The 57,671-nt window shown below is 69.4% G+C and carries 46 protein-coding genes, 1 tRNA gene and 1 other RNA gene (2 of these 48 only partly in view); 27 read left to right on the forward strand and 21 right to left on the reverse strand.

The window, feature by feature from the left end:
* Positions 1 to 284, reverse strand: partial view of a dTDP-glucose 4,6-dehydratase gene (rfbB, locus tag FOJ82_RS15160; protein ID WP_143939339.1) — the start only. It extends 712 nt beyond the left edge of the window; only the first 284 of its 996 coding nucleotides appear in the window; the start codon lies at positions 282 to 284; its stop codon lies beyond the left edge, outside the window.
* Positions 285 to 557: 273 nt separating this feature from the next.
* Between rfbB and rfbA the strand changes: the two genes are divergently transcribed.
* Positions 558 to 1,427, forward strand: a complete 870-nt coding sequence (rfbA, locus tag FOJ82_RS15165) for a glucose-1-phosphate thymidylyltransferase RfbA (protein ID WP_143939340.1) — start codon at positions 558 to 560, stop codon at positions 1,425 to 1,427.
* A 1-nt stretch (position 1,428) separates the two neighbouring features.
* On the opposite strand, the gene FOJ82_RS15170 is transcribed toward rfbA, so the two are convergent.
* Positions 1,429 to 2,007 (reverse strand): maleylpyruvate isomerase family mycothiol-dependent enzyme, encoded by a 579-nt coding sequence (locus tag FOJ82_RS15170; protein WP_246099915.1) that lies wholly within the window; start codon positions 2,005 to 2,007, stop codon positions 1,429 to 1,431.
* An 80-nt stretch (positions 2,008 to 2,087) separates the two neighbouring features.
* On the opposite strand from FOJ82_RS15170, the gene FOJ82_RS15175 reads away from it, so the two are divergent.
* The gene (locus tag FOJ82_RS15175; protein ID WP_143939341.1) at positions 2,088 to 2,432 is read left to right on the forward strand and encodes a DUF488 domain-containing protein; all 345 of its coding nucleotides are present in this window, start codon (positions 2,088 to 2,090) and stop codon (positions 2,430 to 2,432) included.
* Here the strand turns inward: FOJ82_RS15175 and FOJ82_RS15180 are convergent, their stop codons facing one another.
* Both FOJ82_RS15180 and FOJ82_RS15185 read right to left on the reverse strand, forming a co-directional pair.
* Entirely contained in the window at positions 2,433 to 3,275 is an 843-nt protein-coding gene (locus tag FOJ82_RS15180; RefSeq protein ID WP_143939342.1) for a DUF4097 family beta strand repeat-containing protein, read from the reverse strand. It abuts the gene before it with no gap.
* Positions 3,276 to 3,301: 26 nt separating this feature from the next.
* Entirely contained in the window at positions 3,302 to 3,832 is a 531-nt protein-coding gene (locus tag FOJ82_RS15185) for a toxin-antitoxin system HicB family antitoxin (protein WP_143939343.1), read from the reverse strand.
* 165 nt (positions 3,833 to 3,997) lie between these two features.
* Here FOJ82_RS15185 and FOJ82_RS15190 point away from each other — a divergent pair, with 165 nt between their 5' ends.
* The 10 genes from FOJ82_RS15190 (at position 3,998) to FOJ82_RS15235 (ending at position 17,025) form a co-directional block, all read left to right on the forward strand.
* Entirely contained in the window at positions 3,998 to 4,717 is a 720-nt protein-coding gene (locus FOJ82_RS15190) for a FadR/GntR family transcriptional regulator (protein WP_143939344.1), read from the forward strand.
* Between the two features lie 34 nt (positions 4,718 to 4,751).
* A complete protein-coding gene (locus FOJ82_RS15195) occupies positions 4,752 to 6,032 on the forward strand; it encodes an ABC transporter substrate-binding protein (RefSeq protein ID WP_143939345.1) in 1,281 nt (426 codons plus the stop codon).
* Positions 6,032 to 6,946, forward strand: a complete 915-nt coding sequence (locus tag FOJ82_RS15200) for a carbohydrate ABC transporter permease (RefSeq protein ID WP_143939346.1) — start codon at positions 6,032 to 6,034, stop codon at positions 6,944 to 6,946. Before FOJ82_RS15195 ends, FOJ82_RS15200 begins: the two co-directional genes overlap by 1 nt.
* Positions 6,943 to 7,791, forward strand: coding sequence for a carbohydrate ABC transporter permease (locus FOJ82_RS15205; protein ID WP_143939347.1), 849 nt, complete (start codon positions 6,943 to 6,945; stop codon positions 7,789 to 7,791). The genes FOJ82_RS15200 and FOJ82_RS15205 overlap by 4 nt, the downstream gene beginning before the upstream one ends.
* Before the next feature lie 46 nt (positions 7,792 to 7,837).
* Positions 7,838 to 8,926, forward strand: a complete 1,089-nt coding sequence (locus FOJ82_RS15210; protein ID WP_143939348.1) for a mandelate racemase/muconate lactonizing enzyme family protein — start codon at positions 7,838 to 7,840, stop codon at positions 8,924 to 8,926.
* Positions 8,923 to 9,738: an SDR family oxidoreductase gene (locus tag FOJ82_RS15215; RefSeq protein ID WP_143939349.1), complete on the forward strand. Its 816-nt coding sequence runs from the start codon at positions 8,923 to 8,925 to the stop codon at positions 9,736 to 9,738. The genes FOJ82_RS15210 and FOJ82_RS15215 overlap by 4 nt, the downstream gene beginning before the upstream one ends.
* A complete protein-coding gene (locus FOJ82_RS15220; protein ID WP_143939350.1) occupies positions 9,732 to 10,646 on the forward strand; it encodes a dihydrodipicolinate synthase family protein in 915 nt (304 codons plus the stop codon). Before FOJ82_RS15215 ends, FOJ82_RS15220 begins: the two co-directional genes overlap by 7 nt.
* A gap of 490 nt (positions 10,647 to 11,136) precedes the next feature.
* On the forward strand, positions 11,137 to 13,479 hold the full coding sequence (locus FOJ82_RS16925; protein ID WP_185975842.1) for a rhamnogalacturonan lyase: 2,343 nt from the start codon (positions 11,137 to 11,139) through the stop codon (positions 13,477 to 13,479).
* 77 nt (positions 13,480 to 13,556) lie between these two features.
* Entirely contained in the window at positions 13,557 to 15,617 is a 2,061-nt protein-coding gene (locus tag FOJ82_RS15230) for an acyltransferase family protein (RefSeq protein WP_143939351.1), read from the forward strand.
* Positions 15,618 to 15,858: 241 nt separating this feature from the next.
* Positions 15,859 to 17,025 (forward strand): nucleotide sugar dehydrogenase, encoded by a 1,167-nt coding sequence (locus FOJ82_RS15235; RefSeq protein ID WP_143939352.1) that lies wholly within the window; start codon positions 15,859 to 15,861, stop codon positions 17,023 to 17,025.
* A gap of 3 nt (positions 17,026 to 17,028) precedes the next feature.
* On the opposite strand, the gene FOJ82_RS16355 is transcribed toward FOJ82_RS15235, so the two are convergent.
* From FOJ82_RS16355 to FOJ82_RS15255, 4 genes are read right to left on the reverse strand one after another with little or no spacing between them, the layout of a single operon-like run.
* Entirely contained in the window at positions 17,029 to 17,451 is a 423-nt protein-coding gene (locus FOJ82_RS16355; protein ID WP_185975843.1) for a VanZ family protein, read from the reverse strand.
* Between the two features lie 40 nt (positions 17,452 to 17,491).
* Positions 17,492 to 18,508, reverse strand: a complete 1,017-nt coding sequence (locus FOJ82_RS15245; RefSeq protein ID WP_143939353.1) for an LCP family protein — start codon at positions 18,506 to 18,508, stop codon at positions 17,492 to 17,494.
* Positions 18,508 to 20,457, reverse strand: coding sequence for a sugar nucleotide-binding protein (locus FOJ82_RS15250; protein ID WP_185975844.1), 1,950 nt, complete (start codon positions 20,455 to 20,457; stop codon positions 18,508 to 18,510). Before FOJ82_RS15250 ends, FOJ82_RS15245 begins: the two co-directional genes overlap by 1 nt.
* Positions 20,458 to 20,485: 28 nt before the next feature.
* Positions 20,486 to 21,223 (reverse strand): SGNH/GDSL hydrolase family protein, encoded by a 738-nt coding sequence (locus FOJ82_RS15255; RefSeq protein WP_143939355.1) that lies wholly within the window; start codon positions 21,221 to 21,223, stop codon positions 20,486 to 20,488.
* Between the two features lie 186 nt (positions 21,224 to 21,409).
* Between FOJ82_RS15255 and FOJ82_RS15260 the strand changes: the two genes are divergently transcribed.
* A complete protein-coding gene (locus FOJ82_RS15260) occupies positions 21,410 to 22,831 on the forward strand; it encodes a tyrosine-protein kinase domain-containing protein (RefSeq protein WP_143939356.1) in 1,422 nt (473 codons plus the stop codon).
* 13 nt (positions 22,832 to 22,844) lie between these two features.
* Here the strand turns inward: FOJ82_RS15260 and FOJ82_RS15265 are convergent, their stop codons facing one another.
* The 4 genes from FOJ82_RS15265 to FOJ82_RS15280 form a co-directional block, all read right to left on the reverse strand.
* Entirely contained in the window at positions 22,845 to 24,719 is a 1,875-nt protein-coding gene (locus tag FOJ82_RS15265; protein WP_143939357.1) for a nucleoside-diphosphate sugar epimerase/dehydratase, read from the reverse strand.
* Positions 24,720 to 24,932: 213 nt separating this feature from the next.
* Complete coding sequence (locus FOJ82_RS16810) at positions 24,933 to 26,390, reverse strand: L,D-transpeptidase (protein WP_246099916.1); 1,458 nt, start codon at positions 26,388 to 26,390, stop codon at positions 24,933 to 24,935.
* Between the two features lie 187 nt (positions 26,391 to 26,577).
* The gene (locus FOJ82_RS15275; protein ID WP_143939358.1) at positions 26,578 to 27,432 is read right to left on the reverse strand and encodes a septal ring lytic transglycosylase RlpA family protein; all 855 of its coding nucleotides are present in this window, start codon (positions 27,430 to 27,432) and stop codon (positions 26,578 to 26,580) included.
* A 97-nt stretch (positions 27,433 to 27,529) separates the two neighbouring features.
* The gene (locus FOJ82_RS15280) at positions 27,530 to 28,561 is read right to left on the reverse strand and encodes an acyltransferase family protein (RefSeq protein WP_143939359.1); all 1,032 of its coding nucleotides are present in this window, start codon (positions 28,559 to 28,561) and stop codon (positions 27,530 to 27,532) included.
* A 70-nt stretch (positions 28,562 to 28,631) separates the two neighbouring features.
* Between FOJ82_RS15280 and ffs the strand changes: the two genes are divergently transcribed.
* An RNA gene (gene ffs / locus FOJ82_RS15285) (signal recognition particle sRNA small type) lies at positions 28,632 to 28,728 on the forward strand.
* 28 nt (positions 28,729 to 28,756) lie between these two features.
* On the opposite strand, the gene FOJ82_RS15290 is transcribed toward ffs, so the two are convergent.
* Positions 28,757 to 30,418: an ATP-binding protein gene (locus FOJ82_RS15290; RefSeq protein WP_143939360.1), complete on the reverse strand. Its 1,662-nt coding sequence runs from the start codon at positions 30,416 to 30,418 to the stop codon at positions 28,757 to 28,759.
* Positions 30,419 to 30,668: 250 nt separating this feature from the next.
* On the opposite strand from FOJ82_RS15290, the gene FOJ82_RS15295 reads away from it, so the two are divergent.
* From FOJ82_RS15295 to FOJ82_RS15335, 9 genes are all read left to right on the forward strand, one after another.
* Positions 30,669 to 32,939 carry a DNA polymerase III subunit gamma and tau gene (locus FOJ82_RS15295; protein ID WP_143939400.1) on the forward strand — a complete coding sequence of 757 codons (2,271 nt, stop codon included), beginning with the start codon at positions 30,669 to 30,671 and terminating at the stop codon, positions 32,937 to 32,939.
* Between the two features lie 80 nt (positions 32,940 to 33,019).
* Positions 33,020 to 33,355: a YbaB/EbfC family nucleoid-associated protein gene (locus FOJ82_RS15300; protein WP_143939361.1), complete on the forward strand. Its 336-nt coding sequence runs from the start codon at positions 33,020 to 33,022 to the stop codon at positions 33,353 to 33,355.
* A 1-nt stretch (position 33,356) separates the two neighbouring features.
* Positions 33,357 to 33,992: a recombination mediator RecR gene (recR, locus tag FOJ82_RS15305; RefSeq protein WP_143939362.1), complete on the forward strand. Its 636-nt coding sequence runs from the start codon at positions 33,357 to 33,359 to the stop codon at positions 33,990 to 33,992.
* 12 nt (positions 33,993 to 34,004) lie between these two features.
* On the forward strand, positions 34,005 to 35,198 hold the full coding sequence (locus FOJ82_RS15310; protein WP_143939363.1) for an MFS transporter: 1,194 nt from the start codon (positions 34,005 to 34,007) through the stop codon (positions 35,196 to 35,198).
* Positions 35,199 to 35,219: 21 nt separating this feature from the next.
* On the forward strand, positions 35,220 to 36,107 hold the full coding sequence (gene folP / locus FOJ82_RS15315) for a dihydropteroate synthase (RefSeq protein WP_246099917.1): 888 nt from the start codon (positions 35,220 to 35,222) through the stop codon (positions 36,105 to 36,107).
* Positions 36,108 to 36,210: 103 nt separating this feature from the next.
* Positions 36,211 to 36,636, forward strand: a complete 426-nt coding sequence (locus FOJ82_RS15320) for a YciI family protein (RefSeq protein WP_143939364.1) — start codon at positions 36,211 to 36,213, stop codon at positions 36,634 to 36,636.
* The gene (locus FOJ82_RS15325) at positions 36,633 to 37,949 is read left to right on the forward strand and encodes an RNA polymerase sigma factor (protein ID WP_143939365.1); all 1,317 of its coding nucleotides are present in this window, start codon (positions 36,633 to 36,635) and stop codon (positions 37,947 to 37,949) included. The genes FOJ82_RS15320 and FOJ82_RS15325 overlap by 4 nt, the downstream gene beginning before the upstream one ends.
* Before the next feature lie 10 nt (positions 37,950 to 37,959).
* Complete coding sequence (locus FOJ82_RS15330) at positions 37,960 to 39,237, forward strand: thymidine phosphorylase (RefSeq protein ID WP_143939366.1); 1,278 nt, start codon at positions 37,960 to 37,962, stop codon at positions 39,235 to 39,237.
* 76 nt (positions 39,238 to 39,313) lie between these two features.
* Positions 39,314 to 39,952 (forward strand): hypothetical protein, encoded by a 639-nt coding sequence (locus FOJ82_RS15335; protein ID WP_143939367.1) that lies wholly within the window; start codon positions 39,314 to 39,316, stop codon positions 39,950 to 39,952.
* A gap of 62 nt (positions 39,953 to 40,014) precedes the next feature.
* Here the strand turns inward: FOJ82_RS15335 and FOJ82_RS15340 are convergent.
* Both FOJ82_RS15340 and FOJ82_RS15345 read right to left on the reverse strand, forming a co-directional pair.
* Positions 40,015 to 40,091, reverse strand: a tRNA-Pro gene (locus FOJ82_RS15340).
* Between the two features lie 119 nt (positions 40,092 to 40,210).
* On the reverse strand, positions 40,211 to 42,841 hold the full coding sequence (locus FOJ82_RS15345) for a glycoside hydrolase family 5 protein (RefSeq protein ID WP_143939368.1): 2,631 nt from the start codon (positions 42,839 to 42,841) through the stop codon (positions 40,211 to 40,213).
* A gap of 151 nt (positions 42,842 to 42,992) precedes the next feature.
* Here FOJ82_RS15345 and FOJ82_RS15350 point away from each other — a divergent pair, with 151 nt between their 5' ends.
* Positions 42,993 to 43,421, forward strand: a complete 429-nt coding sequence (locus FOJ82_RS15350; RefSeq protein ID WP_143939369.1) for a pyrimidine dimer DNA glycosylase/endonuclease V — start codon at positions 42,993 to 42,995, stop codon at positions 43,419 to 43,421.
* On the opposite strand, the gene FOJ82_RS15355 is transcribed toward FOJ82_RS15350, so the two are convergent.
* From FOJ82_RS15355 to FOJ82_RS15375, 5 genes are all read right to left on the reverse strand, one after another.
* Positions 43,418 to 44,560, reverse strand: a complete 1,143-nt coding sequence (locus FOJ82_RS15355) for an SGNH/GDSL hydrolase family protein (protein WP_143939370.1) — start codon at positions 44,558 to 44,560, stop codon at positions 43,418 to 43,420. The two genes, FOJ82_RS15350 and FOJ82_RS15355, sit on opposite strands and share 4 nt — an antisense overlap.
* Positions 44,544 to 45,434: a carbohydrate ABC transporter permease gene (locus FOJ82_RS15360; protein ID WP_221933197.1), complete on the reverse strand. Its 891-nt coding sequence runs from the start codon at positions 45,432 to 45,434 to the stop codon at positions 44,544 to 44,546. Before FOJ82_RS15360 ends, FOJ82_RS15355 begins: the two co-directional genes overlap by 17 nt.
* The gene (locus FOJ82_RS15365; protein ID WP_143939371.1) at positions 45,431 to 46,378 is read right to left on the reverse strand and encodes a carbohydrate ABC transporter permease; all 948 of its coding nucleotides are present in this window, start codon (positions 46,376 to 46,378) and stop codon (positions 45,431 to 45,433) included. Before FOJ82_RS15365 ends, FOJ82_RS15360 begins: the two co-directional genes overlap by 4 nt.
* Entirely contained in the window at positions 46,375 to 47,688 is a 1,314-nt protein-coding gene (locus FOJ82_RS15370) for an ABC transporter substrate-binding protein (RefSeq protein WP_185975845.1), read from the reverse strand. Before FOJ82_RS15370 ends, FOJ82_RS15365 begins: the two co-directional genes overlap by 4 nt.
* A gap of 130 nt (positions 47,689 to 47,818) precedes the next feature.
* Entirely contained in the window at positions 47,819 to 48,880 is a 1,062-nt protein-coding gene (locus FOJ82_RS15375) for a LacI family DNA-binding transcriptional regulator (RefSeq protein WP_143939373.1), read from the reverse strand.
* 172 nt (positions 48,881 to 49,052) lie between these two features.
* Here FOJ82_RS15375 and FOJ82_RS15380 point away from each other — a divergent pair, with 172 nt between their 5' ends.
* From FOJ82_RS15380 to FOJ82_RS15390, 3 genes are all read left to right on the forward strand, one after another.
* On the forward strand, positions 49,053 to 51,641 hold the full coding sequence (locus tag FOJ82_RS15380) for a glycoside hydrolase family 2 protein (RefSeq protein ID WP_246099918.1): 2,589 nt from the start codon (positions 49,053 to 49,055) through the stop codon (positions 51,639 to 51,641).
* Complete coding sequence (locus FOJ82_RS15385; RefSeq protein ID WP_143939375.1) at positions 51,638 to 54,085, forward strand: hypothetical protein; 2,448 nt, start codon at positions 51,638 to 51,640, stop codon at positions 54,083 to 54,085. Before FOJ82_RS15380 ends, FOJ82_RS15385 begins: the two co-directional genes overlap by 4 nt.
* A gap of 98 nt (positions 54,086 to 54,183) precedes the next feature.
* Complete coding sequence (locus tag FOJ82_RS15390) at positions 54,184 to 55,638, forward strand: L-fucose/L-arabinose isomerase family protein (RefSeq protein ID WP_143939376.1); 1,455 nt, start codon at positions 54,184 to 54,186, stop codon at positions 55,636 to 55,638.
* Here the strand turns inward: FOJ82_RS15390 and FOJ82_RS15395 are convergent.
* Positions 55,585 to 57,671, reverse strand: the 3' portion of a protein-coding gene (locus FOJ82_RS15395) for a family 78 glycoside hydrolase catalytic domain (RefSeq protein ID WP_143939377.1). It continues 523 nt past the right edge of the window; only the last 2,087 of its 2,610 coding nucleotides appear in the window; its start codon lies beyond the right edge, outside the window; the stop codon is at positions 55,585 to 55,587. The two genes, FOJ82_RS15390 and FOJ82_RS15395, sit on opposite strands and share 54 nt — an antisense overlap.

Consider the following 57,671-nt stretch of genomic DNA (forward strand, 5'->3'; position numbering starts at 1 on the left):
TGGATGAACGGCGACGGGTCGTTGAGGGAGTTGTCGTTGTGGGACTCCGCGGCGAAGTGGACCACGACGTCGCACCCGGCCACCAGTTCGTCCACCAGTGCTGCGTCGCACACCGACCCCTCCACCAGCGTGCAGCGGGGGTCGTCGGGCAGGTTCGCCCGGTTCCCCGCGTAGGTGAGCGCGTCCAGCACGGTCACGGTGTCAGTCTCGTCGCGGGCCAGCAGCCGGTGCACGAACCCGCTCCCGATGAAGCCGGCCCCCCCGGTGCACAAAAATGCGGTCATGCCCGCAGTCTATGGAGGCGCGCACCGTGGTGGGGCGGGTTCCGGGGAGTGGTGCCCGAGGCGAGGTGTGACCACAGTGCGTGAGAAAGCGGTTTCGGTGCCCTGCAGGGCACGATCCTCGGCGTGTCGCGAGCGCTGGTCACCACCCCGTCCGGGCCGCCGCCGCGCTGACTACGCGAAACCCGTGCCCGGGGGCGTCGACTCGCCTAGCATTGGGTCCACCGATGGGGGAGGGGCGCCAAGGCCGCTCCCCGACGACTACGGGGGTAGGTCATGCGGGGAATCATTCTGGCCGGCGGCACGGGCTCCAGGCTCCATCCGATCACGCTCGGAACCAGCAAGCAGCTGGTGCCGGTCTACGACAAGCCGATGATCTACTACCCGCTGTCCACCCTGATGTTCGCCGGCATCCGCGACATCCTGGTGATCACCACCCCGCACGAGGCCGACGTGTTCCGCCACCTGCTGGGCGACGGCTCCCAGTTCGGCGTGAACATCTCTTGGGCCACCCAGCCCAGCCCCGACGGCCTGGCGCAGGCGTTCACGATCGGCGCCGACTTCATCGGCGACGAGAAGGTCTGCCTGGTGCTCGGCGACAACATCTTCTTCGGCCCTGGCCTTGGCACCCAGCTGGCCACCCTCAACGACATCGACGGCGCCTCCATCTTCGGCTACTGGGTGGCCGACCCAACCGCCTATGGCGTGGTGGAGGTCGACAACGCGGGCATGGCCCTGTCCATCGAGGAGAAGCCGGCCCAGCCCCGCTCCCACTTCGCGGTCCCCGGGCTGTACTTCTACGACAACTCGGTGGTGGAGATCGCGCGCAACCTCGAGCCGTCAGCGCGCGGGGAACTCGAGATCACCGACGTCAACCGCACCTACATGGATCGCGGCGAGCTCAACGTCTCCATCCTGCCGCGCGGCACCGCCTGGCTCGACACCGGCACGTTCGACTCCCTCAACGACGCCACCAACTTCGTGCGCACCATCCAGGCCCGGCAGGGACTGCTGGTGGGCTGCCCCGAGGAGGCCGCCTGGCGGCAGGGGTTCATCACCGACGCCAAACTCCTCGAACTCGCCGACCGCTACGCAAAGTCCGGCTACGGCGAGTACCTGCGCCAGCTGCTCAACGGCCTCGGCTGAGTCAGGCCGTCCAGCGCGGGTCGCGCCCGATGAACGCGATGAACCTGTCCTGCAGGTCCGCGTCCTCGGGCACCGGCTGCTCCTGCCCGTAGTGGCCCGACGCGCGGATGGTCGCGGCGCTGCGGCGCATCCCGGCGTCGAGGGCGGCGAGGAAGTCGGGGTCCATGCGGCCGTCCTGGCCGCTGGAGCGCGCGAGGTCCCAGGTGTGCATGAACACGTCGGTGGTGAAGTACTGGTCCACCACCTGCTCCACCGGCTTGGAGCCCGTGTTCGGGTCGGTGTGGGTGGTGGCGGCCAGGTCGCGATCCGTCAGCAGCACCCGCACCTCCCGGTCCAGGTCCTCCCACGCGCCGACGGGGTTCCGCCGCACCCTGCGGCCGGGGGCCAGCCGGATCGACGTCCCAGCGCCCAGCATCGCCGGGAACCAGGTGGCGAGGTGGTCGACGACGTCGCGGGCCCGCCACTCCTTCACCGGGGTGGGCGCATCCCAGTCGCGGACGCCGGCCACGACCTCGCCGAACCGGTCCGCGATCCTCAGATAGCGGTCCAGGGCGTTGGTCCTCGTCAGTGGTGTGGTCACCGCTCCAAAATACCTGCCGCCGGGGGTAACGATTTGGTTGAGACGGCCCGAGCCGCGGCGAACCGGTGTTCACTGACCCCATGTCCGTACAGATCAAGCGTGTCTATGAGGAGCCGTCTGACGACGACGGCTTCCGCGTGCTGGTGGACCGGCTCTGGCCGAGGGGAGTGTCCAAGGAGAACGCCGCCGTCGACCTGTGGAGCAAGGAGGTGGCACCCTCGCCGTCGCTGCGCAAGGCCTACCACCACGAGGGCATGGGCTGGGAGTCGTTCAGGGCCCGCTACGAGGTGGAGCTGGACGGCAACGACGCCGTCGGAGAGCTGCGCGAGCGGCTCAAGGACCACGACGTCGTCACCCTCCTCTACGCCACCGACGACGAGGAGCACAACCATGCAGTCCTGCTGAGGCAGCGGCTGACCGACTGACTACGTCGCCGCCGCCAGGTCCGCGCCCAGGTGGGCGATGGCGATGTCGCCCGAGATCGTCCGCAGCCGCAGCTCGACGAAGGGTGCACCGTCGTCCGGCTTGCCCAGCTGGGCGAGGTGGGACGTGATCTCGCCGGTGAGGGTGGTGACGTCGGTCCAGACCGGCACCCCGGCTGTGACGCCGACGACGATGTCACCCGAGGCCGTGCGGGCCTCGAGCGATCCGCCGTCTAGCTCCCTGACCAGGATGTCGCCGCTGGCGGTGCTGATCTCGGCCCCGCCCAGCGGGCCGGCCACGCGGACGTCGCCGGACCCGTTCTTGGCGGTCAGGACGCCTCGCACGGCGGTGACCACGAGCTCGCCGGAGCCTAGGTTGGCCAGCAGGTCCTCGGTGACCTCACGGAGGTGGAGGTCGCCGGAGCCGGCGCGGACCGAGCCCCTGCCCGTCACGCCGTTGACGTGCAGGCCGCCGGAGCCGGTGACCACCTGGAGGCTCGCGACGTCCTCCAGCGTGATGTCCCCGGAGCCGCAGTTCAGCGCGACGTCGCCGAGCGTGCCGGTGGCGACGAGGTTGGTGTCGCCGAGCAGGCCGCGCAGGCTGCTGCCTCCGGGGGCGCTGATCCCGACGCGGAGCGGCTGGCCGGTGCGGGTGACTCCCCGGCGACGCGGTCCGGTGATGACGATGGTGCCGTCCCGCTGTTCGACGGTGGTCTCCCCGGCGCCGTCGCCGTCGACCGTCACGAGGGTCTGGCCGTCCAGCTCGCCGGTGACCAGTTCGATGTCACCCGAGCCCACCTCGACCACGATCGTGGGCAGGGCGGGGGTGGTGAAGATGTGTTCCATGGTGCTTCCTCGATCCTGTTGGATGATCAGGCCCAGCCGGTCATGCGCCGACCGGGGTGCGGCGGGCGCGGGGGCTTGGGTGGGTAGTTGAAGTTGAAGCCCTGGCCGCGCAGGTTGATGCGCACGCCGGTGGTGGTGGCATCGCGCACCGCGTCGACCAGCCAGCTGTTCAGCGACTGGCCGGCCTCTTCGGCGAGCTCCTCGGCGCGGGTCTTGAGGCCCTCCGGGAGGCGCAGGGTGATGCGGATCTGGTCCCCGCCCTCGTCGACCGGTTCGGGCTGGTCGGGGTAGCTGGGCTCCGGTTCCTCGTGGGGGGCGATGCCGTCGAGGACGAACTCGACGGAGCGGCCGCGCAGGCGGGCGTCGATGCTGCCCGACGGGAGTTCGGTGGTGATCTCCGCGGCGGCGTCCGTGAGCGCCTCGAGCAGTACGAGCCTGACCGCCGGGTCCACCGCCGCGAGCACCCGCTGGGCTGCCGCCACGATCTCGGGCCCGCCCAACTCAGTGGCTGCCGACACCTCGGCCCGCAGCCTTTCGACATATGTGGTGAGTTCCATGACACCAGCATGACACCATAATGGTGTCAACGCAAGGGCTTTGTGACGTCATGCTGACGCCTCGGCGTCTTGTCCGACAAGTTGCGTTGACTTGCCGAACAAGACCCCTCCAGAATTGCGGCATCGAGCGGTAAGGCTCACTCAGTGCTGAGGTGGAGGTGCGACATGTATGACAAGTTGGGTCACGACAAACTCGTGATGCAGCTGGTTGACCATCTCCGTTCCCTGAACATCCGGGACGGCATGGCGCTCCCGAGCGAAGCCAGCCTCATGTCGGACCTCGGGCTCGGCAGGCAGCAGCTCCGCGAGGCGCTTCGCGTCCTGGAGGGGTTCGGGGCCATCGAGGCGAGGCAGGGCGCGCGGCGTCGCTGGCGTGGCGTCCACCTGGGTGAGCTCGTCTCGTTGTCGGCCCAGCTGATCGGCTCGCCGCACCAGACCCTCGCGGAGCTCCTGGCCGTGCGCCAGGCGCTCGAGACGTCGATGCTCGCCAAGGTGATCCAGCTGCACACCCGCAGCAGCCTGGACGAACTGCTCCGCATCGGCCACGCCATGGAGGAGCGCGCCCACGAGGGCAAGTCGTTCGCCGACCTCGACGAGCAGTTCCACCTCGGACTCTTCGCGCCGTTGGGGAACGACACCCTGGAGGGCATCGTCGGCGCCTTCTGGACCCTGCTCGACGTCGTCGAGCACGAGAACCCGAGCGTGGCCGTGGACCCCGTGGTGGCGGAGATGCACACCGCCATCGTCGAGGCCATCGTCGAGGGCGACTACGACCTAGCCGTCCACGAACTGGACACACATTTCTACGGGGTGCGTCGTCGGGTCTCCCGGCGCAGCACCACCGCACCAAGCGCAGCGCCCGCGCATCGCAGCACCGTGCGCTGACCCATCACCAACCCATCAAGAGGAGTAGACCATCATGAAGCGACGCTCATTCCTGGCCGGAGCCCTCGGCGGCACCGCCGGCCTTGCACTGACAGCCTGCGGCAACGGCGAGGCCGTCGACGGCGACGGCGACGGACCGGGCGACTCGGCCGGCGGCCCGGTCGAGATCACCTACTGGCTGTGGCAGGACGACGCCACCGACTCCACCTGGACCGACCTCGCGGAGAGCTTCAACTCGGCGCAGTCCGACGTGAAGGTGACGCTCGAGACCATCCCGCTGGACCAGTACCAGAACAAGATCACCACGGCCGCGATGAACAACACCGGCCCCGACGCTGCCCGCTGCAAGGACTGGTGGATCGGCCAGTTCGCACCCGCCGGTGCCACCGCCGACCTGACGCCGTTCGTCGACGGCTGGGAGGCCAGGGACGACGTCGTCGAGGGCCTGTGGAAGACCGGCCGGCTCCCCGGTGAGGAGAGCATCTACATGCTCCCGCACCAGTACACGACCCTTTACATGTACTACCGCAAGGACTACTTCGCGGAGGTGGGGCTCGAGGCGCCGAAGACGCAGGACGAGTTCCTCGCCGCCGCGGAAGCCCTCACCGGCACGGACCGCTACGGCTTCGACGTCCGCGGTGGCGGCGGTGGACAGGACCAGTGGCTGGCCTGGATGTACGCGGGCGGCGCCAACCTCGTCGACGACGCCGGCGAGATCGTCCTCAACGACGCCACCGGCGTCGAGGTCAACGAGAAGTACCTGAGCATCGTCACCGACCTGGAGGCCGCCCCGCCCGGCTCCATCACCGCCGCGTTCGCCGACGTCAAGACCAACTTCGCCAGTGGCCTGACCGCCATGATGATCCACCACCCGGGCTCGCTGGCCGAGATGACCGAGGTCTACGGCGACGACCTGGGCGTCATCCCCATCCCCGGCACCGGCTCGGGACCCTCGCGCACCCTGGGCGCCATGAGCGGCAACATCATCATGGCCCAGTCCGAGAAGCAGGAGGCCGCGTGGAAGTGGATCTCCTGGCTCTCGGAGACCGAGCAGATGGCCACCATGTCCACCTCTCCCCAGGGGCAGCTCCCGGTCCTGAGCTCCGTCATGGAGATGGACGAGTTCACCTCCGACCCGAACCTCAAGGTGGCCGTCGACGCCATCCCCGACGCCGTCACCTGGCCCGGACTGCCCGGCGTCGCGACCCTCGCGGGCAAGGAGTGGAACCCCACCATCCAGCAGGGCTTCCAGGGTGAACTCACCAGCCAGGAGGTCGTGGACAAGATGGCCGCCGTGCTGGCGAGCGACGCCTGATGCTGGCCGGGAAGCAGCCGACGCGCGCCCGCAAGAAGATGGGCAGGCGCGGCTACGAACCCTACGTGCTGCTGGCCCCGGCGATCATCCTGATCCTGGTCTTCGCCGGGTACCCGCTGGTCAGGTCCATCTGGATGGCGTTCAACAAGGTGTCCGCCTTCACCGGCGAGATGGCCTTCGTCGGGTTCGACAACTTCGTCGCGATCACGCAGGCGCCTGACTTCTGGGGCAACCTCGGCCGAACCGGGATGTGGGTCGGAGGGGCAGTGTCCCTCCAACTGCTCGGTGGGTTGGTCCTGGCGCTGCTGATCAACACGAAGTTCCCGCTGCGCGGCGTGTACCGCGGCCTCGTGATGGTGCCGTGGGCCACGCCGAGCGTGCTCGTCGCGCTGATGTGGAAGTGGCTGCTGGACCCCAACAACGGGATCATCAGCAAGGCCCTGCGCGGCGTCGGCCTGGCCGACCGCCCCGTCGAGTTCCTGTCGGATCCGGCCATGGCGCTGCCCACCCTGATCGTCATCGACGCGTGGCAGGGCATCCCCCTGTTCACAGTCATGATCCTGGCCGCCCTGCAGGGCGTCTCGGAGGACCACAAGGAAGCGGCCGCCACCGACGGCTGCGGCCCGGTGGGCGTGTTCCGGCACGTGGTGCTGCCCGCCATCATCCCGACCATCCTGATCACCGTCCTGCTGCGGATCATCTGGACCGCCAACTACGTGGACCTGATCTTCATCCTGACCGGCGGCGGCCCCGGCGTCTCCTCCACGACGTTGGCGCTGCAGTCCTACCTCACCGCCTACAAGGCCACGAACTTCGGTCAGGGCGCCGCGTACTCGGTGCTGCAGGCGGCCATCCTGGTCATCTTCGTGGTCATGTACCTCCGACTCACCGCACGGAATGAGGCACAGCGATGAGGAAGCGCAAGCTCACCCCCAAGCAGGTCCTGGGTCACGTCACCCGCTACGCGGCACTGCTGCTGATCCTGGTCGCCATCCTCGGCCCCTACATCGTGATGGCCGTCACGTCGCTCACACCCAAGGCGGAACTGGCGGCGGCGGGCGCCAGCCTGATCCCCAGCGCGCTGACGCTGGATGCGTACTTCGAACTGGTGACCACCACGCCGTTCCTGAACTACCTGGGCAACAGCCTCCACGTGGCGCTGATGGCGGTGCCGCTCACCCTCGTGTGCGCCACCGGTGCGGCCATCGCCTTGTCGCGCTTCGAGTTCCTCGGCCGGCGCCAGATCATGACGGCGCTGATCCTGGCCCAGATGCTGCCGGCGGTCCTGCTCGTGCTGTCCCTGCAGGGTCAGCTGAACGTGATGGGGCTGCTGGACAACAAGTTCGGCCTCGCGCTCGTGCACGCCGCCTTCGCCACCCCGTTCGCCACTTGGCTGCTGAAGGGCTTCCTCGACGGCATCCCGCGCGAGCTGGAGGAGTCCGGCTCGATCGACGGCGCGTCCACCTGGCAGATCATCCGCCTGCTGCTCATGCCGTTGCTGCTGCCCGGCATGGTGGCGGCCGGCACCTACGCCTTCATCCTGACGTGGAACGAGTTCCTCTACGCCCTCACCTTCACCGCGTCGCCGGCCACGCGGACGCTGCCCGTCGGACTCCAGCTCTTCATCGGCGAGTACCAGATCCGATGGGACCTGCTCACCGCCGGAGGCGTGCTCTCCGTGCTGCCGGTCGTGGCCGGATTCCTCCTCGTGCAGCGGCGACTCGTCGCCGGCCTGGCCGCCGGTGCGGTCAAGGGCTGACCCCCAACACAGAACCCAGAAACCCTCTCCAGAAACAGGAACCCCAATGAAGATTCAAGACGTGCAGTTCCAGCTGTCCCGGATCCCCCTGCCGGGCGGCACCTGGGGTGACCAGATCCACACGGTCACCCACATCGAGATCATCACGGCCGACATCACGGCAGACGACGGAACCAAGGGCGTCGGGTTCACCCACACCTCCGGCGTCGGTGGCCGCACCATCCTGGCGATGCTCGAGGAACTGCGTCCGCAGCTGATCGGCAGGTCCGCCCACCCGCGCTCGGTGTGGCACGACGCCTGGCACTACCTGCGCGACAGCGGCCCCGGTGGCGTCACCACCCTCGCGCTCGCGGCCATCGACATTGCGCTGTGGGACCTGCTCGGGAACCACCACAAGCTGCCGCTGGCCGACCTGCTCGGCCGCGTCCGCGACCGCGTCCACCTCTACGGCAGCGGCATCAACCTTCACCTGAGCGCCGACGAGGTGGCCGATCAGGTGGAGAACTGGAAGAACTCCGGGTACGGCGCCGCCAAGGTGAAGGTCGGCAAGCCGGACGTGGAGGAGGACGTCGAGCGCCTCACCAAGATCCGCGAGCGGGTCGGTCAGTTCCCCCTCGCCGTCGACGCCAACCAGGGCTGGACCCAGCCCCAGGCCATCATCGCGGCCAACCGCTTCGAGCACCTCAACCTGCTGTGGCTGGAGGAGCCCATCCGCACCGACGACGTCGAGGGCCACCGCCGTCTCCGCGAGCGCTCCCGCATCCCGCTGGGCCTCGGCGAGAACCTGTACACGCTGCAGCAGTTCAACCAGTACTTCATCACCGACACCTGCGACTTCGTGCAGACCGACGTCGGCCGCGTCGGTGGCATCACCCCGTACATGGCCGTCGCCGACACCGCCCGCGCCTTCAACCTGCCCATGACGCCGCACTTCATCATGGAACTCAGCGCCCACGTGCTGTGCGCCGTCCCCAACGTCTCCTGGGCGGAGATGACCGAGGGTGGCACGCTCACCGAACTCGGCGTGATCGAGCCGCAGCCCATCGTCGACGGGTGGTTCGTCCCGCGCGACGTCCCGGGCCACGGCCTGAACTTCGACCGCGACTTCCTGACCAAGCACGAGGTGACCCGATGACCGACCCGCTCTTCGACGTCTCGGGACAGCGCGTCCTGATCACCGGAGGACTCGGCCAGATCGGCACCGAGTTCGTCCGTGCCTTCCAGTCCCGTGGGGCAACCGTCTACGTCGCCTCCCGCAGCGTGACGCAGGACAAGCTCGACGCACACTTCGGCGACTCGTCCGGTCTCGTCCCGGTGCGGTTCGACGTGACGGATGCCGACGGCGTCCGCGCGGCGCTGCGCGACATCGCCGACGACGGGGGGCCCGTCACCACCGTGGTCAACAACGCCGGCCTCGACACCCAGCCGAGCGCCCCGCCCGAGGTCTCAGGGCCGTTCGAGGACTTCCCCGTGGACGTCTTCCGCGAGGTGGTGGACGTGAACCTGACCGGGACGTTCATCGTCACGCAGGCGGCTGGCTCCGAGATGCGCCGCGCCGACGTCGCGGGATCGATCATCAACGTCGGCTCCATCTACGGCATGCTCTCACCGGTGCAGGACATCTACGCCTACCGCGCCGAGCAGGGGCAGCCGTTCACCAAGCCGGTGGCCTACTCCGCGGCCAAGTCCGGCCTGTACAACCTGACCCGCTACTGCGCCACGTACTGGGGGCGCCACGGCATCCGGGTGAACACGCTGACACCGTCGGGCGTCGCACGTGACACCCAGGACGCCACCTTCCAGGCCAACTACACCGCTCGCATGCCGATCGGGCGGATGGCCGAGGCCGACGAGTTCAACGGCGCCGCCATCTTCCTGGCCTCCGACGCCTCCAGGTACATGACCGGAGCCAACCTCGTCGTGGACGGTGGCTGGACGGCATGGTGACCCCCGATCTCGGGCTCCTGTTCAGCGCCATCGCCACGCCGGTGACCCCCGCCGGCGAACTCGACGAGGTGGCCGCGCGGGACCTGGCCGACAGGCACGTGGACGTCGGCGTCGAGGGACTCTACTGCGGTGGCTCCTCCGGCGAGGGTCTGCTGCTCGGCGTCGACGAGCGGCAACGGCTGCTCGCCGCGGTGGCGGAGGGCGCGGCGGGCAGGATCCCCGTGGTGGCCCACGTCGGAACGCTGTCCACGCGAGACTCGATCGCCCTTGCGCGGCACGCCGAGGATGTCGGCGCCGTCGCGGTGTCCATGATCCCCCCGATCTACTACAAGTTCTCGCCAGCGGAGGTCGCGGCCCACTACCGGGCCGTGATGGACGCCGTCGGGATCCCGATGATCATCTACAACATCCCCCAGTTCACCGGGCAGGACCTCGACGCCGGCAACGAGCTGCTGGCCGACGAGCGCGTCGTGGGGGTCAAGTACACCGCGCACAGCATGTACCAGTTGGAGCGGATCGCGCGGCACCACCCGCGGCTGCAACTGGTCAACGGCTTCGACGAGGCCTTCCTCCCGAGTCTCGCCGCCGGTGCCACCGGGTCGATCGGCACCACGATCAGCATGCAGGTCGACGCCTTCAAGGCTGTCCGCGCCCACTTCCGGGCGGGCCGCCCCGACGAGGCGCGCCGGTTCCAGGAGCGGATCAACGACGCCATCGAGACCCTCGTCGAAGTCGGCGTCTTCCCGGCTGCGAAGTGGGTGGAGGCGGAGCTCAGCGGGCTCCCGCTCGGCCCCTGCCGCGCTCCGTTCCAGCCCGTGCCGGAGGAGGCGACGGGGCGCTTGCGGGAGCTGGTCGCCACCGTGACCGCCACCAACGCCGAGGCGCGCGAGAGCCTTCGGGATCGCTGAGCGCTGCCGTCGTCGGTTGGGTCTCAGGCGGCCAGCGCGACCGGGCCGGTGAACGTCGCTCGGGGCAGGCCGCGGGCCGGTGGCCCAGCGCAACAATGTTGCGACAGGCCCCGAACTCGACGCCTTCCGCAACAGTGTTGCGCAGGTGTCGGTCCGGACCCGGGTAAGCATGTTGCGCTGGGTGCCGCTGTCGGCGCCTTCCGCAACAGTGTTGCGCAGTGTCCAGCGTCCCGGGGCGCCGACGCCGGCCGTCCGCAGTGGTCCGCCCATCGTCGAGTATCGTCAGCCTGAAACCTTTCAGCTTTTTCGTGGAACCCCTTCCATCCGGTCCGGTGCCGGTGGTAGCGTCGCCAGCAGTGCACTCAGGAAAGCGCTCTCCAAAGTTGGAGGGCGCACCACCCGGGTCGGCGGGACGCCCAAAGGAGCGATCGTCCCGGCGTCCGCCAGGCCCGGACTCCCCGTAACCCCAGAGAAGGAAGTGGGAAAACAGATGAATGCCAAGAGAACCATCCGCGCGGCTATCGCCGTCGCGGGCGTGGCCGCCCTCGCGGTGACCGCCCTGCCGGCCAGCGCGGACCGGCACGGGCCGCACCCCGGCCCCGGCACCAGCACCCCCCAGCTCGAGAGCCTCGACCGCGGCCTCGTGGCCGTCAACACCGACGAGGGCGTCTTCCTCAGCTGGCGACTCCTGGCCGACGAGGCCACCGGCGCATCCGCCACCGGCCTCACCGGAACCAACTTCGACGTACTGCGCGACGGCAGCAGGATCGCCACGGTCACCGACAGCACCAACTACCTCGACGCCGCCGGCACCGCCGACTCGAGCTACTCCGTCGTTCCCGCCGGCCAGCGCGGCCACAAGGGCAAGGGCCGCACCGAGGCCGTCACCCCGCTCAACCAGGACTACCTCTCCATCCCGCTGCAGCGCCCGGCCGACGGCGTCACCCCCGACGGGGAGGCCTACACCTACTCGGCCAACGACGCCTCGGTGGCCGACGTCGACGGCGACGGAGCCTACGAGCTGGTCCTCAAGTGGGACCCCTCCAACTCCAAGGACGTCTCCCAGATCGGCTACACCGGCAACGTCTACATCGACACCTACGAGCTGGACGGCACCCTCCTCAACCGGATCGACCTCGGAGTCAACATCCGCGCGGGCGCGCACTACACGCAGTTCCTCGCCTACGACTTCGACGGCGACGGCAAGTCCGAGCTGATGATGAAGACGGCGCCCGGCACGAAGTCCACCACCTACCGCAACGGCAAGGCCGGCAAGGACCGCTACATCACCATGCTGAAGGAGGACCGCAAGGCCGGCTACAGCCACTCCGACGACTACCGCCTCAGCCCCGAGGGCTTCCGCGAGCACCTGGCCGAGATGTTCCGCGGCTGGGACACCCGCGAGGAGGTCACCTCCGGGCAGTGGCCCGCCACCGTCGAGGAGGCCCTCGGCGCGACCGACCTCTCCTACGAGTACCCGCTCAGCGAGGCCGACTCCCTCGAGCTCGCTGACTACTTCATCACCGTCTACGGCCCGTCCCGCAGCGGCCGCAACACCGACAACCTGCTCAACTTCCGTGGCTTCATCGTCGACGGTCCCGAGTACCTCACGGTGTTCGACGGCGCCACCGGCCGCGAGCTCGAGACCGTCCACTACGACCCGCCCCGCGGCGACGACGGTCTCCTGTGGGGCGACTACGCCATGAGCCGCATCGAGCCGGGCAACCGCGTGGACCGGTTCCTCGCCGGCGTCGGCTACCTGGACGGCGAGCACCCGTCGGCCATCTTCGCCCGCGGCTACTACACCCGCACCACTATCGCGGCCTACGACTGGGACGGCAGGCACCTCACCCAGCGCTGGTTCGTCGACTCGGGCCATGCGCCCATGAGCAACCCGTTCAACGACGGGCCGCACGGCGTCGACGGCACCGACCCCGTCTTCGGCGGCATCACCACCCAGGGCTTCCACTCCCTGAGCGTCGCCGACGTCGACGCCGACGGCCGCCACGAGCTGGTCTACGGTTCCGCGACCATCGACGACGACGGCTCCCTCCTGTACAGCTCCTACGACGAGATGCCCGCCCAGAGCGCCGACCCGGGTGCCATCGCGCGCCTCGGCCACGGCGACGCGATGCACGTCACCGACATCGACCCGGCGCGTCCCGGACTGGAGATCTTCACCGTCCACGAGGGTGCCGCCTGGGCCCCGTACGGCTACGCCCTGCGCGACGCCGCCACCGGCGAGGTCCTCTACGGCGAGTACACGGGCCGTGACACCGGCCGCGGCATGATCGGCGACGTCGACCCCAGCGTCCCCGGACTCGAGACCTGGGCCACGAAGCTGCGTGCCGCCGACGGCGAGACCCTCGCGGGACCGCTGCCGGGGACCAACCAGTCCATCCGGTTCGCGGCCGACCTCACCACCCAGATCGTGGGCGGCAGCGGCAACCAGGACGTGACCCTCTGGGACCGCACCGACGGGGTCGTCCTGACCGCCGAGGGCACCCGCTCCAACAACGGCACCAAGGGCAATGCCAGCCTGGTCGCCGACATCCTCGGCGACTGGCGCGAGGAGCTCGTCGTGCGATCCGCCGACTCCAGCGAGCTGCGCGTCTACATCAGCACCGAGGTGACGAGCCACAAGCTCTACACCCTGATGCACGACCCGCAGTACCGGGCCGAGGTGGCGCGCCAGCAGACCACCTACAACCAGCCCAGCTACACCGGCTTCTACCTGGCCTCGGACATGGACTTCGACGACGTGCCGCTCGTCGAGGTGTCCGACCACCCGGGCAAGGGCGAGCCGGGACGGCCGGGCAAGCCCCGCAGGTGACCGACTGACGCCGGACCGGTGCGCCCAGCCGGAGGTATTCTTCGAGATCGGGGGTTTTGCCCGACAGGAGGACTTCCATGGCTGAGCGCACCGGTCTCGCACCGTCGCGCCCGGAACGTACCCGGCCCCGCGGCGGCCACCGGCTCGACGTGCAGGGCATGCGCGCCGTCGCCGTGCTCGCGGTCCTGGTCTTCCATGCCGGCGTCGCGATGCCCGGCGGCTTCGTCGGCGTCGACGTCTTCTTCGTCATCTCCGGCTTCGTCATCACGGCCATGCTCATGCGCGAGTTCGAGCAGCACGGCCGGATCCGGCTGAAGCGGTTCTACCTCCGGCGCTTCAAGCGGCTGTTCCCGGCGCTCGCACTCACCGTCGCGGTGACGCTGGTGGCCACGGTCTGGATCCTCAGCCCGGGCCAGTACCAGGAGATCGCCGCGATGACCGGCCTGGGCGCCATCCTGCTCTCGGCCAACTTCGTGATCATGAGCACCAGCGGCGGCTACTTCGACGCCAAGGCGGAACTGAACCCGCTGCTGCACGTGTGGTCGCTCTCGGTGGAGGAGCAGTTCTACCTGGTGTTCCCCGCCATCCTGATCGGCGCCGTGGCCTGGGGAGCGCGACGCCGCGGCGCCACCCGGCCGACGTCGCCGGCCCGCCACGCGCTCAGGGCCGTCGTGGTCATCTCGCTGATCTCGCTGGTGCCGACGGTCGTGAACACGGTGGCCACCGGATGGGCCCCGCTCACCGGCTTCTACAGCCCGTTGCCCCGCGTGTGGGAATTCGGCGCCGGAGCGTTGCTCGCGCTGGTGCCGCACGCCGGACTCCTGCGCACCCGCGCCCAGACCTTGGCGCTCGCGCTGGCCGGGGCGGCACTGCTGGCGGTCTCGTTCGTGGTCATCGACGAGACCATGGCCTGGCCCGGTCCCGCGACCCTGCTCCCGGTGCTGGGGACGATGGCTCTGATCGCCGCCGGCTCCTCGGCGCAGCCCAACCCCGTCAACCGGCTGCTCGCCACCAGGCCCATGACCCTCGTGGGGGACTGGTCCTACTCGCTGTACCTGTGGCACTGGGCGCCCGTGGTGTTCGCGCAGATGCTGTGGCCGAACAACGGTGGGGCGAAGCTGCTGGCCGTGGCCCTCAGCGTGGTCCCCGCCGTCGCCTCGTACTACCTGTTGGAGGACCCGATCCGCAGGGCACCCGGGCTCACGGGGATCCGGTTCGTGCGCCTGGCTGCGGCGACCGCGCTGGTGCCCGTCGTGGTCGCGGCGGCACTGTTCGCCGGCGCCGCCCGGCACTGGGACTCACCGGCCGTGGCGGCCTTCGTCACCCAGGTCGAGGAGGAGCACATCGGGAAGGAGAGCGGCTGCGACGGCCGCACCCCGCTGGGCGGCCACGGCACCGACTGCGCCTGGAACCTCGAGGCCGATGGCGCCCCGGTCTACCTCGTCGGGGACTCCAGCATGGACCACTTCACCGACGGCTGGATCGAGGCCGGCCGCGAGGCGGGGCGTCCCGTGTTCTCGGCCACCGCCAGCGCCTGTCCGTTCCTGCTCGACGTCACCATCCGTGACGTGCGCCACGACCAGTCGCTGGACGACGAGTGCAACACCTACGTCAGCGACTCGCTCGACTACCTTGCCGACGCGCCCTCGGGAACGGTGGTGATCGCCAACTCGCAGCACTACCCGTTCCAGCGCGAGGTGGGGCTGGGCGCGGGCCCCGAGGACGACCCCGAGGACGACTTCGAAGCCAAGATCGAGGCCATCCGCGAGGGGCTCGAGGCCGCCGTGGCCGAGATCGGCTCCCTGGGCCACGAGGTGGTCATCGTCCAGGGCACCCCGCTGTGGATCGGCAAGCACCACTGGGAGTCCCGCGAGTGCACCATGCTCACGGTGATGAAGCAGCGGTGCGGGCAGCAGATGACCCTCGCCGAGGCCGCCGAGCAGCAGGGCCGGGCCCGCGCCGTCGTCGAGCAGGTCGGGCGGGCCACCGGTGCCGTGGTGTGGGACTCGTGGACCGAGCTGTGCGCGGAGGGGGTGTGCGCCACCCACGACGGGCTGGACCCGCGCTTCCGCGACGGCCTGCACATCACCGTCGAGCAGTCCAAGCGGCTGGGCCCCTCGTTCGCCCGGCTGCTGTGACCCCGCGGGCTGGGGTGGTACCGGGGCCGGCGTGACCGCAGCTCGCGACACTCAGCCGATCGCGCCCTGCAGGGCAGGGACGCGGGTGTGTCGCGAGCGCCTGTCACCGCGGCTCCGGCGGCCGCCGCATGAGACCGCGATGGGTGGCGGATTAGGAACCTCTCAGACTTCGCCGTCCGCATGGGCACAGGTGCGTCTTCGGCACTAGCTTGGTTGCAGGACTTGGGAACAGGGAGTGTGGATGAGGATCGTCGTAGTGGGTACGGGGTACGTGGGGTTGTCGAACGCCGTGATCCTGGCGCAGCACAACCAGGTGACGGCTGTTGACATCGATGCGGGGAAGGTGGCGCAGATCAACCAACGGGTCTCGCCGATCATCGACACGGAGCTGCAGGACTACCTGAGCAACAAGCCGCTGGACCTGACAGCGGTGACCGACGGCGCTGGGGCGTATGCGGGGGCCGACTTCGTGGTGGTGGCCACCCCGACCGATTACGACCCGCAGCACAATTTCTTCAACACCTCGTCTGTGGAGTCTGTGGTGGCCGACGTGTTGGCGGTGAACCCGGGTGCGGTGATCGTGATCAAGTCGACGGTGCCGGTGGGCTTCACCGCGGAGCTGCGGGAGCGGCACTCGGGGGCGTCGATCATCTTCTCGCCGGAGTTCCTGCGGGAGGGCAGGGCGCTGTATGACAACCTGCACCCGTCGCGGATCGTGGTGGGGGAGCGGTCGGAGGCCGGGAAGCGGTTCGCGGACCTGCTGGTGGAGGGTGCGCTGTCCAAGGACGTGCCGGTGCTGCTGACCGATGCGACGGAGGCGGAGGCCATCAAGCTGTTCGCCAACACGTACCTGGCGTTGCGGGTGGCGTACTTCAACGAGTTGGACACCTACGCGGCCTCGCGTGGTCTGGACACGGCGCAGATCATCGAGGGTGTGGGTCTGGATCCCCGGATCGGTTCGCACTACAACAACCCGTCGTTCGGCTACGGCGGCTACTGCCTGCCGAAGGACACCAAGCAGCTGTTGGCGAACTACTCCGACGTGCCGCAGAACCTGATCGCTGCGGTGGTGGATGCGAACCACACCCGCAAGGACTTCATCGCCTTCGACATCATCAAGCGTCGCCCGAAGGTGGTTGGGGTGTACCGGCTGGTGATGAAGTCGGGTTCGGACAACTTCCGGGCGTCTGCGATCCAGGGGATCATGAAGCGGATCAAGGCCAAGGGCATCCCGGTGATCGTCTACGAGCCGGAGCTGGCCGAGGACCGGTTCTACAACTCCGAGGTGGTGCGTGACCTGGAGGAGTTCAAGCAGCGCGCCGACGTGATCATCGCCAACCGTCGCACAGAGGTGCTCGACGACGTGGCGGACAAGATCTACACCCGCGACATCTACGGGCGCGACTGATCCTCAGGACAGCTCGGCCGCGGGTGCGGGCCGGAACCGCTCCAACAGCAGCACCGACGCGACGCCGACCAGCGCGCCGAGCGAGTTGGCCACCCAGTCCAGCAGCGACGACGTGCGCGGCAGGAACGCCCCCTGCACCATCTCGATGCAGAACGAGGCGACGACCCCCAGCGGCAGCCACAGCCACCGCGGGACGTGCGGCCACATCGTCGCCAGCAGCATCACGGGCACGGCGAACAGCACCACGTTCAGCATGAAGTCGAAGCTGTAGAGGTCCAGGCCCCGCACGCCCACCGACTCGGAGGTGCGGGCCAGCCACGCAAGCACCTGCCCGATCTGCTTACCGATGGGCAGGAAGACCACGCCGAGCCCGAGAATCGCCCAGCCGGCGAGCAGGGCGATCAGGACGGGACGGCGGATGTGCACACGAGCAGTCTCACACGTCCGCGGTGCATCCGGAAGGCCGCTACCGCTGGATCTCGTAGTACGTGGCCAGGTCGTCGGAGCGCAGCGCCTCCCTGAGCAGCTCCAGCTTGTTCTCGTCCATCAGGACGATCGACTGGCCGTCGCTCGAGGTGCCGGTCCCGGTGACCGGGAACTGGAACGATCGGATGTTGGTGGCGTCGGTGCCCATTCCCATCGCGAGGTCGATGATGACGTCGTTGGTGAGGGCCTCGTCGACGGTGAAGTTGGGGCCGAGGGTGGTGACGACGTCGCGGAACTTGCCCGGGTCCGCGAGGGTGCCCGCCGAGGCGATCTTCCTGACCACGGCCATCACGACGTCGCGCTGCCGCTCGCCGCGGCTGAAGTCGCCGGCGGGCAGGTTCTTGCGCTCCCGGACGTACTGCAGGGCGCTCTCGCCGCTCAGCTCGATCTCGCCCTCGGGGAAGTCGAAGCCGCCCGAGTTGGAGGGATACCGGTTGTTGACGGTGACGCCGCCGAGGGCATCGATGACCCGCACGAAGCCCTCGAAGTCAATGATCACCGTGTGGTCCATGGGAACGTCGAGCAGGGCCTCCATCGTCTCGATGGTCAGCCCGGCGCCGCCGAAGGAGTAGGCGGCGTTGATCTTCGCCTGGCCGCGGCCGGGGACCTCCACCCAGGTGTCCCTGGGGATGCTCATCAGGTACGCCCCGGAGCGGTCGCCGGGAACGTGCAGCAGCTGCAGCACGTCGGAGCGCCCGCGCTCGTCGCCCCGGGTGTCCGAGCCCATCAGCACGAAGTTGAGCGGGGCCGCGGTCTCGCCCTCCTTGGTGGGAACGGGCGCCGGGCGGGTGGCGCCCTCGGTCGGCGTCATCGATGGCTCGCGCTTGATGGAGTCGAGCGCGTCGAGCGCAGACTTGCCGTAGTAGCCGGCCAGCGCGATCGCGCCGATGAGGGCCACCGCCAGCAGGCCGACCACGGTGAACAGCACCCAGCGGCGCTTCCTCGGGCGGCCGCGCCCGCCGTCGCCGTTGTCCAGCAAGTCGTCCACGCTGCTCATCAGGCGCTCCGCTCCTTGTCCGCGAGGGCCCTCAGCCCTTCGGTGATGGACCCAAGGTACCCATCAATGCTGTTCGCCGCCCCCAGCGCGGCCGCGTCCCCGCGGCGGTACGGGTCCGCCACCTCGTCGGCCGGGGTCGCGGACCGGTGCTGCCACAGGTGCTCCACGAGCCCCGCCAGCGTCACGTCCTCAGGTAGTTGGGCGAGCTCCCGGGCGACGTGGCCGATGATGAAGGCCTTACGGCCGAGGGTGGGCCACTCGTCGAGGATGTAGCGACGATGGTCCGAGCCCATCGTGAGGATCAGGTCTGCCTCGGACACCAGGTCCCTCGTGAGCTGGCGGGCGCGGTGCGCCGTCGGGTCGCCGGCCCGGACGTTGGCGGCCATGGGAGGGTCGATGGCCTGGTCCACCAGGGCGCGGGTTCCGGCGGAGCTGAACTCCACCCCCGGCACCCCGGCGGAGCGGGCGACGACGTCGGCGTAGGCGGAGCGGCAGATGTTTGCCGTGCACACGAACAGCACCTTGTAGGGTGCGGGGCCCCGCGCGGGTTCGGCGGGCGGCGGGGCGTCGGTGACGGCGACGGGGCGCGGGTGCTCGGCGGGGCGGGGGAGGTGGTCGCCGATCTCCAGCCATGAGTTGCCCGGCCGGAAGCCGGAGGCCTTGACGTGGTCGAGGGCGAGCACGGCACCCTCTGGCGTCCCGGCGGGGGCGGGCACCTCCCGCACCAGGTTCGGGTCGGCGCCGCTGAGCTGGAACACGCGGCGGGCGACGTCGTTCCAGCCCACCACCCTGCCGTCCCCGGTCAGGTTGTAGGTACCGGGCCGGGCGCCGGAGTCGAGCAGGTGGGTGATGCCGGCGGCGAGCTGGTCGGCGAAGGTGAGCCTGCCGAACCGGTCGCTCACGACGTCGAGCCGTTCGCGACGCCTGGCGGCGGTGGCCGCCTGTTCGACGAAGCTGCCCTCGCGGCCCATCACCCAGCCGGTGCGCACCACCAGGTGGCGGGGGACGCCGGCGGCCACCAGTTCGCCGGCTGCGAGCGCCTGGCCGTGCGGGTGCGCGAGGCTGAGGGGCTCGTCCTCGGCGTGGGCGGGGGCGGATCGGTCGAACACGCAGTCGGCCGAGACGTGGACGTAACGCAGGTGGTGGCGACGTGCGACGTCGGCGAGTCGGAGGGCGCGCTCGGCGGCGCCGGTCCAGCTCTCCTCGGACGAGATCGAGTCGGGGAGGCCGGTCGCAGTCTCGCCGTGGGCGTTGACCAGCACGTCGTAGGCGGACAGGTCCACCGGGGTGACGGCCCGCGGGGCCAGGTCTGCAGTGGTGACGCCGTCGGCGCCCGGCAACTCGGCCAGCAGCGCACGCCCGAGCCGGGTCTCGGTGCCCGCCACGAGGGTGCGGCGCGGCCCCATCGGGACGGTGTTGGCCAGCAGCGGGTTGAGGGTGTCGCGGTGGGCGACGATCGCCCGTTCGCGCCCGATCGGCCAGTCGATGCCGAGGGTCGGGTCGAACAGGTCGACGGTGACAGCGCGGCTGCGGCCCTTCGGGGTCCAGTGCTGCTCCATCAGGTAGCTGAAGGTGGTGTCGTCCTCCAGCACCTGGTGCGCGTTCGCGACGCCGCGCGGCACGAACACGGCGAGACCCGGGTCCAGGTCATGGGTGAGGGTGCGGCCGAATCCCGTCCCCGGGCGCAGGTCCACCCAGGCGCCCATTGCCCGGCCCTGCACCACCCCGACGATCCTGTCCCACGGCTCTGCGAGGAAGCCGCGGGTGATGCCGCGGGAGACGACGTGGGTCACGTTGTGCTGCACCGGGTCGAAGTCCGGCAGGCCGAGCGCCGTCATCTTCTCGCGGTGCCAGCCCTCCTTGAACCAGCCGTCGTCGTTGTGCTGGAGCGCGAGTTCGAGCACCAGCAGGCCGGGGATCTCCGTGGTCCGGACCCTGAGCTCGTTCATCGGCTCCTCCTCACGGCGGCGCGGCTGGTCAGGACAACTCCGCCACCACTGCGGCGGCGATCTCGGCCTGGGCCTCGGCCGAGAGCGAGTCACCGTCGCCGATGCCTGGCTGGCCGGCATCCACCATCGTGCCACCGACGGCCTCCACGGCCGCGCCGATCGTCTGGGCGTGCATCGTCAGCCAGTACTCGGCGGTGTCCTCGGTGGTGACGGGTGCGATCGCCACCAGTTGCGCGTCGGGGAGCGCCTCCCGCAGCGCCGCGAAGTAGGCCTCCGCCGGCTCAGCCAGACCGTAGTCGCCGTCGGCGGTACCGCCGAAGGTGACCACCACGTCGGGTCCCGCCTCCACGATCGCGGGGACGGAGCCCGGGAACGGGGCGCAGGGATCGAAATCGCAGGATCGTGGCGTGGCCACGTAGCCGCGGCCGGGGGAGGCGAGGTTGACCACCTCGCCCCAGCCGAGTTCCGCAGCGGCGGTGCCCACCCAGGTGGAGGCAGGATCCCCGACGGAGTGGGAGTCACCGATCACGACGACCACGCCGGCCCCACCCGCAGGCGTGCTGGTCTCCTGGACGGGCTCGGTGGTGCCGGGCTCAGTGGTGGCCGGCGCGCTGGGATCCGCCGGTTCGCCCGACGTCTGGGGTGCCGTCTGCGTGGTGTCCGAGGGGGTGGTGGCGGCGGGTTCGGCGGTGACGGAGCGGCTGGCCAGCACCGCCGCGGCGCTCAGGGCGACGGCGACGACGGCCAGGGCCGCGAGTGCGATCACGCTCAGTCTGCTACTGTCCCTGGATGCCCTCATAGCCTCGCTCACTCATGCCGGATGGATGCCGCCGTTTGCCTGACATTAGTCTAGGGGCGGCGAGGCGACTCCGGGGTGACCTAGAATCTCTCGCAGTCCAATACCTAGATTTCTGGGGGTTTTCCGGGGATCGTGTTCTGACAAGGAAATTTGATGGAGCTGCAGCAGTACCTACGGATCTTCCGGCGTTACTGGCGAAGCGCGGTCGCCACTTTCCTCCTCGGGATCGTCCTGGCAGCCGGCTTCACCCTGCTGCAGAGCCCCACCTACACCTCCGCGGCCTCCATCTTCCTGACCGTCGAGAGCGGCGGCACCGCCGGTGAACTGTCCCAGGGAGCCACCTACACCGAGCGTCAGGTCGCCTCCTACGTGAACGTGGCCAGCACCGAGCTGGTCCTCGGCCCCGTCATCGAGGAACTGGGCCTGGACATGACGCAGCGCCAGCTCGCCAACAGCCTGTCCGTGACCTCCCCTGCCGCCACCTCCATCATCGACGTCGCGGCACAGCACGGCGACCCGCAGCAGGCCGCGGCAATCGCCAACGCCGTGGCCCAGAGCCTGCTCTCGGCGGTCGACGTGCTCTCCCCGCCCGGACCGGACGGCACCCGCCTCGTCAGCGCGCAGGTGATCGACTCCGCTCTCGTCCCCACCTCGCCGACGGCGCCCCGCCCAGTCATGAACCTCGCCCTCGGCGGCCTGCTGGGCATCCTGCTGGGTCTTGGCCAGGCGGTGCTGCGTAGCGTCCTGGACACCCGCCTGCGCACCATGGAGGACGTCGAGTCGCTCACTGAGGCCCCGGTGCTGGCCTCCATCGGGCGCATCGACACCTCCGCGGACCGTGCTTCGGAGCGAACCGGCCAGCAGTGGGCCAACGCGGAGGCCTACCGGCGCCTGCGCACCAACGTGGGCTTCGTCGGCCTCGGCGGCGAGCGCCGCTCCTCCATGGTGGTCACCTCGTCGCTGGCGGGGGAGGGCAAGACCGAGACGGTCACCAACCTCGCGCGCGTGCTGGCCCACGCCGGTGAGTCGGTGCTGCTGGTGGACGCGGACCTGCGACGCCCCCAGCTCGCCAACCGCATGCGTCTGGACAGCGAACTCGGCCTCTCCGACGTGCTCACCGGACGCGGCACCCTGCAGGACCTCGTCATCGACGTCGCCCCCGGCTACCTGGCCGTGCTGCCTGCCGGCACCGTGCCGCCCAACCCGTCGGAGCTGCTCGGCTCCGAGGCCATGGCACACCTGCTGGCCACCGTGGAGCGCCAGTACGATTACGTGCTCTTCGACGCCCCCCCGCTGTTGCCGGTGACCGACGCCGTGGTGCTCTCGGCACAGACAGGCGGCGCCATCGTCGTCGCCCGCTCCGGCAAGGTGCGCCGCCCCCAGCTGGATGCGGCACTCGAGCTGCTCGAGGCCGGCGACGTCACCGTCCTGGGCATGGTGCTCAACGACGTGCCCGTAACGAAGGACAACGCCTACGGCGACTACTACTCCAGCCACACCCCGGAGTCCGCCGCCGCCCAGCAGGACGGGGCGCGCGCGGGGCGGCGGGCCAAGACACCGGCGGCCGGGCGCTGAGGGCCGGGGAGCGTCAGCGCAGGGTCTCCAGCGTGGTGCCCGGGTAGATGGTGGGTTCGGTGTCCAGCAGTTCCAGCACGACGTCGCGGCTGTCGGGGTGCTCGGGAACCAGGTCCGGGTCCAGCGCCGGCACGTAGACCTCGCTGATCAGCGGGTGGCTCGTGGTGGAGCCCTCCTCGAGGTTGCTGAACAGCACCTCGTGCATCTTCTCACCCGGCCGCAGCCCGGTGAAGTGGATCTCGATGTCCTGGCCGGACTCCTCGACGAGCCGCTCGGCCACGTCCACGATCTTGACCGGCTCGCCCATGTCCAGGACGAGGACGTCCCCCGGAGTGCCGATGGCGCCGGCCTGCAGTACCAGCTCGCAGGCCTCCGGGATGGTCATGAAGTAGCGGGTCACGTCCGGGTGCGTGACGGTGATGGGGCCGCCCTTGTCGATCTGTGCACGGAAGGCGACCAGCACTGAGCCGCGCGAGCCCAGGACGTTGCCGAACCGGACCGACAGGTAAGGCAGGTCGTAGTTGTTGGCGAACCAGGCCGTGAGTCGTTCCGCCAGGCGCTTGGTGCGCCCCAGCACGCTCGTGGCGGCCGCGGCCTTGTCCGTCGAGATGTTGACGAAGCGCTGCACGCCGACGGCGTGGGCGGCACGCAGGACGTTCAACGAGCCGAGCACGTTGGTCTTCCAGCCCTCGAGCGGAAAGCGCTCGAGCATGGGGAGGTGCTTGAGCGCGGCCGCGTGGAACACGACGTCGGGGCGGTGCCGCTCGAACACGGCCAGCAGGGCCTCGTAGTCCCGGATGTCGCCGAGGACCATGTCGTCGGTGTCCAGCAGGCCGTTGCCGTACAGCTCCAGTTGCACGCCGTGCAGCGCGGACTCATCGCGGTCCAGCAGCAACAGCTTGGCGGGGCCCAGCTTGTGCACCTGGCTGGCGAGCTCTGCGCCGATGGAGCCGCCGGCGCCGGTGACCAGCACCACCTTGCCGGTGATGTAGTCGGAGATCTCGCTGAGGTCGGTCCGGATGGGGCGCCGGCCGAGCAGGTCGGCGACGTTGAACTGGCGCAGCGCACCCAGGGTCACCTGACCGCCGATCATCTCCCGCACCGGCGGCAGCACCACAAGCTCCAGGCCGTGGTCGCGGCACCGGTCCGAGATGTTCTGGATGAGCTTCGCCGAAGCGTTCGTGATGGCGAGGATCACCGTCCGGGCGCCGCGTTCGCGGGCGACGGTGACCAACTCCGCGCCGGTGCCGCGCACCCGGTGCCCCTCGATGCGCAGGTTGCGCTTGTCCGGGTTGTCGTCGATGAATCCGACGATCCGGTACGGCGGGTCCTCCGCCTTGGCGACAAGCTGGGCAACCTGGTAGCCGGCGTCCCCCGCGCCATAGACCAGCGCAGGGGTGGCGTCCTCGCCCACGGGGCGGGGGCGAGAGGCCATCAGGCTCCGGAACAGCCAGCGGGCGGTGGCCATGAACATCAGCGCCATCGGGGGCAGCATGATGGCCACGCCGCGCGGGAAGTTCGTAGTGAGCGCGCTGAACACGAGACCGAGTGGGAACGCGATCACCACCACGACGAACCCGACCCACGAGGCCTCCGCGAAACTGCCGATCCGGTTGCGTCCCAGATACACCTGGGTGACCAGACCCAACGCCACCTGCAGCAGGAAGGCGCAGGCCGTGTAGGCGATCACCCAGGACCACTGCGGGCTGGAGAGGTCGAAGTCGTAGCGGACCAGGAGGAACGCAAGCATCGCGAAGACCCAGGACAGCCCGTCCCAGCAGATCAGCGTCGTCCTGCGCCAGAACGCGGGCAGCCTGTAGATGGCGGAACTCAGTGCTCCGTGTGAGATTCTCGACCTGCCGGGGGGCGCAGACTGTTTCTCGACCATGCGCGACACAATATCCCCGACGACTGACATCACGTACTGGAGTTCACACGATTTCCGCTCGACAAGGACTGACGGGAGTTCCGTTCTTTGGATGGACCCAGTAAAAACCATTGTCAGAAACGATTAGGCGGTGTGTTCGCCATCGGGAGAAACAATCGCGGCGCATCCCTCCGGGGATGCGCCGCAACCGTTGTCGTCGTGTCGGAGAACAGGTCAGTTGTAGACGATGACCTTGTCGCCGGTCCTGACCTGGCTGTCGAAGAGCCACTTGATTCCCTCGTAGTCACGCACGTTCACGCAGCCGCCGGAGTTGCCGTTGTAGCCCGTGCGACGGAAGTTGTCCGAGTAGTGCACGGCCTGGCCGCCGTCGAAGAACATCGCAAACGGCATGGCCGTGTGGTAGATGCTCGAGACGTGGTTGCGGGACTTCCACAGCACCTTGTGGGTGCCGTTGCGGGTCTCGGTGGAGGCGCCCTCGACGCCGAAGCGGACGTCGTAGACGCTGATGATCTGGCCGTTGATCATCCAGGCCATCTTGCGCTGGTTCTTCGAGATGCACAGTGCGCGACCGGTCATGCAGCGTGAGTCGGCGCGGAAGGTGACGCTCGCAGGCGGGGCGAACTCGTGCTCCACCGGGACGCCGGACAGCGCCGGGGCCGCGGCGGGGATCGTCTTCTGGTGCCCGATCGTCGAGGTGGAGAACATCACGATGTTGTTCAGCACCCACTTGTTGGAGGCGGTGAACGCACCCCCGGCGGAGTCGACCACGCGGGCCAGCACGTAGGATCTGCAGGCGTTGCCACCGGTGGTGGGGGTGTTGCACTCGGTCTTCCACTGCCGGCCGTCGTCAGCGGTCCAGGAGCCGGCGTTGGCCAGCGGGTTGTCGCCCCAGACCCGGGCAGGGGCGGGCAGGTACGTCAGGTTGTTGAAGGTCCAGCCGTTGTGGGTGAAGTACTTGCCCTCGTGGGTGACGACCTTGGTGGCCCAGATGTCGGTGCTGCAGCGCACGATCTCCGACGAGTACATCTGGCAGTCGGTGTGCCAGTAGCGGTTGTTGACGAGGTGGTCGCCGGGCTGGGTGTACAGGGTCGGCGCCGGGGGCGGCACGAACTCCTGCTCCACCGGAGCGCCGGCCGGGGTCTGGGCCGCAGGCAGGATCTCCGTGACGGGCTCCACCGACGACGTGGCGAACTGCACGATGGAGTTCAGCACCTCGGTGCGCACCGTCTTGTAGACCCCGCCCTCCTTGGTCAGGATGCTGGCGTGGACGAAGTTGCGGCAGGCGTTGGCGCCGGTGGTGGCCGTCTTGCACTCGGTGCGCCACTGGCGGCCGGCGTCGTCGGTCCAGGTCCCGGTGGTGGCGAGCTTGTTGCCGGCCCACTTGGACTCGGCCGAGGGCAGGTAGGTCAGGTTGTTGAAGACCCAGCCCTCGTGGTCGTAGTACCTGCCGTCGTGGCTCTCAACCTTGGCGCCCCAGATGCTCGTCGAGCAGCGGACGATGTCGGCGGAGTACATGTTGCACTCCGTCTTCCAGTACCGCCCGTTCACCAGGTGTACGCCCGGCTGGTTGTATACCGTCGGCTCGACGGCGTTGGCGCTCTGCGTGGGCGCCAAGCCCAGGATGGCGCCGACGACGACCACCAGCAGGATGTTCAGTGTGCGTTTTACCATGCGTGGACCTTCCGAGTGCATGAGGGTTGCTCCGGTGACGATAACATCGGGCCGATCCACTCCCAAAGCAATGGGAGAGTCGCGGTCCGGGCGGGATCGGTCCCGCCGACCCGGTTCTCACTGACACACAACACGTGGTGGCAGCCCTTCCGGGTTGCCACCACGCGTCGACGTGTCCAGTTTGCGGTCAGCTGACGACCTGCCACTGGGCGGTGATCACGCCCGAGCTGATGCCTCCGACGGCCTGCATCGCGCCGAGGGAGAGGTCCAGACAGCGGCTGCCGGAGTACGGGCCACGGTCGTTGATTGTGACCAAGACGCTCTTCCCGGTGGCCGGGTTGGTGACGTTCACCCGGGTGCCGAACGGCAGGGTGCGGTGGGCGGCGGTCATCGCGTACTGGTTGAAGCGCTCGCCGCTGGCGGTGCGGTTCCCGTGGAAGCCGGGGCCGTAGTAGGAGGCCGGGCAGGAGTTCACGGGGTTCGGATTGGCCGGGGGCACGAAGGCGGTGTCGACGGGCATGCCGTCGATGTCTGGGCGCACCTCGGGAATCGTGGTCTGCGGCGCGATCGTGCTGGTGGAGAAGTTCACCATGTTGTTGAACACCCACTTGGTGGCGGGGCCCGAGGTGGTCAGCACGCTGGCGCTGACGTAGGAGCGGCACGCGTTGCCGCCGGTGTTGTCCGTGTTGCACTCCGTGCGCCAGGCGCGGCCGTCGTCGGCCGTCCAGGAACCGGACCTGGCGAGCGGGTTGCTCTGCCAGACACTCGAGGGGGCGGGGAGGTAGGTCATGTTGTTGAAGGTCCACGCGTCGTGGTTGTAGTACTTGCCGCCGTGCTCGACCACGGTGGTGGCCCAGATCACGGTCTCGCACCGCACCACGTTCGAGGAGTACATCTCGCAGTCGGTGTTCCAGTAGCGGCCGTTCTCGACGTGGTCACCGGGTTCGGTGTAGACGTCGGCGTTGGCGAGGGACGGCGAGACGATCCCGAGCGTGGCTCCGACGATCACGAGGAGCAAGATGTGCAGCGAACGCTTGAGCATCGCCACCCCTTTCTTCCTGGGGGTTCAAGTGCGGACCGAAGCAACCTAACACTTTCTGAGAAGGAAGCAAAGAATTCTCAGGAATGAGTTGAGGTGTTCAGCGGCTGGCGACGGGCTCGGGGACGTCCTCGGAGGTGGTCGCGCGGTCCGACGCAGGGCGGCGCCGCCCTGCCGGGAAGGAGAACAGCACGTCGATCCCGCGGACCCGGGTCAGCAGGAGGGGCACGACGAAGGACACCACGACTGCCAAGCCCACCGCGACCTCCGTGGGGACGCCGAGCGGCTGGAGGACGTTGTACAGCGCGGCGATCACGGGCAGGTGGACGACGTAGTAGATGATCGACCTGCGGCCGATCGCCTCCAGCCCCCGCACCAGCGCGACGCGGGGGATGCGTGGCGCCAGCCACACCATGGCGCCGCAGCCGGCGACCGCGAGGGCGAACGTGAGCAGGCTCTGGCCCTGCGTGATCTTGGCGACGTGCAGCCAGGACCCGATGGCGGTGGCGCCCGCCAGGACGGCGAACACGCTCCAGTGGGCCTCCTGGAGGCGCTTCACGTACGGGACCAGGGCGGCGCCGGCGAAGAAGAACGCGCCGAACCAGAAGAAGTTCACCTGGTCGGGGAGCCACACGAACAGCACCAGCAGCGACGCGGCGGGCAGCACCCACATCGGGAACCATTTGGAGCCGGCGCCCAGCTTGTGGGCCACGAGGCCGACGGCGTAGCAGAACAGCAGCGTCAGCAGGTACCACAGGTGGGAGGTGCCGAGGTAGGCCTGGGGGTCCCAGGCGCGCTCCGGGACGTGGGTGAGAACGGTGACGGGCGCCCACAGGAACAGCGGCCAGGCGAGGTTGCGCAGCTTGCCGGAGACGTAGGTGCCGACGGGTTTGGCGAGCGCGCGGGGCAGGAAGAGCCCCGAGATCAGCAGCAGCATCGGCAGCCTGAACGGCTCGAAGGGCCGCGTCACGTCGAGCATCCACTCGGGCATGGGCCAGCCGTCGATGTGGGCCATGTTCACGGTGTGGTTGAGCATCACGAGGAGGACCGCGGTGCCCCGCAGCAGGTCCATCCACGTGAGTCGGCGGGAGGTTCTGTGCGCCTCCTGCGGTCCAACCGCGTTGACATGCATCACTCACATTCTAAGTCAATCCTTGGTTTTCTCAGATTCGGGTGCAGCCCCGGGATGCAGTAAGCTCTGTGGAGGCTCCTCGCGCGGCGGTATCTCGCCCAACTCCCCCAGGGTCGGAAGGCAGCAAGGGTAAGTGAGCTCTTCCGGGTGCGCGAGGGGCTCTTTTCATGCCCTCCCACGGGTCGGGGGGCGCTGTCAGGTCTGTTCCGGCAGCGGCAGCGAGACCCGGAACGTCGAGCCCACAGCCGCCTCGGAGGTCACCGAGATCTGGCCACCGTGCCCGTGGACGATGTCGCGGGTGATCGCCAACCCGAGCCCGACACCGGGGATGTTGTGCGTGCGGGCGCCGTCGGCCCGGTAGAACTGCGCGTACAGCAGCGACTGCTCCTCGGGTGTCATGCCGATGCCGGTGTCGGCCACCACGACGTCCATCGTCGAGTCCACCACCTCGGTCATCACCGTCACTGTCCCACCCGACGGCGTGAACTTGACGGCGTTCGAGAGCAGGTTGTCCACCACCTGGGTGAGCCGGGCGGAGTCGATGGGGGCCACCGGCGTCGGGTCCAGCTTGCGCACGATGGCCACGTCCTTGGCCTGCGCCTGCGTCTCGATCGAGTCGCAGGCCAGTCCCACCAGGTCGCTCAGCCTGCCCGGGAGCAGCCGGAACGAGAGGCGTTCGTTGGCCAGGCGCTGGTTGCGCAGCAGGTCCTCGACGATCACCAGCAACTGCTCCGCGTTGCGCTGCACCACGGCCAGGTGGGAGCGCGCGGCCGGGGGGAGTTCCTCGTCAAGGGCCAGGTCGAGGAACCCGATGATCGAGGTCAGTGGGGTGCGCAACTCATGGGAGACCATCGAGACGAATCGGGACTGCGAGTGCACGGACCTCATGTGGAACGTCACGTCGGAGAATGTGATGACGGCGCCGTCGCGTTCGCCGTCGGCGTCGGTGATCTGGCGGGCGGACGTGGACAGCACCAGCTGGTCGTTGCCCAGGGAACCGGCGGCCAGCAGGTGGTTGCTGAAGGTCTCGGCGTTGGCGGCGCGGCGCAGGGGGCGGCGCTCCGGTGGCACCGGGATCTCGGTGTTGGGGAGGTAGATCACCAACTCCTCCTCCGGGGCGTCCGACTTGTCGGGTGGGAGGAACCGGCTGCGGAAGTCAACCTGGCTGGCGTTGCGCAGCACTTCGTTGCCGTCGCGGTCGATGACCACCAGCCCGACATCGATGGTGTCGATGATGTTCTGCAGGAGACGCTCCTGCCGCGCGGTGCGTTCGTGGAGGGCGTCCTTCGCCTCGGACTCCTGCTGGGCCCGCAGGGTGGCCTGCTCGAGCCACAGCTGCAGGCCGGAGGTGAACCACGAGACCTGGAAGACCGCCAGTGGCAGCATCAGGGCCCGCAGGGCCAACACAGGGGTGAACTGCTCCGCCTCCCGGGCTATCACTGGCAGCGCCACGCAGACCAGGGCCAGGCCGGTGGCGAGGAACATCCCGGGCGTGCGGTAGAGCGTCACCACCCACAGGGCCGGCAGGAAGCACAACAGGGAGACGCCTATCAGGTCCGCGCTCACCGCGGAGCGGAGCAGGCCGACGGCCACGAAGTCGACGACGGGGATCAGGCCGGACCAGGCGAGCGGGAGCCGCGTCCAGGGCAGTCCGAACGCGGCAACGGTGGCCACCCCCGCAAGCACCAGGCACGCGTAGAAGAGGGCGGGGCGGGCCAAGGTGCCGTCCGCGCTGACCAGCACGGACGCGACGATGACGAGGAGACCCAGGAACAGGGCCTGCTTGTTGACGATCTTCCGCTTCGGGTCGTCGCTCACGGTGATCCTGAACCAGAGCGTCTGGATCGACTCGATCATGTGTCCCCCCGGGATCTCCGCACCAGGGGCCTGCACGCCCTGCTGCGCTGGACCGCAATCAGGCGCTTCCCCGAACCCGGGTGTGGGACCCTCTTGCCATCCGCTGAGACTATCGGAAAGGTAGCCCAGGGCAGGTGCCTTCCGAGCCTTGGATGTCGGTGGCCTGGAATAGGGTGTGGGTGTGGACGAGGACTACGAGTACGACGACGCGGGCGAGGGTTTCGACTTCGGGCCCCAGGACGGGCCGGGGCTGTTCGACGAACCCGTCGAGGAACCGGTCGTGCAGGACGGGCCGGACCTGTTCGGGGGCGTGGACGACGACGATCGCCCCGCGCCACCGGCGACCCCCGCGGCGGAGGTGGGCACGGACACGGTTGCCGAGGCGCCCGTGCAGGAGCTCGCGCCGCCGCCGTCGAGGCAGGAGCCCGGCCCGCGCCGCCCGGAGTCCCCGGCCGCCCCGCTGGCGCTGTACCGCCGCTACCGTCCGGACACGTTCTCCGAGGTGATCGGCCAGGAGCACGTCACGGTGCCGCTGCAGCGCGCGCTGGACAACAACAAGGTGAATCACGCCTACCTGTTCTCCGGTCCCCGCGGCTGTGGCAAGACCACCTCGGCGCGCATCCTGGCGCGCTGCCTGAACTGCGAGACCGGCCCCACGTCGAACCCCTGCGGCACGTGCCGCTCGTGCGTCGACCTCGCCCGGGGCGGGCCCGGCAGCATCGACGTCATCGAGATCGACGCGGCCTCGCACGGTGGTGTCGACGACGCCCGTGACCTGCGTGAACGGGCCTTCTTCGCCCCCGTCCACAGCCGCTACAAGATCTACATCGTCGACGAGGCGCACATGGTCACCACGGCCGGCTTCAACGCGCTTCTGAAGCTGGTGGAGGAGCCGCCGCCGCACGCCAAGTTCGTGTTCGCCACCACGGAGCCGGAGAAGGTCATCGGAACCATCCGCTCCCGCACCCACCACTACCCGTTCCGGCTCGTGCCGCCGAAGGTGCTGGGGGACTACCTCGAGCAGATCTGCACCACCGAGGGCGTGCCGGTGGACCACAAGGCGCTGCCGCTGGTGGTGCGTGCGGGCGGTGGGTCGGTCCGCGACTCGTTGTCCGTGCTGGACCAACTGCTCGGCGGGGCGGGGGAGGACGGCGTCGCCTACGAGCAGGCGGCCGCCCTGCTCGGCTTCACGCCGGACGCGCTGCTCGACGAGATCATGGACGCGTTCGCCGCAGGGGACTCCGCCGGGGTGTTCCGCACCATCGACAAGATCGTCGAGATCGGACAGGACCCGCGCCGGTTCGCCGAGGACCTGCTGCGCCGCCTTCGGGACCTCGTCATCCTCGCCGCGGTCCCGGAGGCCGCCACCAACGGCATGCTCGACGTCGCCGACGACCAGGCCCAGCGCCTCGCCACCCAGGTGGCGGGGATGGGCTCGGGTGAGCTGACCCGTGCGGCCGAGGTGATCGCCACCGGACTCACCGAGATGCGTGGCACCACCGCCCCGCGCCTCCACCTCGAACTGATGTGTGCGCGCGTCCTGCTCCCGGGCGCCGACGCCGACGAGCGTGGCCTGCACGCGCGCATGGACCGGCTCGAGCGACGGGTCGGGATGCTCGGCAGCGCCCAGGACGCCCCGCCCGCCAACTGGGCCGACGTTCCCTCGGCCGAAGCCACCGCGCAGGCCGCACCTCAGCACGCCGCCTCCGCGACACGTGCGCCGGCCCCCGAGCCTGCCCCGCCCGCACCGCAGGCCTCCGCGCCCACCGCGCCGCGCCAGGAGCAGCGCCCCGCAGGGACTCGGCCCACAGTGCCGGAGCCCGCGCCCGCCGAGAGTCGCCCGGCCCAGCAGGACGTTGGCGCGCAGGAGCCGCCCGCCGCGCAGGAGCCACCCCGGGCAGACCCCGCTGCGACGGGCCATCCGCTGCGGCAGCGGCCCGCCGGGCAGCCCCCGGCCGGTTCCGCCTCGGCCGCCGACGCCCCGGTGGCGGCGGCACCCAGGCCCCAGGCCACCCGACCCAACGACGGCCTCACCGCGGCGGAGGTACGCCGCCTGTGGCCGGACGTGCTGGCCGAGGTCAAGGGACGGCGGCGCTTCACGTACATGATGCTGAGCCAGCACGCCCAGGTGGTCGACGCCGCCGAGGGGACGCTTGTGCTCGGCTTCTCCAACAACGGTGCGAAGGAGAACTTCGGCACTTCGGGCAGCATCGACGTCCTGGCCGACAGCCTCATCGAGGTGATCGGCGTCGAGTTCCGGATCACCACCGTGCTCGCGGGCGGTGAAGCGCAGCAGGAGGACCAGCGTCCTGCCCAGCGGCCCGCGGGGCAGATGCCGGCGTCGCCGGAACCGCAGGCGGCCGAGCGTGCGTCGTCGGCGCCCTCGGCCCCGGAGCCGGAACCGTACCCGGACGCGGAGCCCGACGACGTCAGCCTCGCCGACGCCGACGAGACGGCCGCCGGGCTGCTGACGCAGGCCTTCGGCGCGCAGGTGATCGAGGTCAGTGAGTCCGAGCGCTGACCCCGGCGCTCGTCGGGCGGTCCCGGTGGATCGCACATACGCATAAGCTTGGCCCGCAGGGGTCACCTAAAGGAGTGGAAATGTTTGAAGGACTCGACATGAACGCGCTCATGGAGCAGGCACAGAAGCTCCAGGCGGACATGCTCAAGGCTCAGCAGGAGCAGGCTGCCAAGACCTTCGAGGGGGACGCCGGCGGCGGCCTCGTGAAGGTCACGGTCTCGGGTTCCGGCGAGTTGACGGACGTGCAGATCAAGCCGGAGGCGTGCGACCCGGATGACACCGAGACCCTCGCCGCCCTCATTATCGCCGCGTTCCGGACCGCCAAGGAGCAGGCCGACGACGCGATGAAGGCCGGGATGCCCGACATGCCGCAGATGCCAGGAATGCCCGGCGCGCCCGGGGGCATCGGGTTCTGAGGTGTACGAAGGCCCAATCCAGGACCTCATCGACGCGCTGAGCCGGCTGCCCGGGGTGGGACCCCGCAGCGCCCAGCGGATCGCGTTCCACCTGCTGGACGCTCCGGAGGAGGAGGTGTTCGCGCTCGCCGACACCCTCCGGCGCGTCAAGGAGTCCGCGAAGTTCTGCGAGGTCTGCTTCAACGTCACGCAGGAGGACCGCTGCCGCGTCTGCCGCGACCCGCGCCGCGACCGCTCGATGATCTGCGTGGTGGAGGAGTCCAAGGACGTCATCGCCATCGAGCGCACCTCGGAGTTCCGGGGGCTCTACCACGTGCTCGGCGGCTCGATCTCGCCCATCGACGGCCGCGGCCCCGGTGACCTGCACACCCGCGAACTGTTCACCCGGCTGGCCGACGGCCAGGTGACCGAGGTGATCCTCGCCACCGACCCCGACACCCAGGGCGAGGCGACCGCCGCGTACCTGAGCCGGATGCTGAAGGACTTCGGCGTCATGGTCACCCGTCCCGCCAGCGGCCTGCCCGTCGGTGGCGACCTCGAGTACGCGGACCAGGTCACCCTCGGACGCGCCTTCGAGGGCAGGCGCTCCATGTTCGCGCCCGAACCGGCCGCCTCGGCCGTCACCCCGGCAGAGTAGCGAGAGGCCTGGATGGCCATCACCACCCCTTCGCGGGAGGTTCGGCTCGCCCGCTGGGGCGTCGCGCTGCTGTTCTGGCTCAACGGCGCCACCTACGCGTCGCTGATCCCGCGCTACCCCGAGCTCAAGCAGGCACTGGACCTCTCAGACACCTTCTGGGGGCTGTCCATCGCCGTCGGCCCCCTCGGGGGACTCGCGGCCGGGCTGGCCACGGCCGTCCTGATGCGACGGTTCAACTCCGCCAACGTGGCAGTGCTCTCGCAGGTCGGTGCGATCGTGATGATCAACGTCGTCGGGAACGCCCCGGCCGCCTGGGTGTTCGCCGGCGGCCTGTTCCTGATGTCCGCCTTCGACGCCGTCACCGACATCTCGATGAACGCCCACGGCCTGCGCGTCCAGCGCGGCTACGGCCGATCCATCCTGAACTCGTTCCACGCCTGGTGGTCCATCGGCGCGGTCTGCGGAGGGTTCCTGGGTTCCACCGCGGCCCAGCTCGGCATCCCGATCTGGGCGCAGGCCCTCGTCCTCTCGGTCCTCTTCCTGGCCCTCGACGTCGCGTGCCGCCGGATGCTGCTCGACGGCCCGGACCGGGAGGCCCCGGCCCACCGGCACGAAGAGCCGCCCGCCTCGCGGCTGATCCCCGGGCCGGTGCTGGTGAGGCTGGCTGCCCTCGGGGTGCTGGCCGCAGCTGCGGGCCTCATCGAGGACACGGCCGCCAGCTGGGGCGCCATCTACATGGACCGGGCGTTCGTCGTCGTCCCCTTCGTGGCGGGCATGGCGTTCGTGGCGTTGCAGGGCACCCAGATGCTGGGCCGGTTCATGGGCGACGGGCTGGTGGACCGGTTCGGCCCCCGCGGGGCGCTGGTGCAGGGCACGGTCATCGCCGCCGTCGGCATGGGGTTGGCGCTAACGTTCCCCAGCGCCGCCGGCACGATCATCGGCTTCGCCTGCGCCGGCTGGGGAGTGGCGACCGTCATCCCGTCGGCCATGCACGCCGCCGACGAGCTTCCCGGGATGCGGCCCGGCACCGGCCTGACCATCGTCACGTGGCTGCTGCGGCTGGGGTTCCTGGCCGGTCCCCCGCTGATCGGGGCCATCGGCGACGCCACCTCGCTGCGTTGGGCGCTGTTCGCCGTCCCCGCGTGCGCGGTGGTCATGCTGGCACTGAACTGGTCGCTGCGGCCGCTGCGGCTGCCGCGCGCGTAGCCGGACTGGTTGAATGGGCGCGTGACCCTACCCATGATCACGGCCCCGCGACGGCGCATCGGCCGCCGAGACTTCGACTTCGACAACCGGGTGGCCGTCATGGCCATCGTCAACCGCACCAAGGACTCCTTCTACGACGCCGGGCGCACCTTCGAGCTGCAACCGGCCGTCGACGCGGCACTCGCGGCCGCGGCGGCCGGCGCGGACATCGTCGACATCGGCGGCGTCCCCTTCAGCCCCGACGCGCGCGAGGTCTCCGAGGCCGAGGAGATCGAACTCATCGGACCCTTCATCGAGGAGGTGACCCGCCTCAGCGACGTCGCCGTCTCGGTGGACACGTTCCGCTCCGGCGTCGCGCGGGCCGCCATCGCCGCAGGCGCCGCTATCATCAACGACACCTCCGGCCTGCACGACCCGGGCATCGCACCGCTGGCGGCCGAGACCGGAGCCACGCTGATCCTGACGCACTCCCGGGCCGAGCCTCGCAAGCACCTGCGCCGGCCGCACTACAGCGACGTCGTGGGCGAGATCGTGGCGTTCCTCGTCGAGCGCGTGGAGCGGGCCACCGCGGCAGGCGTCGGCATGGAGCAGTTGGTCGTGGACCCGGGCCCGGACCTGAACAAGAACACCCTCCACACGCTCGAGATCTGCCGTCGGTTCGCAGAGTTCACGCGTCTGGGACCGCCGACCCTGGCCGCGCTGTCCAACAAGGACTTCATCGGCGAGACGCTGGACCGGCCGAAGGGCGAGCGGCTCGCAGGCACGCTCGCCACCACCACGTGGTGCATCGAGCGCGGCGCCCGGGTCGTGCGCGCCCACGACGTCGCGCGCGCCGTCGAGGCAGTCCGGATGACCGAGGCGCTCCTGGGCCTGCGGGAGCCGGCCTACCTGCGCCACAACCTGGACTGACGAGGCGCTGGAAGTTTTTTCCGGGGAGGTGTCGATCCCGGACCTTCCCGATCGACGTCATGGGTGAGAGGGTCGAGACACGACCCACGAGAAGGAGTCAGAAATGTCCAAGTTCATGCTCATCATGCGGGCCACCGACGAGGCCGTGGCCGCCTACAAGCAGGTCCCGTTCGAGGAGGTCATCGAGCGGATGGGTCGCTACAACGAGGCCCTGATGAAGGCCGGCGTCATGGTCGGCGGTGACGGTCTCGCCGAGGAGCCCGGTCTGGTGGTGGACTTCTCGCAGGAGCAGCCGCTGGTGACCGAGGGCCCGTACGGCGAGACCAAGGAGTTGTTCTCCGGCTTCTGGGTGCTGGAGGTGCCCACCATCGAGGAGGCCGCCGAATGGGGCAAGCGCTGCCCGCTGGGCCCCGGCGCCAAGCTCGAGATCCGCCGCATCACCGACGAGACCGACTTCCCGGCCGGCAACGAGTGGATCGAGAAGGAAGAGGGCTGGCGCCAGGAGCAGGCGGACCGCGCCGCCCGATGACTCCGGGCAGCGACACCGACGAGGTGGCCGCGCGCGGGGCGGAGGAGTCCGCCCGGCGCGCGGTCGCGGCGGTCTGGCGCATCGAGGCGGCACGGATCACGGCCACGCTCACCCGCGTCGTCGGCGACTTCGCCCTGGCGGAGGACCTGGCCCAGGACGCCCTCGGCGAGGCCCTCGCCACGTGGCCCACGAAGGGTGTGCCCCGCAACCCGGCCGCCTGGCTGACTGCCGTGGCGAAGCGGCGGGCCATCGACCAGTGGCGCCGCGACGTGCGCCACCGTGACCGGCTCTCCGAGCTCGCCTTCGGCATCGACCAGGGCTCGCCCACCGACGCGCCCTGGGACCCGGACACCATCGACGACGACGTGCTGCGGCTCGTGTTCATCGCGTGCCACCCCGTGCTCGGTGCGGAGGCCCAGGTGGCGTTGACGCTGCGCGTGGTGGCGGGCCTCACCACCGAGGAGATCGCGGCCGCCTTCCTCGCCCCGGTGGCCACCGTCCAGCAGCGCATCGTGCGGGCCAAGAAGCGCATCGCCGACGCCGGGGTCGCCTTCGAGACCCCGCCCCGCGAAGAGCTCCCGGAGCGGATGCGCGGGGTCCTCGCCACCATCTACCTGCTGTTCACCGAGGGGCACTCGGCGAGCCACGGCAGCACGTGGATGCGCACCGACCTGGCCGCCGAGGCCGTCCGCCTCGGCCGCGTCCTGGTGGCCCTGGCGCCGGACCATGCTGAGGCCCACGCGCTGCTGGCGCTCATGGAACTGACCGCGGCACGGTTCCCCGCCCGCACCGACGCTGGTGGCGAGCCGGTGCTGCTTGAGGACCAGGACCGCCGACGCTGGGACCGAGACGCCATCCGGCGGGGCCGCGCCGCCCTCGCCCGCGCCGTCGAACTCGGTGGGGGACTGGGCAACTACGGGCTGCAGGCGGCGATCGCGGAGTGCCACGCCGTAGCGGCCAGCGTCGCCACCACCGACTGGGCCAGGATCACGGCCCTCTACGACGGCCTCGTGGAGCTGACCGGCTCGCCCGTGGTGGAGTTGAACCGGGTGGTGGCGCTGGCCCACGGCGAGGGGCCCGGGGCGGGTCTGGAGGCGCTCGACGCGCTGCTGGGCCGGGGCGCGCTGGCGGGTCACCACCTGCCGCACGCCGTGCGCGGGGAGCTGCTGACACGGCTCGGCCACAGCGACGAGGCGCGCGCCGAGTTCGAGCTGGCCGCCGCGGGCACCAACAACGACGACGAGCGCCGCGTGCTGGCGCGCAAGCTCGCGGCGCTGCCTCCCCGCCAGCGGGGACCCGGTACCAAGAACTAGGATCACAGGCATGAACATGGACGTCATTGATGTGATCCACGCCAAGCGCGACGGGGCTGCCCTCACCGGGGAGCAGATCGACTGGGTGATCGACGCCTACACCAAGGGCGTCGTCGCCGACGAGCAGATGGCGGCGCTCGCGATGGCGATCTTCCTCAACGGCATGAACCGCGAGGAGGTGGCGCGCTGGACGATGGCCATGGTCAACTCCGGGGATCGCCTGGACTTCTCATCCCTCGGCCGCCCCGTGGTGCACAAGCACTCCTCCGGTGGCGTGGGGGACAAGATCTCCCTGCCGCTGGCGCCCGTGCTGGGCGTCTACGACGTCGTCGTGCCCAAGCTGTCGGGCCGCGGGCTGGGCCACACCGGCGGAACGCTGGACAAGCTCGACTCCATCCCCGGCTGGCGCGGCGACCTCAGCAACGAGGAACTGTTCGCCCAGCTCGACGAGATCGGCGTGGCCATCGCCGCCGCCGGTTCGGGACTGGCCCCTGCGGACAAGAAGCTCTACGCGCTGCGCGACACCACCGGCACCGTCGCCGCGGTCCCGCTGATCGCGAGCTCGATCATGAGCAAGAAGATCGCGGAGGGCCCTGGCGCGCTGGTGCTGGACGTGAAGGTCGGCAACGGCGCGTTCATGACGTCGGTCGAGGCCGCCGCCGAGCTCGGCCGCGTGATGGTGGACCTCGGCACCGACGCGGGCATCAACACCGTGGCCCTCCTGACCAACATGGACACCCCGCTGGGACTCACCGCGGGCAACGCGCTCGAGGTCCGGGAGGCCCTCGAGGTGCTCGCTGGAGGGGGACCCTCGGACGTCGTGGAGCTCACCGTGACGATCGCGCGTGAACTGCTGGGCGCGGTCGGCAAGGGCGACGTGGACCCGGCGGAGGCGTTGGCCGACGGGCGCGCCATGGACCTGTGGCGCAAGATGATCACGATGCAGGGCGGCGACGTCGACGCACCCCTGGCCATCGCCGCGCACACCGAGGTGATCCGGGCCGAGCGGGACGGTTGGATCGACCGGCTCGAGGCGTTGCCGGTGGGCGTGGCCGCCTGGCGGCTGGGAGCCGGACGTGCCCGCAAGGAGGACAAGATCGACCCGGGTGCCGGCGTCGAGATGCACGCCAAGCCGGGTGACCGCGTGAGCGCCGGCCAGCCCCTGTTCACCCTTCACACCGACCGGCCCGACAGGTTCCAGCACGCCGCCGATGCGCTCGCCGGCGCGGTCGGGTACGCCGAGTCGGAGCCGGAGGCGACGCCGCTGGTGCTCGGACGCGTCGACTGACCCCGCCGACGGGTGTCCCGTGCGCAACAGTGTTGCGCTGGCGCGCGGGCTTGGGTGGAAGTGAAAGACTCTGGGCATGAGAATCAAGCGGACTGTTCCGGCCCTGGCGCTCGGCCTACTGCTGGTGGCCGGCTGCGGCCAGGCCACCGACTCTGACACCGCCCCGCCCACGCCGACGGGGGGCGAGGCCACCGTGGCACCCACCCTGGCGAGCCCTGAGGAGCAGGCCAGCCAGCCGCAGGAGTCCCCGTCGGCCGCCGAGTCCACCCCGGAGGGCACCGAGCCGCCCGCGCCGGCGGGTGAGTCGCCGTCGGCTCCGGTCACGGAGGATCCCAGCACGATGGATCCGGTCGAGGGCGAGTGGACGCCCCTCGATGTGGAGGTGAAGTCCGCCGACGACCTCGACGCCATCGCCGACCTCCCCGAGGACTTCCGCGCATTCGTGGCCTCCGTGGCCGGTGTCACCGACTCCTACGGCTGCACGATCGAACTCACGATCACCGGCTTCCACCCTGCGGGGTTCGCCTCGGGTGCCGAGTTCGCGCCCGGCTGCGGTGGCTCGATGGCGGTCTGGAGCAAGGCGGGTGGATCGTGGGCGACGGTGCTGGAGATGCAGGCCGTGCTGGACTGCGCCGAGTTCGAGAACAACTTCGTTCCCAAGGGCAGCCCGGACCTGACGTGCCTGGATGCCTCCGGCGAGGTGGTGGCCTGGTAGGCCCTGGGACGTGAAAAACCGGCCCCGGCGAGCGTTTCCGCTTGCCGGGGCCGGTTTCTGCTTGGTCGGGGTGACAGGATTTGAACCTGCGGCCTCGTCGTCCCGAACGACGCGCGCTACCAAGCTGCGCCACACCCCGATTGGCCCCTTGGGCCATCGAACATGTTAGCGGATCAGCTGCCACCGCGCGAAATGGAGCCCCCGTCGGCTACGGGTGGTCACCCATCACCCCGTAGCCGGACTGCGGGTCTGGACGGGTCAGGACTCGATGCGGAAGATCGCGCTGCGCCACTTGTCGAGCTGCACCCGAAGGCCCCCCGAGAGCAACTGCGCCGAGGTGCCCGAGAAGACCTGGTCGCCGTTCTCGGCAACGAGGCGGAAGCTGCCCTCTCGGCTGATGCGCGGGTGCACCTTGTCGCGGCCCGGGTTCTGCATCGAGCGACGGTAGACCACGAGGTGCTCCGGTCCGACGACCAACTGGTGGTCGGGCGAGGTGCGGCGGTCAACCGGGACTCCCGCGCCGGCCAGGAAGTCGGCGAGCTGGCCCTTGTTGAGCTGTTCGAGGTCATCCACCCAGAGGATCGGGAGCCCGAAGCTGTCCGAGGCAAGCACCGCGCGGACCCGCTCGTCGAGGTTGCGGCGGTCAGCGACGACGGCGTCGTAGTCGAACTCCGCGGTGAGGCCGTCGACCTGCTCCAGCCCGGTCGGCACCATCGTCAGCAACCGGTCGATGATCTCGTCGTCGGTCAGCAGGTGGAACGGGCCGAGGTTCAGGTCGAGCGCCAGCTTGACGAAGGGCACCACCGAGAAGTTGTGGCCGTTGGCGATCGGGGCCGCCGCCGGGTTCTGCACCAGGGCAACCGTGGCTGCGGACCAGTCCACCGGGCCTGCCGCGTAGACGGGGGAGTAGCGCCGGAAGTGCCGGTCGAAGGACTCGCGGAAGGGTACGAAGTCGTTCGCGTTGTGCCACAGCGCCCAATGCATCTTCCCGACCGCGCCCGCAGCGTAGTACTGCACGAGTGCCGCCTCGATCATCAGGTCACCCGCGGTGGCCTGGTCCATGTCCGGCAGGAAGGAGTCCCAGCCGTAGCTGCCGCCCTCGCCGTTGTAGACCGGAACCGGCGACGTCGAGTAGGGGGCGAACAGCGATGCGATCGCGTGGGAGAAGACATCGTCGATGTCACGGGCCAGCCACGGAGAGTGGCGGTCCTGGGCGTCGGGGCGCAGTTCGAGCGGTGCGTTGGGCATGTAGTGGTGCGGGGCGTTGCCGTCCACGAGGTTGGGCAGCTGCCAGGTGGCCACAGAGGTGGACACGTCATGGCCGTATGCGCCGACCATCGCGAACACCAGGCGGTCGGGGTCCGCCTGCTTGATGGTGAGCGCGCACTTCTCGGTGATCCGCCTCCAGTTCGACTGCACGGACATGAACGCGTCGTGCGGCTCGTTGTGGGGGATCTCGATGCCCATCACGCTGGGATTGCCCTTGTAGTGCGTCGCCATCCAGCGGTGCGAGTCGAGGAGCGTCGCGAGGTGCTCGGGGTCGGAGAGGTCGAGGGCCCCGCGCTCGGTGGGCGACGGTGCCAGGTAGCTGAATGCGGTCCCTGGCTTTCCGGTGCCGGCGTCGTGGTTGTTGCCGCCGGACCAGTAGTCGTACGGGTCGACGGGGAAGCGGTGCCAGTCCAGCACGAGGCGGATGCCGTGCTTGCCGGCCTGCGTGACGAAATGGTCCAGCATCGCCAGCCACGCGGAGTTCATCCCCCGGGTGGTGAGCTCGCCGGCCCAGGCCTCGTCGTCGGGGAAGACCCCACGGGCGGGCTGCACCATGCCCAGGTTGATCGGGACGCGGACCGCTCGAAGCCCCCAGTGGGCCATCAGCGCGATGTCCGCGTCGAGGCCGCTCCAGTCAGCGGTGCGGGGGAACCGGAGCATCATGAGGTCGTAGTTGAAGCCCGTGAAGCCGAAGCGCTTGTCGCCCTCCAGCAGCTTGCCGCCCTCCACGCGCAGCGGCAGGAGTTCCTGTGGAGCGCGCACCTCGACGGGGAACTCGTGCGTGGCACCGAGGTGGTCGACTGTGATCGACGTCGCGCCCGGGGCCACGGGTGTCAGGTAACCGAACTCGTTGATCCGGAGCACCGACTCGTCGCCCGAGGACAGGGTTGAGTGTTGTGTGACGTCCTTGAGGGCGCCGTCAGAGTACCGGGCCCGGACCACCAGCGGGACGAGGTCGGGCTCGCCGACCAGCACGAGCGGTAGGCCGGTCGTCTCGAGTCCGGATGGGACGACGGGGTCGACGGTGTGCTCGACCCTGACGTCGTCGAACCACGCGATCGCGGAACCTGCACCCAGGACCATGTGGTCCTTCCACACCTGCAGCTCCAGACGGATGACGTCCTGCATCCCGGCGATGTTGTTCCAGTGGGTCACCTCCACGCTCTGCCATCCGGGAGCGCCGGGAGTGACGTTGACCTGTGCGTTGCGCTGGCCCTGGGTGGCGCTGACCAGCCGGACCTGGACGCGCGAGACGCCCTCGGTGCGGACCTTGAACGTGACCTTGGTCACCGCCAGGCGGTCCAGCGTCTTGCGGAGCGCGACGTATCGGCCGGCGGCGGAGAAGTCGCCCATGAGGCGGCCCGACTGGGTCCCCTCGGCCGCACGCGTGGCGTCCCGGGTGAACTCACCGACGGCGGCGCCGTACTCGTTGCCGAGGTGGACGGACCACGGCTCGTGCTTGGACTCGAAGTGCCCGACGACGTCCACCCAGGTCATCGGCGTCGCCGCAGCCTCGCTCGGGAACATCCCGCCCGCGAGGACGGAGGTGGCCACCGACGTCGCCACCACGGCACCCGTGCCCATCAGAAGGCTGCGCCTTGTGATCGGTTGTGTTTCCACTGTGAAACTCCCTCTGTAATGCGCTGCCTCATTGCTAAAGCGCTTTAGTGCAACCTTAGGCAGAGGATCCGATCATCGTCAACGGGTCAGCGCGGCGAATTTCGAACGTTTCATCACACACCTCCGGACCGGCACTGGCATGCTGGCTGCCATGCGCCTGTGGAGTCTTCATCCAGCCCTCCTGGACAGGGCCGCGCTCGTCGCCTGCTGGCGCGAAGGGCTCCTGGCGCAGGCGGTCCTCGCCGGGCGCACGCGCGGTTACCGGAACCATCCCCAGCTGGAGCGCTTCCGGGCGAGCCCCGACCCCTTGGTGGCCGTGGCGACGTACCTGTCAGGCGTGGCCGAGGAGGCCGATGCCCGCGGCTATCGCTTCGACCGCACCCGGCTCGACGCGGATCCCGACGCAATCCTCCGGCTAGCCGTCACCCGCGGACAACTGGAGCTCGAGCTGGAGCACCTCAGGGCGAAGGTGCTCGCCCGAGATCCGCAGTGGCTGGTGCGGCTGGGATCCGCCGACCCGCACCCGGTTTTCGACGTTGTACCCGGTCCGCCGGAGAGTTGGGAGCGCCACCGTCCCTAGGCGCGCAGGAGTGCGGGATCAACGCGCTCGGCGGCGACGCGGTGCCCGGTCTGGTTCGGGTGGAGTCCGTCGCGGGTGAATCCGGGCCGCCACAGGGACGGCGATGCCGGCGCGCCGAGGGCTGCTGCGACGTCGATGACCCCTGCCAGGGGTGACGGGACGGAGCGCAGCCAGTCGTTGACCTGTGCGCGTACCCGTGCGCCGGCCGTCGGGGTCTGGCCGGCCAGGGTGCGCCAGCCGTCGCCCGAGGTGGTGACCGGTGGGATGGTGCAGGCCAGGACTCTGCTGCCCAGGGCAGCCAGGTCGCGCCAGTGCTCGATCAGCAGGTCCTGCATCTCGACCAGCCCCGGACCGCCCTGCTGGAGGTCGTTCGTGCCGAGCGCGGCGATGGCCACGCGGGGCCGCGCCCACTGCAACAACACCCGGCGACGGCGACGTGACGGTCCCGACAGCGCGCCGCGCGCGGTCGCGCCACTGACCGCCAGGTTCAGCGTGGGGAACTCCGGCTGGAGGGCTCGCTGGACCCAGCCCAGGTGGTACGCGGAGCCGCGCACGTCTCCGAATCCGACGGCGTTCGAGTCACCGGTGACGAGAACCGTCGGCGCGGTCCCTGCGGCAGAGCCGATGTCGCCGAGCACCTGCCACGGGCCGTAGCCGTGGGCTGTGCCCGGGCGCACGACGGCACTGGCTCCGGGGGCCACGCCCTCGCCGTCGTCGGCGTTCGTCTGCGATCCCAGGGGGACTGTGCCGCCCGGGTCGGGTTCCACGGTGGTGTCGGTGAGGAACGCAAGGCCCGCCCTGCCCGAGATGTCCACGGGATCCGAGATCCCGGCCTCCCCGGGCTCCAGCCTCAAGTGCCTGGAGCCCGAGAACACAACGTCGTGCTCGGCGTCGGTGACGACCTTGGCGGAGACCGTGATCGGGTCGGGCCCGGGGACGTCGCGGCCATCGACGTTGGACCAGTTCGCGTAGACGAGGCGGATGCCGGATGCGCCACGCTGGAGGACGTGGCGCATCCGGGTGATGAGCGAACCGGCGTCGCTCACGTTGTCGGGTGGGGAGACCCGCACCGGCAGGTGGACGTTGGTCGCGACGGGGGCAAGGCGGCCGACGCCCACCGCCTCAGCCCTTGAGGCCACCGGCGAAGCCCTGGATGACGTGCTTCTGCAGGAAGAAGTACACGACGAGCACCGGCAGGGCGGCGATCATCATGCCTGCGAAGATCAGTCCCCACTCACTGGCGAACTCGCCCTGGAACGAGAACACAGCGACAGGCAGCGTCCGGTTGGGCGTGCCGGCCAGATAGAGCAGCGGGGTGAGGAAGTCGTTCCAGGTGTTGATGGTGTTGATGATGATCACGGTGCCGGTGACTGGCCGCAGGAGAGGGAAGACGACGTGGAAGAACGCCTTCCACCAGCCTGCGCCGTCGATCTTGGCGGCCTCCTCGAACGTGGGGGACTGCGTCTTGAGGAACCCCGTGTAGAGGAACACCGTCATGGGCATCAGGCTGCCCACGTAGTAGATGATCAACGATGCGTGGGTCTGCAGCAGGCCGGCGTCCCGCATCAGCATGTACAGCGGAACCATGCCGAGCTGGCCGGGGATCATCATCCCCAACAGGAATGCCATCAGCTTGACCGTGCTGGTGCGACGATTGCCGCGCACGATGGCGTAGGCGGCCATGGCGCCGATCAGCACGGCGATCGTGATGCTCACGGCCGTGACCAGCAGGCTGTTGAGCATCGCCCGGCCGAGGTCAGCGGAGACCCAGGCGGTCTCGTAGTTGCCGAGGTACAGCGACTGGGGTGGGGCCACCGTGGAGGCAGCGATCTCGCCGCCCGTCTTGAAGGACATCGAGACCATGATGTAGAGCGGGAACAGGTACGCGATCGTGATGGGGATCATCGCGACCTCGAGGACGGGACGACCGAAGCCGTGCCGCACCCGGCGGCGGCGACCTGCTGACCTTGTGGCGGTCCCCTGCGCAGGCCTGCTTGCAGTGGTGGCGCTCACGCTTCGACCTCCCCTCTGCGGGTGATGGACATCTGGACGAAGACGATGAACGCGACGATCATCGTGAGGACCAGCGCGATCGCTGAGCCGTAGCCGTACTCGCCGTAGACGAAGGCCTCGCGGTACATGATCAGGGAGAGAGTCTGGGTGGACACGCCCGGACCACCGCCGGTCATGATGAACACCTGGTCGAAGAGCTTCAGGGACGAGGTCATCGTCAGGGCGGTGGCGATGGTGATCGCCTGCCCCAGCAGCGGCCAGGTGATCGAGAAGAATTTCCGGAGCGGACTCGCGCCGTCGATCGACGCGGCCTCGTAGAGCTCGTCCGGGATGCCCTGTAGGCCCGCCAGGAAGATCACCATGGACATTCCGACGTGGTGCCAGATCACGCTGGCGATCACGGACCACAGTGCCACGGACGAGCTGCCCAGCCAGCTCTGGACGACGGTGCCGAGGCCCAGTGCCTCGAGTGCGGTGTCCAGCGGTCCGTCGGGCGTGTAGATGTACTGCCAGAGCAGGCCGACGATGACCGGCGGCATCATCATCGGGGCGAAGAAGAGGGTGCGAAGGACGTTGCGGGCGCGGATGGCGGAGTTGAGGGCCAGCGCCAGCAGCAGGCCGAGGCCTGACTGCACCACCGTGAGGGAGACCGCGATCAGCAAGGTGTTGCGCAGGGAGGCGACGGCCGCCTGGTCCGCCAACAGCTTCCGGAAGTTCTCCAACCCCGTGAACGTCACCTCGTTTCCGCCGCGCCAGTCCGTGAAGGCGTACAGACCGCCGGCGATCGATGGGTAGACCACCACGATGGTGTAGAGGACGAGTGCAGGAACGAGGAACCACTGGGGGACCAGCCTGCGACGACTGTGACGTCCCTTCGGGCGGCTCGCCCCGGAGGGGGCCAGCGGGCTGGCCGCGGGCCCCCTCGTGGCGAGTGCGGTACTCACTGCATGGCCTCCTGGTAGGCCGCGTCCATTGCTGCCAGGAGGTCGTCAATCGACTTGGAGCCCTCGACCACCTGCTGGCCGACCTCCATGAGCGCCCCGGCGACCTGACCGCCCGGCCAGCCGTGGTTCGAGAACGGCGCGACCTGGCCACTGGACAGGAACGGCTGCATCGTCCGGTTCACGTCGTTGTCGATTGGCTCGGCATTCGTGAGTGCCGGGATCGCGCCGACCTCGGCCGCCCACTGGGAGGCCCTCTCCGGGGTGGAGATGTACTCGAGGAAGGCAAGGGCGGCATCGCCGTTCTTGGCGTCGGCATTGACGACGAGGTAGTCAGGCGTGAACGGCACGATGGTCTCCGAGGCATCATCGGTCGCCGGGATCGCGAACGACCCCATGCGATCTTCGCCGCCGGTCATCAGGCCTGCCAGGACGGGGGAGGCCGCCGACGGCATCACGACGATGGCGGCATCGCCGCTGGCGACGGACTGCATGGCCGGGTCACCGGGCATTCCAAGTGGGTCCGGGGTGGTGTAGCCGTCCTCGACCAGCCCGACGAAGAGTTCGAACGTCTTGCGCCAGCCCTCGGACTCCACGAAGGAGGTCTCTCCGGCGTCGAGCTTCTCGTAGAAGTCCGGTTCCAGTCCGTCGACGAGCGTCCCCGCCAGCGCGAAGGGCAGGAACTGCATGATGTAGTTGTCTGCCAGACCGAGTGCGATCGGGACCTTCCCGGCCGCCTTCAGCTCGTCCATGATCTCGATGAACTCCGACCAGGTCGTCGGGGGCTCGACGCCGACCTCCTCGAACACGTCCTTGTTGTAGAACGCCAGCATCGCCTGGCCGTACGTGGGGAACGCGTAGGTCTCACCGTCGACCGACTGCAGGCGGGAGAACGACTCGGGGACGTACTGGGCCCACGGCTGGTCGGACAGGTCGCGCAGGGCACCCTCGTTGGCGAGGTTGAGCACCGACGAGGGTGCGGCGAAGCCGGGGGCGGAACGGAACAGGTCGGGCGCGGTGCCAGAGGTGACCTGAATGCGGATCTGCTCACCGAGGGCGCCGGCCTCGGCGTACGTCCCCTGGACCTCGACGCCGGTCTCCGCCGTGAAGTCGTCGATGAACAGCTTGGGCCCCAGGTCGCTGCTGGTGGCCAGCGTGAGGGTGCCGCTGAGTTCTGCGGTGGTTTCCTGCGAACCGGTGCTGGGATCGGTTTCGGGTTCTTGCGCGCCGGTGGTGGAGCAACCGGCCATCAGTGCGACGGCCAGCCCGGCGCTGGCCAGGGCTGCGGTGCGGCGGCGGAGTGATGCGAGCATCATGGGTCCTCTCGATTTCTCGACATTGAGTGTTGGAACGGGTGGTTTCCCGAGACCTGGCCGGTCCTCGAAGTACACAACTAAAGGGCTTTAGTTGTCAAGCCGATGAACGGTGGTCGTGACCTGATCGTTATGATCCGCCGAGGATGGCCCGGCTCGGGGCGGGGCCGGTGCTCTGGCGGACCACCAGCTCCGTCCTCGTGCCGGCGATGCTGCGTCGCTCACCCGTCGCGATGACGTGCAGGAGTTCACTGGCGGCCAGCCTGCCGTAGCGAGTGAGGTCCCGGCTCAGCACCGTGAGGGCCGGCGTGAGGAGGGTCGCACTCGTGCCGTCGTCCCACGCAAGCACCGAGACGTCGCCCGGCACCGTGATCCCGGCACCCGCCAGCGCTCCGGTGAGGTGGACCGCGAACTCGAGGTCTTCGACGATGACCGCGGTCAGGGGGTTGGATCCACCGGCCAGGGAGCGGATCTTGTCCGCGGTGTCCGCACCCTCGTAGAGCGTCTCGGCGTGCATCTGCACATGCGCGGCCTCTGCCGCGGCCATGAACGCCCGCTCGCGGATGGCGAAGTGCAGCATTTTGGGATCGCCGCTGACGCGTGCCACGTGTCGGTGGCCGAGGTCTGCAAGGTGTTGCACCGCGAGTCGGGCCGCTTCCTCGTCGTCGGTCCAGGCGCAGCTGAGCGACGACAGGCCGCGCGTGTCCCCGACGACGACTGCGGGAAGGTCAAGGCGCTCCAGTTCCGCCAGGCGCGGGTCATCGGCATGGGCGTTGATGACGAGCACGCCGTCAACCCTGCGCTCGCCCAGCCACTGCTCGTAGAGTTCCGCCTCCTCCTCGAGGCTCTCGACGGTGTGCAGGATGAGGAGCACGCCGTGCTCGGCGATCTCCGACTGGACCCCGGCCAGGAAGTGGCCGCCGAAGTTGGCGGACCACAGTGGTTTCCCCGGCTGCCGGATCGTGACGACGCCGATGACGCCCGCACGCGAGGTCGACAGGGCCTGTGCCGCGTAGTTGGGGCGCCAGTTGGCCGCTCGGACGACGTCGAGAATCCGCTCCCTGGTCTCGGGGGAGACGCCGGGGCGGCCGTTGAGGGCGAAGGAGACCGCGGAAGGCGAGACCTTGGCGCGGGCAGCGATCTCGGCGATGGTGAGTCGGCGGGGTGGCTGGTCGCCGGCAGGTCTCGACATGGGCCAAACAGTACCTGTCCGCGCGCGTCGGAGGGGGAACGGCCGGGTCGGACACGGTCAGGAACTAAAGCGCTTTACAAGACGGTGGTTCCGGGCTACTGTGATGCCCGTGGCGGTTCGCCTGAGCCCTGGCCGGCCCATCGAACCCACGAAAGACAACGGAGTTATCCAAGTGAACACCACACCCCGCGGTGTCCCTGCGCCCCCCGCAGTTCGCCTCGACCTCGGCGGCCGCTGGAGCTGCCGGGCAGTCGCTGGTCCGGTACCCGATGAGCTGGCACGAGCCCTCGCCGACGGCTTCCCCGGGACTGTCCCGGGCGTCGTCCACCTGGACCTCCTGGCTGCGGGCCTGATAGACGATCCCTACGACGGCCGCAACGAACACGACCTGACCTGGATCGGACGCACCGACTGGGAGTACAGTCGCGAGTTCGAGTGGCACGACGACGAGCACTCCACGCTCGAGTTGGTGGCCGAGGGACTGGACACCATTGCCTGCGTTCGCCTCAACGGAGTGGAAGCAGGAAGGTCGGCCAACCACCACCGTTCGTACCGCTTCGACGTCGCCGACCTCCTGCGGCGGGGCACGAACGAGATCCGCATCCTCTTCACAGGTGCCCTGGAGCACGCCGAGGCGCGCGAGGCGGTACTGGGTGCGCGCCCGCACTCCAACGACCACCCCTTCAACTGCATCCGCAAGCCCGCCTACTCGTTCGGCTGGGACTGGGGCCCGGAGATCGTCACCGCCGGCATCTGGCGGCCGATCAGCCTCGAGGCCCGCGCGACGGCCCGCCTCACCGGCGTTCGGCCGCTCACCAGCTGGAGCCAGGCCTCCGGCGCGGCACTCGATCTCCGCCTCGACGTCGTCGGTCAGGGCGCCGGGCACACTGTCCGCGTCGACGTCGCGGGCCTGGCCTCGGCCTCGGCCCCTGTGGGACCGGGCACCCGCATGGAACTCGAGGTGCCCGGTGCCGAGCCGTGGTGGCCACGCAGTCACGGCGCCCAGCCGCGCTACGAGACCACTGTCTCGCTCCTCGACGCCACCGGACAGTTGGTGGACACCTGGACCGGCCGCATCGGGTTCCGCAGCGTTTCGGTGGACACCACGCCCGACGAGACCGGGACCCGATTCCAGGTCGCAGTCAACGGCGCACCGGTGCACGTCCGCGGCGCGAACTGGATCCCGGCCGACACCTATCTCCCCAGGGTGGATCGGGCGTCGCTGCTGCGTGCCCTCACCGACGCCGCCGAGGCGAACATGAACCTCGTCAGGGTCTGGGGTGGCGGCATCTACGAGACCGACGAGTTCTACGACGTGTGCGACGAGCTCGGCCTGCTCGTCTGGCAGGACTTCACGCTGGCCTGCGCCGCCTACTCGGAGGCGCCGGAACTGTGGGACGAAATCGAGGCGGAGGCGCGCGAGGCCATCACACGCCTCTCGGCCCACCCCTCGCTGGCCATCTGGAACGGCGGCAACGAGAACATCTGGGGCTGGGCGGACTGGGGATGGCGTGCGGCCCTCGAGGGCGCGACCTGGGGCGAGGGCTACTACACGCGGCTGTTCCCGGGGCTGGTGGACGAACTCGCACCGGGCACCCCCTACCTGGAGGGCAGCCCGTTCTCCTTCGACCGATACCTGCACCCGAACAGCGACCTTGACGGCTCGATGCACATCTGGGACGTCTGGAACACCCACGACTACACCACCTACCGCGACTACCGCCCACGGTTCGTCTCGGAGTTCGGATTCCAGGGACCCCCCGCCATGACGACGCTCGAATCCGTCGTCCGGGACGAGCCCCGCTCACCGTACGGACCGCAGATGCTCTCGCACCAGAAGGCCACCGACGGCAACCTCAAGCTCGAACGGGGCCTGGGGGATCACCTGCCCGTGCAGGAGGACTACGTGGACTGGCACTGGGCAACCCAGCTCAACCAGGCGCGCGCCATCCGGTTCGGGATCGAGCACTTCCGCTCCCTGAGTCCCTTCAACACCGGCTCGGTGGTGTGGCAGCTGAACGACTGCTGGCCGGTGATCTCCTGGTCCGCCGTCGACGGTCTCGGCCTGCGCAAGCCGTTGTGGTTCGCCCTGCGCGCGGCGTTCGCCGACCGGCTCGCCACCCTCCAACCCCGCGACGGTGATCCCGCGCTCGTGCTGCACAACGAGACCCACCTGCAGTGGCACAGCACGGCCACGCTGCGGCGCATGACGCTGCAGGGTCAGGAACTCGCCACCGCAGTCCTCGACGTCGAAGTGCGGGCGCGTGGCGCCGTGACGCTGGCGCTTCCCGAAGCGTTGGTGCACCCGGAGGACCCGACGCGGGAGTTCGTCGTCGCGGAGCTCGGGACGGGCGAGCGGGCGCTGTGGTACTTCGTGGAGGACACGGCCCTGGCCCTGGGCGGTGACGACGCGTTCGAAGCCACCGCGGAGGCCCGCGACGACGGCTACCTGGTGACGGTCAGGGCCCGCGAGTTGGTCAAGGACCTCACCCTGCTCGCCGACCAGGCGCACCGCGACGCAAGCGTGGACGAGGCTCTCGTGACGCTGCTGCCCGGCGAGACCGTCGAACTGCGGGTCCGATGCGCCGAGCAGATCACGGCCGAGGCGCTCGTCGCGCGTCCCGTACTGCGAACCGCCAACGACCTGGTGGCACGGGACCGCAGCGCGTCGCTCGGGACCGTCGGCACCTGGATCGGGCGCTCGCCGGTGGGTGTCGAACCGGCCCGGCAGGAGATGCTGACCGGGAGACTGGAGTCATGACCCGATCCCTGCGCCGTGCCAACCTCGAGACGTCGCTCAAACCCTTCGAGTCGTTCACGGACGCGGCGGTCGCGGCCACCGTGGGCCGTGTCTTCGACCAGTGGAGGACACTGCTGGAGGCAGCCGAGGAGTGCTCACTGCTCCTGTGGGCGTCCGACGGCAGCGAGATCCTGGACTGGTCCGGGGACCTCGACCAGGAGTTCGAGTGGGCCCGCTTCATCGGGTTCAACAACGTCGAGCACGGGCCCTACGGCGAGGAGAAGGAGCCTGAGCGCGTCGCTCTCCCGTACCGCCGAGACGCACCGCGGGTGACGTATCGGGACCTCGCGAAGGTGGTCGCGGCGTTCCGGGCCGAGGGGACCGCGCGCGGCATCCCCACCCAAGTCGGAGCCACCTTCGACCCCGGACCGGAGTTCGCACCCTCCAGCTTCAAGTTCGAACGCCATCCCGAGGTGGTGGCCCGGGGCGAGGACGTGGGCATCGGCCCGATCATCGCGATGGTGCGGCACTTCTCGGAGCTACGGGCCGACGATCGACGGTACGCCGGCTTCCCCGACGGCATCCCGGACGGCACCAGTTTCGGTGAGTTCCTCGGTCGCCAGTCGCGGGACTTCCTGGACCGACTCGGATTCGACTACCTGTGGCTCTCGAACGGGTTCGGGTTCAGTTCGTATGCATGGTCGGAGCTGGGGGAGTCCTTCGACGGCGTCAGGTTCCGTGCCGAGCGCAGCGGGGAGTTGCGTCGGCGCGCACTCGACTTCTGGCGAGACCTCTCCGCGCACCTCGACCACCCCGTCCAGGTGCGCGGCACCAACCACACGGCTGGGATCGACATCGGCGCCGACTCGGTACCGGCGCTCGAGATCTACGAGGGCGGCCACATCTCGTCGCCGCCCCCGAACTCGCCATGGGGTCCTCTGAACGAGGACTTCGGGATCGAGCTGTCTGGCTTCATGTCGCGGATCGCGCTGCTGCCTGCCGGTTGCGACGGCTACCGGATGCGCTTCTACGCCAACGACCCGTGGTTCTGGCAGCAGCCCTGGTGGGACTTCTACCACCGCGAACCGTTCGACATCCACCTGCCCTTCGCCGTCTCGCGTGTCCGGGCCGACGGCACGGTGCAGCCGCCGACGGAGGTCAACATCCTGGCGATCGACACCGCGCACGGCGTGCTCGACGAGCGCTGCGCCCGCGAGGTGGGCACGCACATCATGGTCTCCCTCGAGTCAATGCCGGACGCCGCCGGGCCACTGGTGTGGGTCTACCCTTTCCGCGAGTACCACGAGGCCATGGCGAGTGACCCGGCAAGCATCGGCACGCCACACTTCGAGGATTGGTTCCTGACGTCGGCGATCAACGCCGGCCTCCCCCTGAACACCGTCGTCCCCACCGACGATGCTGCCGCAGCCGTGGCCTCCGGCGCCCTCGACGGGCGGGTGCTCGTCGTTCCGGCAGGCGGGATCGGGGCTGCCCTCGCGGGCGTCCTCGCCGATCATGCGAACCGCGGCGGCACGGTCCTGGTCTACGGGTCGATGACCCATGCGGATGACTGCTGCCGCGAACTGGTGGGACTCGGTGTGGCGGAAGTCGGTCTGGACGGCGACCTGCAGTTCCGGACCGAACTGGCCGGCGACGTCGTCCCAGGCGCAGAGATGCCGCTGGTGCTCAGGCACACCGCACACCTTTCCGGCGGATCGGTCACGGAGGTGCTGCCGGCCGCGGGCGACGGGGTCCGGCCACTGGCAACCGTCTCGCGCGGCGGCGTCGAACGCGTCTTCGCCGCCAGCAGGGCGGTCGGGGACGGCCGGGTGCTCTGGGTGCGCGGGTCCGCGCCGTTCGAGTACTCGGAGCCGGACGGGCGGGGAGTGCGCACCCACGTCCCGCACGATCGTTCAGTGCTCGCCGACGCCGGGGCGCTCGCCCGCGACCTGATCGCCGAGGCGGGCCTGCGGGTGTCACACGAACTGCGCACGGCGGCCTCCGGCCGCGCCGTGCAGGCGATCCACCGGCACGACGGCGCGTTCTGGTTCAGTGGCTACCTGCCCGACACCACCACCCGCATCCGGCTGCGACTGCCCCAGGGGGCGCCGCTGCTGCAGCACACCGAGTGCTGGCTGGGGGCCGACGGCGCCACGGTCCACCAACTGCCCAAGTCCTTCCACCTGGAGTGTCGGGTGCTGGTCGAGCAGGCCACCCCCGGGATGCTCCGTTGCCGCGAGGTGGCGCCCTTCCCCGCCCACATGACCCGCGGCACGAGGGTGAGTGGTCTGGTCGATGCGACAGTGCGTCTGCTGCTGCCGGCCGAGCTCGGCGATGTGCGCATCGACGTGGACGGTGTGCCCCGTCCCGAGTCTTTCGAGGGGGCACCTGGGGACCAGCGTCCGCGAGAAGTCGTCGTTCCAGGCGTCACGGGCACGCTCACAGTCATGTGGCAGGAACACTGACGCACCGGCGCGAGCGCTCACCAGGACGGCTCACCGAGCGCGCCCCCGGTGGAACATCCGCAATTTCAGAACAACCAAGAGACGCAGGAGAAGGAACAATGTTGATCGAACGTCGCAAACCCCTGCCGGCCAAGGTCGGGATCGTGTCAGTGGGACATCACGTCTACTGGGACCAGTTCGACGGTCTGCGGGACGAGATGCTCCGCAAGTCAGCGGTGTTGGCAGGCAAGGTCGCCGGCAACGGCGTCGAGGTGGTGGACTTCGGCCTGGTGGACGAGGCGCAGGGCGCATATGCAGCGCTGCCCCGGATCCGGGCCGCAGATCTGGACCTGTTGATGGTGGACATGGTCACCTACGCCACCTCGTCGACGTTCGGCGCACTGATCCGGTCCCTTGACGTTCCGGTGGTGATGGTGGCGCTGCAACCGCGTTCGGCGCTGGACTACGCGAATGCGACCACGTGGATGCAACTCGCGAACGACGACTTCTGCTCGGTGCCCGAGTTCGCCGCGGTGGCCGTCCGGATGGGCAGGCCTGTGCCGGAGGTGATCTTGGGCACGCTCGAGGGTGATGCGGCGGCGGATGCCGAGATCGCTGAGTGGTGTCGGATCGCGAAGGTCTACCACTCGCTGCGGACGGCTCGGATCGGGCTGATGGGGCACGTCCTGGAGGCGATGCTCGACATGCACACCGACCCCACGGCGCTGACAGCGGCATTCGGCAGTCACGTGGTGTTGTGCGAGCCCGAGGACATCATGCGGCACTGGGCCGACCCTGATCCCGCGGCGGTGGCGGCCAAGGAGCAACAGATCCTGGAGTTCTTCGACACCCCCGCACCTGTCTCCGACCCGATCACCATGAAGCTCACCCAGGCCGACCTCAACACCGCCGCTCGGGCGGCGGTGGCACTCGACGGGTTCATCGCCGAGAAGAACCTCGACGGCCTGGCCTATTACTACGAGGGCCTACCGGGCTCGGAGACCCGCACGGTGATGACCAACCTGACCGTCGGCAACTCACTGCTGCAGGCCGCCGGCTTCCCGATGTGTGGCGAGTTCGACATCAAGACCTGTGTGGCCATGATGGTGATGGACCGGCTCGACATCGGTGGCAGCTTCGCGGAGTTCCACCCGATCGACTTCGATCGCGACGCCGTCCTCGTCGGCCACGACGGACCGCACCACATCAACATCGCCGAGGGGCGTCCGGCGATCCGTTCCCTGAAGAAGTACCACGGCAAGCCCGGCGCGGGTGCGTCGGTGGAGTTCAACATCAAGGAGGGGCCCATCACGATGCTCGGAAACACCCTCACCGCTGACGGGCGCTTCAAGTTCGTGATCGCGGAGGGCGAGTCCCTGCACCTGCCCGTCCCGCCCACCGGGAACACCAACACCCTCGGCCGGTTCGAACCCGACGTCCGTACCTTCCTCAAGCGCTGGGTCCGGGAGGCCCCCACCCACCACTACGCCCTGGGTATCGGGCACCACGCGGCGACCATCTCAAAGGTCGCCGACGTCCTCGGCATCGAATCCGTCGTCGTCCCGACCCACTAGGACACCATCCGCCAGGCGGTGGTGCCCCGAGCCCAGGCGTTCCCGGTGGCCGGAGGGCAGGTTGACGCGTGCCTCGGCGCCCACTGGGACGTCGACCTCGATCTCGAACCCGTTCGGGCCCCGGGACCATCGGACCCGGACGGTGCCGTAAGTCGTCTCCACGGACGCTCGCGCCCAGGCCAGGTCCGGCACCTTCGGGGCGACCTCGAAGACCCGGTGTCCCGGTTCCAACGGGCGGATGCCAGCCACGTCCTGGAACAACCAGTCGTCGACCGTGCCCAGGAAGTAGTGGCCGCGGGATCGTGACTCGAGGGCCCAGTGCTCCCAGGTGGTGGTGGCCCCGTTGGCGAGCCAGAATCCCCAGCTGGGGAAGGTGGTCTGCTGGGCCACCCGGAGTGCGGTCCCTGGGTGGCCGTGTCGGCTGAGCACCGGCAGCAGGTACTTCGTGCCCAGGGCGCCGGTGTTGAGGTGGTGGCCGCGGGCAGCGACGTCGGCCGCGACGGCGTCCGCAACCGCCTGCTGCACGCCGTCGGGCACGAGACCGAACGCCAGCGCGAGCACGTTGTGTGACTGGCGGAAACCCTCCTCGCCAACACCTCGCACCGTGAGGGTGTCGCTGTCCAGGAACGCGACCTGGAACGCTTCCCGAACCAGGGCTGCCAGGCTGCCCAGTTCCCGGGCCACCTCGTCGCGGCCGAGGTGCGCGGCGATTTCCGCCACAGTCGAGAGGATCGCGTGGAGGAACACAGTCGCGGGAACTCGGGGATCCTCAGGCGGGTTCCCGCCGCCGGGAGGGGTCTCGGGCGAGACCCAGTCCCCGAGTGTCGTGGTGGCGATGCCGTCGTCCGAACGGGTGAACTCCAGCCGCGCGTGCCGGACGAGCGTCTCGAAGTGGTCCTGCATGGTGCGCTCGTCGCCCGTGTAGAGGTAGAGCCACCAGGCGAGGAGCGGCATGGCGGCATTCCACGTGGGCGTCGGGCCCCAGTCGAACGACCAGCCACCGTGTGGTGCGATCACCTTCGGCAGGCCCGTCCCACGCGTGGTGGCGACGATGTCGGCCACCCACTTCGCCAGGAGCTCGTGCGCGTCGAAGTTCGTCAGCATGAGTTCGGCGGCCACCATGCCGTCCCCGGTCCAGCCGTTCTTCTCGAAGGTGGGGGTGTCGGTGGGTATCCCGTGCAGGTTGTTGAGGACCGTGTCGACAATGATCCGGTGGATGTCCTCGAGGATCGGGCTGGAGCAGTGGAACTCACCTGTTCTCGCCACCGAGGTGTGCACGCACTCGGCCACGATGTCTGCGGCGGTGGGCGGCGTGCCCTCCGGCCACCCGGACAGCTCGACGTAGCGGAATCCGTAGTACGTGAACCTGGGAGCCCAGGACTGCCGCTCGGACGCGGGTGTGAATCTCACCTCGCACGTCTGGAACCGACCGTCGTAGTAGTCGTGGGGGTCGTCGTTGTCCGCGCTGCCGTCAGGTCGGAGCGTCTCCGCGTACGCCACCCGAATCGTCGCGGCCGTCGAAGGCGGCGGGGAGAACCTCACCCAGCCGGCCACGACACGTGGGAACTCCACCAGGTACCGGCCCGGTGCCAGGCGAGTGACCGCGACCGGATCCAGGACAGACGTGACCTCGATCGGTGGCTGGCGCTGGTGGACCAACCTGCCCCGGGGCCCCTCCACGGCGGCTGCATTCGAGCCTTGCGCGTCAGGGCGGCTGTGGGCCGCCGCGATGCTGAAGTCGAACGACTCACCCGCATAGAGATCGTCGAACTCGGTCCCCGAGTCCGCGACCAGCCAGTCCTCGTTCGTTCCGATGACGGTGCGGCCACCGTCGTCATGGCGCACCACCAGGAGCGCCCGGAGGCACGGCTCACCGTGCCAAGGCGCCCGCTCCCAGCCCCAGGTGTTTCGGTGGGGGATCCCGTAGAAGCCGCGTCCGAGTTCGGCCCGGATCGTGTTGCGGCCGGTGTGGAGGAGGTGTGCCACCTCGGTGGCGTCGTACTGCACGACGGATTCGTAGTCTGTGAACCCCG

This window comes from Tessaracoccus rhinocerotis (assembly GCF_007197885.1).
Classification (GTDB): domain Bacteria; phylum Actinomycetota; class Actinomycetes; order Propionibacteriales; family Propionibacteriaceae; genus Arachnia; species Arachnia rhinocerotis.

Excerpts from the sequence above, each read along its gene's own strand:
- rfbA (WP_143939340.1), top strand. The coding sequence starts at position 558 with ATGCGGGGAATCATTCTGGCCGGCGGCACGGGCTCCAGGCTCCATCCG.
- FOJ82_RS15175 (WP_143939341.1), top strand. The coding sequence starts at position 2,088 with ATGTCCGTACAGATCAAGCGTGTCTATGAGGAGCCGTCTGACGACGAC.
- FOJ82_RS15180 (WP_143939342.1), bottom strand. The coding sequence starts at position 3,275 with ATGGAACACATCTTCACCACCCCCGCCCTGCCCACGATCGTGGTCGAG.
- FOJ82_RS15185 (WP_143939343.1), bottom strand. The coding sequence starts at position 3,832 with ATGGAACTCACCACATATGTCGAAAGGCTGCGGGCCGAGGTGTCGGCA.
- FOJ82_RS15190 (WP_143939344.1), top strand. The coding sequence starts at position 3,998 with ATGTATGACAAGTTGGGTCACGACAAACTCGTGATGCAGCTGGTTGAC.
- FOJ82_RS15195 (WP_143939345.1), top strand. The coding sequence starts at position 4,752 with ATGAAGCGACGCTCATTCCTGGCCGGAGCCCTCGGCGGCACCGCCGGC.
- FOJ82_RS15200 (WP_143939346.1), top strand. The coding sequence starts at position 6,032 with ATGCTGGCCGGGAAGCAGCCGACGCGCGCCCGCAAGAAGATGGGCAGG.
- FOJ82_RS15205 (WP_143939347.1), top strand. The coding sequence starts at position 6,943 with ATGAGGAAGCGCAAGCTCACCCCCAAGCAGGTCCTGGGTCACGTCACC.
- FOJ82_RS15210 (WP_143939348.1), top strand. The coding sequence starts at position 7,838 with ATGAAGATTCAAGACGTGCAGTTCCAGCTGTCCCGGATCCCCCTGCCG.
- FOJ82_RS15215 (WP_143939349.1), top strand. The coding sequence starts at position 8,923 with ATGACCGACCCGCTCTTCGACGTCTCGGGACAGCGCGTCCTGATCACC.
- FOJ82_RS15220 (WP_143939350.1), top strand. The coding sequence starts at position 9,732 with ATGGTGACCCCCGATCTCGGGCTCCTGTTCAGCGCCATCGCCACGCCG.
- FOJ82_RS16925 (WP_185975842.1), top strand. The coding sequence starts at position 11,137 with ATGAATGCCAAGAGAACCATCCGCGCGGCTATCGCCGTCGCGGGCGTG.
- FOJ82_RS15230 (WP_143939351.1), top strand. The coding sequence starts at position 13,557 with ATGGCTGAGCGCACCGGTCTCGCACCGTCGCGCCCGGAACGTACCCGG.
- FOJ82_RS15235 (WP_143939352.1), top strand. The coding sequence starts at position 15,859 with ATGAGGATCGTCGTAGTGGGTACGGGGTACGTGGGGTTGTCGAACGCC.
- FOJ82_RS15245 (WP_143939353.1), bottom strand. The coding sequence starts at position 18,508 with ATGAGCAGCGTGGACGACTTGCTGGACAACGGCGACGGCGGGCGCGGC.
- FOJ82_RS15250 (WP_185975844.1), bottom strand. The coding sequence starts at position 20,457 with ATGAACGAGCTCAGGGTCCGGACCACGGAGATCCCCGGCCTGCTGGTG.
- FOJ82_RS15260 (WP_143939356.1), top strand. The coding sequence starts at position 21,410 with ATGGAGCTGCAGCAGTACCTACGGATCTTCCGGCGTTACTGGCGAAGC.
- FOJ82_RS15265 (WP_143939357.1), bottom strand. The coding sequence starts at position 24,719 with ATGGTCGAGAAACAGTCTGCGCCCCCCGGCAGGTCGAGAATCTCACAC.
- FOJ82_RS16810 (WP_246099916.1), bottom strand. The coding sequence starts at position 26,390 with ATGGTAAAACGCACACTGAACATCCTGCTGGTGGTCGTCGTCGGCGCC.
- FOJ82_RS15275 (WP_143939358.1), bottom strand. The coding sequence starts at position 27,432 with ATGCTCAAGCGTTCGCTGCACATCTTGCTCCTCGTGATCGTCGGAGCC.
- FOJ82_RS15280 (WP_143939359.1), bottom strand. The coding sequence starts at position 28,561 with ATGCATGTCAACGCGGTTGGACCGCAGGAGGCGCACAGAACCTCCCGC.
- FOJ82_RS15290 (WP_143939360.1), bottom strand. The coding sequence starts at position 30,418 with ATGATCGAGTCGATCCAGACGCTCTGGTTCAGGATCACCGTGAGCGAC.
- FOJ82_RS15300 (WP_143939361.1), top strand. The coding sequence starts at position 33,020 with ATGTTTGAAGGACTCGACATGAACGCGCTCATGGAGCAGGCACAGAAG.
- FOJ82_RS15310 (WP_143939363.1), top strand. The coding sequence starts at position 34,005 with ATGGCCATCACCACCCCTTCGCGGGAGGTTCGGCTCGCCCGCTGGGGC.
- FOJ82_RS15320 (WP_143939364.1), top strand. The coding sequence starts at position 36,211 with ATGTCCAAGTTCATGCTCATCATGCGGGCCACCGACGAGGCCGTGGCC.
- FOJ82_RS15325 (WP_143939365.1), top strand. The coding sequence starts at position 36,633 with ATGACTCCGGGCAGCGACACCGACGAGGTGGCCGCGCGCGGGGCGGAG.
- FOJ82_RS15330 (WP_143939366.1), top strand. The coding sequence starts at position 37,960 with ATGAACATGGACGTCATTGATGTGATCCACGCCAAGCGCGACGGGGCT.
- FOJ82_RS15335 (WP_143939367.1), top strand. The coding sequence starts at position 39,314 with ATGAGAATCAAGCGGACTGTTCCGGCCCTGGCGCTCGGCCTACTGCTG.
- FOJ82_RS15350 (WP_143939369.1), top strand. The coding sequence starts at position 42,993 with ATGCGCCTGTGGAGTCTTCATCCAGCCCTCCTGGACAGGGCCGCGCTC.
- FOJ82_RS15370 (WP_185975845.1), bottom strand. The coding sequence starts at position 47,688 with ATGCTCGCATCACTCCGCCGCCGCACCGCAGCCCTGGCCAGCGCCGGG.
- FOJ82_RS15375 (WP_143939373.1), bottom strand. The coding sequence starts at position 48,880 with ATGTCGAGACCTGCCGGCGACCAGCCACCCCGCCGACTCACCATCGCC.
- FOJ82_RS15385 (WP_143939375.1), top strand. The coding sequence starts at position 51,638 with ATGACCCGATCCCTGCGCCGTGCCAACCTCGAGACGTCGCTCAAACCC.
- FOJ82_RS15390 (WP_143939376.1), top strand. The coding sequence starts at position 54,184 with ATGTTGATCGAACGTCGCAAACCCCTGCCGGCCAAGGTCGGGATCGTG.